General features: G+C 69.1%; 47 protein-coding genes and 1 riboswitch. Of the genes, 33 read left to right on the top strand and 14 right to left on the bottom strand.

Annotation, left to right across the window (positions count from 1 at the left end; all coding sequences use genetic code 11):
• The 4 genes from BQ8420_RS05790 to BQ8420_RS05775 all read right to left on the bottom strand — a co-directional run.
• The coding region (locus BQ8420_RS05790; protein WP_235005950.1) for a PfkB family carbohydrate kinase at positions 1–330 on the bottom strand (330 nt) is incomplete at its 3' end.
• The gene (locus tag BQ8420_RS05785) at positions 327–1,283 is read right to left on the bottom strand and encodes an ROK family protein (protein ID WP_087096773.1); all 957 of its coding nucleotides are present in this window, start codon (positions 1,281–1,283) and stop codon (positions 327–329) included. The genes BQ8420_RS05790 and BQ8420_RS05785, both read right to left, overlap by 4 nt.
• A gap of 3 nt (positions 1,284–1,286) precedes the next feature.
• The gene (locus BQ8420_RS05780; RefSeq protein ID WP_087096772.1) at positions 1,287–2,171 is read right to left on the bottom strand and encodes an SIS domain-containing protein; all 885 of its coding nucleotides are present in this window, start codon (positions 2,169–2,171) and stop codon (positions 1,287–1,289) included.
• Positions 2,172–2,378: 207 nt separating this feature from the next.
• A complete protein-coding gene (locus BQ8420_RS05775) occupies positions 2,379–4,181 on the bottom strand; it encodes a glycoside hydrolase family 35 protein (protein WP_087096771.1) in 1,803 nt (600 codons plus the stop codon).
• Positions 4,182–4,618: 437 nt separating this feature from the next.
• Here BQ8420_RS05775 and BQ8420_RS05770 point away from each other — a divergent pair, with 437 nt between their 5' ends.
• The 13 genes from BQ8420_RS05770 to BQ8420_RS05710 all read left to right on the top strand — a co-directional run bounded on the left by BQ8420_RS05770 (position 4,619) and on the right by BQ8420_RS05710 (position 22,358).
• Entirely contained in the window at positions 4,619–5,920 is a 1,302-nt protein-coding gene (locus BQ8420_RS05770) for an ABC transporter substrate-binding protein (protein WP_200815815.1), read from the top strand.
• A 120-nt stretch (positions 5,921–6,040) separates the two neighbouring features.
• Entirely contained in the window at positions 6,041–6,979 is a 939-nt protein-coding gene (locus BQ8420_RS05765) for a carbohydrate ABC transporter permease (protein ID WP_087096769.1), read from the top strand.
• A complete protein-coding gene (locus BQ8420_RS05760; protein WP_087096768.1) occupies positions 6,976–7,890 on the top strand; it encodes a carbohydrate ABC transporter permease in 915 nt (304 codons plus the stop codon). The genes BQ8420_RS05765 and BQ8420_RS05760 overlap by 4 nt, the downstream gene beginning before the upstream one ends.
• A gap of 298 nt (positions 7,891–8,188) precedes the next feature.
• Positions 8,189–9,043 (top strand): YsnF/AvaK domain-containing protein, encoded by an 855-nt coding sequence (locus BQ8420_RS05755; protein WP_087096767.1) that lies wholly within the window; start codon positions 8,189–8,191, stop codon positions 9,041–9,043.
• Positions 9,044–9,381: 338 nt separating this feature from the next.
• Complete coding sequence (locus BQ8420_RS05750) at positions 9,382–10,776, top strand: NAD(P)/FAD-dependent oxidoreductase (RefSeq protein WP_087096766.1); 1,395 nt, start codon at positions 9,382–9,384, stop codon at positions 10,774–10,776.
• A gap of 133 nt (positions 10,777–10,909) precedes the next feature.
• On the top strand, positions 10,910–11,245 hold the full coding sequence (locus BQ8420_RS05745) for a DUF2795 domain-containing protein (protein WP_087096765.1): 336 nt from the start codon (positions 10,910–10,912) through the stop codon (positions 11,243–11,245).
• Between the two features lie 227 nt (positions 11,246–11,472).
• Complete coding sequence (locus BQ8420_RS05740) at positions 11,473–12,228, top strand: CDP-alcohol phosphatidyltransferase family protein (RefSeq protein ID WP_087096764.1); 756 nt, start codon at positions 11,473–11,475, stop codon at positions 12,226–12,228.
• Between the two features lie 199 nt (positions 12,229–12,427).
• Positions 12,428–14,932, top strand: coding sequence for a mannose-1-phosphate guanyltransferase (locus BQ8420_RS05735; protein WP_087096778.1), 2,505 nt, complete (start codon positions 12,428–12,430; stop codon positions 14,930–14,932).
• Positions 14,933–15,538: 606 nt separating this feature from the next.
• On the top strand, positions 15,539–16,084 hold the full coding sequence (locus BQ8420_RS05730) for an FHA domain-containing protein (RefSeq protein WP_087096763.1): 546 nt from the start codon (positions 15,539–15,541) through the stop codon (positions 16,082–16,084).
• Positions 16,085–16,254: 170 nt separating this feature from the next.
• Positions 16,255–16,728 carry a bifunctional nuclease family protein gene (locus BQ8420_RS05725; RefSeq protein WP_087096762.1) on the top strand — a complete coding sequence of 158 codons (474 nt, stop codon included), beginning with the start codon at positions 16,255–16,257 and terminating at the stop codon, positions 16,726–16,728.
• A 468-nt stretch (positions 16,729–17,196) separates the two neighbouring features.
• Positions 17,197–17,685: a MerR family transcriptional regulator gene (locus BQ8420_RS05720; protein WP_087096761.1), complete on the top strand. Its 489-nt coding sequence runs from the start codon at positions 17,197–17,199 to the stop codon at positions 17,683–17,685.
• A gap of 127 nt (positions 17,686–17,812) precedes the next feature.
• A riboswitch (glycine riboswitch) is annotated at positions 17,813–17,905 on the top strand.
• Positions 17,906–18,001: 96 nt separating this feature from the next.
• The gene (gcvP, locus tag BQ8420_RS05715) at positions 18,002–20,899 is read left to right on the top strand and encodes an aminomethyl-transferring glycine dehydrogenase (protein WP_087096777.1); all 2,898 of its coding nucleotides are present in this window, start codon (positions 18,002–18,004) and stop codon (positions 20,897–20,899) included.
• A gap of 214 nt (positions 20,900–21,113) precedes the next feature.
• Positions 21,114–22,358 carry a tetratricopeptide repeat protein gene (locus tag BQ8420_RS05710; RefSeq protein WP_087096760.1) on the top strand — a complete coding sequence of 415 codons (1,245 nt, stop codon included), beginning with the start codon at positions 21,114–21,116 and terminating at the stop codon, positions 22,356–22,358.
• Between the two features lie 138 nt (positions 22,359–22,496).
• On the opposite strand, the gene BQ8420_RS05705 is transcribed toward BQ8420_RS05710, so the two are convergent.
• From BQ8420_RS05705 to BQ8420_RS05690, 4 genes are all read right to left on the bottom strand, one after another.
• Positions 22,497–22,685 carry a DUF5999 family protein gene (locus BQ8420_RS05705; protein ID WP_087096759.1) on the bottom strand — a complete coding sequence of 63 codons (189 nt, stop codon included), beginning with the start codon at positions 22,683–22,685 and terminating at the stop codon, positions 22,497–22,499.
• Between the two features lie 193 nt (positions 22,686–22,878).
• Positions 22,879–24,306, bottom strand: coding sequence for a threonine/serine exporter ThrE family protein (locus tag BQ8420_RS05700; protein ID WP_235005949.1), 1,428 nt, complete (start codon positions 24,304–24,306; stop codon positions 22,879–22,881).
• 180 nt (positions 24,307–24,486) lie between these two features.
• On the bottom strand, positions 24,487–25,182 hold the full coding sequence (locus BQ8420_RS05695) for a response regulator transcription factor (protein ID WP_087096758.1): 696 nt from the start codon (positions 25,180–25,182) through the stop codon (positions 24,487–24,489).
• A 41-nt stretch (positions 25,183–25,223) separates the two neighbouring features.
• Positions 25,224–26,030: a PD-(D/E)XK nuclease family protein gene (locus tag BQ8420_RS05690; RefSeq protein WP_087096757.1), complete on the bottom strand. Its 807-nt coding sequence runs from the start codon at positions 26,028–26,030 to the stop codon at positions 25,224–25,226.
• A 98-nt stretch (positions 26,031–26,128) separates the two neighbouring features.
• Between BQ8420_RS05690 and BQ8420_RS05685 the strand changes: the two genes are divergently transcribed.
• Positions 26,129–27,289 (top strand): site-2 protease family protein, encoded by a 1,161-nt coding sequence (locus BQ8420_RS05685; protein WP_087096775.1) that lies wholly within the window; start codon positions 26,129–26,131, stop codon positions 27,287–27,289.
• A gap of 38 nt (positions 27,290–27,327) precedes the next feature.
• Here the strand turns inward: BQ8420_RS05685 and BQ8420_RS05680 are convergent, their stop codons facing one another.
• From BQ8420_RS05680 to ppgK, 3 genes are all read right to left on the bottom strand, one after another.
• A complete protein-coding gene (locus tag BQ8420_RS05680; protein WP_087096756.1) occupies positions 27,328–27,801 on the bottom strand; it encodes a hypothetical protein in 474 nt (157 codons plus the stop codon).
• A 34-nt stretch (positions 27,802–27,835) separates the two neighbouring features.
• On the bottom strand, positions 27,836–29,095 hold the full coding sequence (locus tag BQ8420_RS05675) for a helix-turn-helix transcriptional regulator (RefSeq protein ID WP_200815817.1): 1,260 nt from the start codon (positions 29,093–29,095) through the stop codon (positions 27,836–27,838).
• A 649-nt stretch (positions 29,096–29,744) separates the two neighbouring features.
• Complete coding sequence (gene ppgK, locus BQ8420_RS05670; RefSeq protein WP_087096754.1) at positions 29,745–30,512, bottom strand: polyphosphate--glucose phosphotransferase; 768 nt, start codon at positions 30,510–30,512, stop codon at positions 29,745–29,747.
• Positions 30,513–30,710: 198 nt separating this feature from the next.
• Here ppgK and BQ8420_RS05665 point away from each other — a divergent pair, with 198 nt between their 5' ends.
• The 3 genes from BQ8420_RS05665 to dop all read left to right on the top strand — a co-directional run bounded on the left by BQ8420_RS05665 (position 30,711) and on the right by dop (position 35,523).
• A complete protein-coding gene (locus BQ8420_RS05665) occupies positions 30,711–31,664 on the top strand; it encodes a tRNA (adenine-N1)-methyltransferase (RefSeq protein WP_087096753.1) in 954 nt (317 codons plus the stop codon).
• Positions 31,665–31,952: 288 nt separating this feature from the next.
• Positions 31,953–33,722 carry a proteasome ATPase gene (gene arc / locus BQ8420_RS05660; RefSeq protein ID WP_087096752.1) on the top strand — a complete coding sequence of 590 codons (1,770 nt, stop codon included), beginning with the start codon at positions 31,953–31,955 and terminating at the stop codon, positions 33,720–33,722.
• A 277-nt stretch (positions 33,723–33,999) separates the two neighbouring features.
• Positions 34,000–35,523: a depupylase/deamidase Dop gene (gene dop, locus BQ8420_RS05655; protein WP_087096751.1), complete on the top strand. Its 1,524-nt coding sequence runs from the start codon at positions 34,000–34,002 to the stop codon at positions 35,521–35,523.
• A 61-nt stretch (positions 35,524–35,584) separates the two neighbouring features.
• On the opposite strand, the gene BQ8420_RS05650 is transcribed toward dop, so the two are convergent.
• Together BQ8420_RS05650 and BQ8420_RS05645 are read right to left on the bottom strand one after the other, a co-directional pair.
• A complete protein-coding gene (locus BQ8420_RS05650; RefSeq protein WP_087096750.1) occupies positions 35,585–36,730 on the bottom strand; it encodes a S1 family peptidase in 1,146 nt (381 codons plus the stop codon).
• A 527-nt stretch (positions 36,731–37,257) separates the two neighbouring features.
• Positions 37,258–38,412 carry a S1 family peptidase gene (locus BQ8420_RS05645; protein ID WP_087096749.1) on the bottom strand — a complete coding sequence of 385 codons (1,155 nt, stop codon included), beginning with the start codon at positions 38,410–38,412 and terminating at the stop codon, positions 37,258–37,260.
• A gap of 689 nt (positions 38,413–39,101) precedes the next feature.
• Here BQ8420_RS05645 and BQ8420_RS05640 point away from each other — a divergent pair.
• The 6 genes from BQ8420_RS05640 to BQ8420_RS05615 all read left to right on the top strand — a co-directional run bounded on the left by BQ8420_RS05640 (position 39,102) and on the right by BQ8420_RS05615 (position 45,192).
• The gene (locus BQ8420_RS05640) at positions 39,102–39,305 is read left to right on the top strand and encodes a ubiquitin-like protein Pup (RefSeq protein WP_087096748.1); all 204 of its coding nucleotides are present in this window, start codon (positions 39,102–39,104) and stop codon (positions 39,303–39,305) included.
• A gap of 182 nt (positions 39,306–39,487) precedes the next feature.
• A complete protein-coding gene (prcB, locus tag BQ8420_RS05635) occupies positions 39,488–40,333 on the top strand; it encodes a proteasome subunit beta (protein ID WP_087096747.1) in 846 nt (281 codons plus the stop codon).
• An 86-nt stretch (positions 40,334–40,419) separates the two neighbouring features.
• On the top strand, positions 40,420–41,202 hold the full coding sequence (gene prcA / locus BQ8420_RS05630) for a proteasome subunit alpha (protein ID WP_087096746.1): 783 nt from the start codon (positions 40,420–40,422) through the stop codon (positions 41,200–41,202).
• 101 nt (positions 41,203–41,303) lie between these two features.
• On the top strand, positions 41,304–42,662 hold the full coding sequence (gene pafA, locus BQ8420_RS05625) for a Pup--protein ligase (RefSeq protein ID WP_087096745.1): 1,359 nt from the start codon (positions 41,304–41,306) through the stop codon (positions 42,660–42,662).
• 218 nt (positions 42,663–42,880) lie between these two features.
• Positions 42,881–43,987, top strand: a complete 1,107-nt coding sequence (locus BQ8420_RS05620; RefSeq protein ID WP_087096744.1) for an FKBP-type peptidyl-prolyl cis-trans isomerase — start codon at positions 42,881–42,883, stop codon at positions 43,985–43,987.
• A 167-nt stretch (positions 43,988–44,154) separates the two neighbouring features.
• Positions 44,155–45,192, top strand: coding sequence for a methionyl-tRNA formyltransferase (locus BQ8420_RS05615; protein ID WP_087096743.1), 1,038 nt, complete (start codon positions 44,155–44,157; stop codon positions 45,190–45,192).
• A gap of 19 nt (positions 45,193–45,211) precedes the next feature.
• On the opposite strand, the gene BQ8420_RS05610 is transcribed toward BQ8420_RS05615, so the two are convergent.
• Complete coding sequence (locus BQ8420_RS05610; RefSeq protein WP_087096742.1) at positions 45,212–46,300, bottom strand: DUF3866 family protein; 1,089 nt, start codon at positions 46,298–46,300, stop codon at positions 45,212–45,214.
• 96 nt (positions 46,301–46,396) lie between these two features.
• On the opposite strand from BQ8420_RS05610, the gene BQ8420_RS05605 reads away from it, so the two are divergent.
• From BQ8420_RS05605 to BQ8420_RS05560, 10 genes are all read left to right on the top strand, one after another.
• A complete protein-coding gene (locus BQ8420_RS05605) occupies positions 46,397–48,442 on the top strand; it encodes a YafY family protein (protein WP_087096741.1) in 2,046 nt (681 codons plus the stop codon).
• A gap of 60 nt (positions 48,443–48,502) precedes the next feature.
• Positions 48,503–48,688 carry a hypothetical protein gene (locus tag BQ8420_RS05600; protein ID WP_087096740.1) on the top strand — a complete coding sequence of 62 codons (186 nt, stop codon included), beginning with the start codon at positions 48,503–48,505 and terminating at the stop codon, positions 48,686–48,688.
• Between the two features lie 66 nt (positions 48,689–48,754).
• Entirely contained in the window at positions 48,755–49,096 is a 342-nt protein-coding gene (gene tatA, locus BQ8420_RS05595; protein WP_087096739.1) for a Sec-independent protein translocase subunit TatA, read from the top strand.
• 182 nt (positions 49,097–49,278) lie between these two features.
• Positions 49,279–50,118, top strand: coding sequence for a twin-arginine translocase subunit TatC (tatC, locus tag BQ8420_RS05590; protein ID WP_087096738.1), 840 nt, complete (start codon positions 49,279–49,281; stop codon positions 50,116–50,118).
• Positions 50,119–50,235: 117 nt separating this feature from the next.
• The gene (locus BQ8420_RS05585; protein ID WP_087096737.1) at positions 50,236–50,661 is read left to right on the top strand and encodes a DUF397 domain-containing protein; all 426 of its coding nucleotides are present in this window, start codon (positions 50,236–50,238) and stop codon (positions 50,659–50,661) included.
• Positions 50,662–50,754: 93 nt separating this feature from the next.
• Positions 50,755–51,651, top strand: coding sequence for a diacylglycerol kinase family protein (locus BQ8420_RS05580; RefSeq protein WP_087096736.1), 897 nt, complete (start codon positions 50,755–50,757; stop codon positions 51,649–51,651).
• A gap of 12 nt (positions 51,652–51,663) precedes the next feature.
• Positions 51,664–54,513 carry an RNA helicase gene (locus BQ8420_RS05575; RefSeq protein WP_087096735.1) on the top strand — a complete coding sequence of 950 codons (2,850 nt, stop codon included), beginning with the start codon at positions 51,664–51,666 and terminating at the stop codon, positions 54,511–54,513.
• Between the two features lie 253 nt (positions 54,514–54,766).
• Entirely contained in the window at positions 54,767–55,171 is a 405-nt protein-coding gene (gene panD, locus BQ8420_RS05570) for an aspartate 1-decarboxylase (RefSeq protein WP_087096734.1), read from the top strand.
• Positions 55,172–55,282: 111 nt separating this feature from the next.
• Complete coding sequence (locus tag BQ8420_RS05565) at positions 55,283–55,534, top strand: hypothetical protein (protein WP_087096733.1); 252 nt, start codon at positions 55,283–55,285, stop codon at positions 55,532–55,534.
• 46 nt (positions 55,535–55,580) lie between these two features.
• Positions 55,581–56,834: an MFS transporter gene (locus BQ8420_RS05560; protein ID WP_235005948.1), complete on the top strand. Its 1,254-nt coding sequence runs from the start codon at positions 55,581–55,583 to the stop codon at positions 56,832–56,834.
• Positions 56,835–57,078 lie beyond the last annotated feature (244 nt).

Genomic DNA, 57,078 nt, shown 5'->3' with positions numbered 1-57,078 from the left:
GGTCTCCGTGATCATCGAGGTGCGCCCGGTCCGCGACTCGACGATCGCGTAGGTGCACCTCGTGGCCCCCGCACAGGGCAGGAAGTCGCTCTCCAGGTCGCCGCCGAGGCCGTTGCCGAGGTCGGCGGCGAACCAGCCGGCGTCCTTCGCGCCGACCGGGGCGATGGCGCGTGTGGCGAACCCGGTCTGGGCGAGCACACGGGACACGTTCAGGCCCTTGCCCCCCGCGCGCCGGCGCGCGGGGGGCACCACCCGGGTGGTGCCGGGGTCGAACTCCGGGGTGGTGATCGTGAGGTCGATCGCCGGGTTGGGGGTGATGGTCATGATCATCGGTGCGGTCCTCCCGCGGGTTCACGATGGGAGGGAGCGCCCTCCCTGGCGACGACGGCGGCGCCGATCACCCCGGCGTCCTCGCCCAGTCGTGCTCGCAGCAGTCGGGTCGGGCGGAGCCGGAACCGAGCGTCCACGCCTTCCTGGAGGGGGCCGAACAGGTCCTCGCCGGCCTCGGAGAGGCCACCGCCGATGACGATGGCCTGCGGTGCCATCGCGGCGCTCAGGTGCGCGATCCCCGAGGCGAGGGCGTCGATGGCCGACGACCAGATGATCGAGGCCGTCCGGTCGCCGGACCGGGAGCGTTCGAGGACGTCCCGGGCCCCGGCGACCGAGGTGCCGGAGGCCTCGCCGTAGCGGCGCGCGATCGCCGCCGCGGACGCGGTCGCCTCCAGGCAACCGCGGTTCCCGCACGGGCAGGGTTCCCCGGCCGGGTCGATGACGACGTGACCGATCTCGCCCGCGTAACCACCGCGGACGTGGGGCCGGCCGTCGACGAAGAGCGCCGCGGCGATTCCGGTCCCCACGGTCAGGACGGCGACGTCCCGCAGGCCGTGGGCGGCTCCGAGACGTAGCTCGGCCAGCGCCGCCGCGCGGACGTCATGAGCGCAGGCGGCTGGTAGCCGGAAGTGCTCTTGGACGAGAGAGCCGAAGTCGACGTCGCGCCAACCCAGGTTCTCCGACCAGACCCCGACCCCGCGGTCCTCGTCGAAGATGCCGGGAAGGGCCACCCCGACGGCCCGCACCCGATCGGAGCCGGGCAGGCCCCGGGCCGTGTCGGAGATGGTGTTCAGGATCGCGGCCGGGGTGTCGGTGGAGCCCGAGGGGGTGGGGACGCGCACGGGCGGGGAGACGCGGCCGGTCTCGTCCACCACGCTGACCTTCGTCACCGTCCCTCCCACATCGGCGGCGAGCACCGGGGCGCCCGCGCCGAGGGAGACCTGTTCGGGCATGGATCAGTCTCCGGAGAGGACGACGGAGCGGGTGAGGGAGCGGGGGCGGTCGGGGTCGAGTCCTCGGCCCTTGGCGAGGGCCACGGCGAAGCGCTGCGCGACGACCAGGCCCGCCATCGCGTCGAGTTCGTGGTGCACGAAGGTGGCTCCGGTACCGGCGACCTCCTCCGCGAGTCCTTCGGGAACCTCGCCCAGCGCCCACACGAGCCGGCCAGGCTCGGCGATGGCGAAGGGACCGTGGCGGTAGTCCATGGCGGGGTAGGCCTCGGCCCAGAACCGGGCGGCCTCCCGGGTCTTCAGCGCGGCCTCCGAGGCCAGGCCGACGCTCCAGCCACGACCGAGGAAGGTGACCTGGTCGGCGTCCAGGAGCGCCGACAGGTCGAGCTCCAGTGCGCGTCGACCCTGATCGGCCACTGCGGCGACGTCCTCACCGAGGTGAGCGCGTAGCAGCGCCAACGTCGTCGTCGCGAAGCGCGTCTGCACGACGGACTCTTCGTCGGCGAAGTCCAGAACGAGCGTTTCGCTCGCCAGGGCGCCGGCGGGGGAGTCCTCGACACCGGTGACGAGCAGGCTCGGTGCTCCGTCCAGGGCACGGAGCAGGTCGATGACCTCGGTGGTCGTCCCGGAACGGGAGAGCGCCACGACCCGGTCGTAGCGGCGCCCGGCGGGGAACTCCGAGGCCACGAAGGCGTCGGTGACCCCCGCTCCCCGTGTTTCGCGCAGGGTCGCGTAGCTCTGGGCGACGAACCAACTCGTGCCGCAGCCGACGACGGCGACGCGTTCCCCGGTGCGGGGAAGACGACTCTCGACCTCCGGAAGGAGCGCGGACGCACGCTCCCACAGGTCGGGCTGGGACGCGATCTCTACATCGACGAAGGTGCCTGGCATGTTCTCACTCTCTCGACAGCGCGACGCCATCAATCGATGACTTCGCATGATCTTAGTAGAGAGAAACGATCAAAATCAATCAGTCGGATCTCGATTGTGATCGGTCCGGCCCCTGAGCGTGAACGAAACGCCCGCCCGTCCCGAGCGATCTCGGGACGGACGGGCGGTGGTGGTCGTGACGCCGAGCCCGGGCCGTTCAACGGCGACTCACAGGGTTTCGACGTACTCCTCGGTGGGGCCGAGCTCCGGACGATCCCGCAGCTCGACCTCCGCGCCGCGATGTTCGAGTTCGAGCACCACGATGTGGTTCTCACCCGCGCGGAGCAGGGGACCCGGCACGTAGAGGGTCTGCTGGGGGCCGACCTCCCAGTAACGACCGAGGAGGAAGTCGTTGACCCACACGAACCCCTTCCCGAACCCGGGAAGGGCCAGGTGGGCATCGGCGGGGGCCGTCAGGGTGACGGTCGCGAACGCGAAACCGGCACCGGAGGGGTCGGTATCGGAGCCCGAGGAGACCGCGTCGCGCTCCCAGGACGCGAGGGGGAACTCCGCGACGCTCCATCGCTGGATCATCCGACGGCCATCGACGAGCACGGGCCCGACAAGGCCCTTGCGCTCGCCCAGCCGTGGTCCGTAGTTGATCTGGCCGAGAGCCTCCACGAGCAGGATCACCCGGCTCGGTCCACCGTGCCCCGACACGGTGACCGAACCCGAAGCGGTGACCGCGCCGACGAAGACGTCGTCCACGTACACCAGGGCGCGGTCCCTGACCTCCTGGAACGACAGCTCGACCTCGTAGGCGGGCAGGAGCACCTCGGCCTCGTACCGGACGAGGGGGCTCTCGAAACCGAACTCCTCGAACGCTCCGGTCGAGTACGTCTCCACCGGGGCGGCGCACAGCTCCCTCAGGCCCGGCAGAAGCCCGGCACCCGCCGTCACCGGCGCCGTCACGGGCGTGACCATCACCGGTGGTTCCGAACGCACGGCCTCGGGTGCCCCCAACGCCTTGCGGATCTCGTGGAACTTCTCGGTCAGGGTCCCGTCCTCGGCCACCGCCGCGTCCGAGTCGTAACTGGTCACGGTCGGCCGGAGCTCCCCGTCCACGTCGTTGGCGCCCGCCCAGGTGCCGAAGTTGGTGCCGCCGTGGGCCATGTAGAGGCTCACGCTGCCGCCGTCCGCGACGATGTCGGCCACGGTCGCCGCGGCGTCGGCGGCGTCGCGTACGTGGTGGGGGTGGCCCCAGTGGTCGAACCAACCGTTCCAGAACTCCGCGCAGAAGAACGGTTCCCCGGGGCGGCGTTCCCGGCCCACGGCCCGGGCGTCCGCCGCGCGAGATCCGAAGTTCAACGCTATGAGGGCTCCGTCGACCGCTCCCGTGTCGAGCATGGGGTCGGTCGGGCCGTCGGCCGTGTAGAGCAGCTCCGAGATGCCGCCGCGAACGAGGAGGTCACGGATGGCCGGCACGTAGTGGGGGTCGTCGCCGAAACTGCCGTACTCGTTCTCGACCTGTACGGCGACGACGGGGCCTCCGTGGCGGGCCTGGAGGTCGGCGACATGGGGCAGGAGAGCGTCGAACCAGGTGGCCACGGGTTCGAGGAAGCGGCTGTCGGCGGTGCGCAGCGAGGTGTGCCCGGCCGTCAGCCAGGTCGGGAGTCCCCCGTTCGTCCACTCCGCGCAGATGTAGGGGCCCGGCCGCACGATCGCGTCGAGGCCGACCTCCGCCGCGGTTTCGAGGAAGCGTCGCAGGTCCCGCCACCCCGTGAAGTCCGGTGCCTCGTCTGGACGCGGCTGGTGGAAGTTCCACGCGACGTAGGTGTCGACGGTGTTGAGCCCCAGGTCGACCAGTCGCAGTAGACGGTCCCGCCACTGGTCGGGGTGCACCCGGAAGTAGTGCATCGACCCGGCGAAGATCTGATGGGGCGAACCGTTCCGCCGGAACCCGCCATCACGGTAGGTGAGGGTCGGGGCGTTCGCCGCCGGATCGGCGCCGGGGGACGAGTGGCTTGCCATGGGGCTCCTAGCGATGGAAGTGAAGGCCCGACGTCCTGCGGGCGGTGGGGGCTGGGGGCGCGGACGAGGCTCCGGGCCGAGACTACCGGGACAGTATGAGCGTTCTTGCTTGATTTTCCCCCGATTCGTTCAGGAAAGTTCACCAAAGACGACCTGTGCGGCTCAAAGTGTCGCCGTCCGCCCCACGTCCGCCCAAAGCCCCGAAGTACGCCCGAAGGGGGCCCTAGGGCCCTGGCGGCCCCGCGCTCGCGCGGCGTGCGTGCTGAGACGGCGGTCACAGTCCGTAGGGGGGTTGTCTCTGTCAGCGAAAGCCGTAACAGGTTGATTAATGATGATTGATATTGCGGGTTCCCGATCGTAATCTCTCATCTCACAAGACACCGTTGCGACGGCGTGGGCGATGGTCCCGCAGAGCGACTTCACGAGGAGTGTGGGTAGTGGGTAGATTCGCCCAGTCCAAGATGGCCATGGCCTGCGCAGTGTTCGGTTCGGGAGCCCTGTTGCTCACGGGGTGCGGTGCCGGAGACGGTTCCGACGGTGACGCGGTCACCATCGACTACCTGCACCGTCTGCCCGACGGAGAGGGCATGACGCCGGTGGCCGACATCGTGGCCAAGTGGAACGCGGACCACCCCGACATCCAGGTCGAGGCCACCAAGTTCGACGGTGACGCCAGTGAACTGGCCCTGAAGCTGGAGACCGACGTCAACGCCGGCACGGGGCCGTGCCTGGCCCAGGTGGGCTACGGCGAGGTGCCCGACCTGTACGTGAAGGGCCTGCTCCAGGACGTGCGCTCGGAGGCCGACCGGTACAAGGACAACTACTCCGCCGGTGCCTACTCCCTGATGAACGTCGGGAACACGGTCGTCGGTCTGCCCCAGGACACCGGCCCCCTCGTCTACTACTACAACGAGACGGCCTTCGAGCAGCTCGGCGTCGAGGTGCCGACCACGATGGACGAGCTGAGCGAGATCGCGGCGACGGCCGCGGCCCAGGAGCAGTACGCCGCGGCGTTCACCCCCGACGAGGCGCAGTACTGGCTCTCCGGTCAGGCCGCCGCGGCCGGCGACAACTGGTTCACCCCCAACGGCGAGGAGTGGATCGTCGACACCGGTGGCGCGGGAACCCAGGTGGTGGCCTCGTTCTGGCAGGAGCTGATCGACGACGACGAGGTGCTGGTCCAGGACCGGTGGGGCGACGGATTCACCCAGGCCCTGACCGATGGTTCCCTCATCGGCCACGTCGGAGCCGCCTGGGAGGCGGGCTTCCTCCTGGACCCCCTCGACGGAACCGACGCCGAGGGCCAGTGGCGCGTCGCGCAGCTTCCCGCCTTCGGTGAAACGGGCATGACCGGCCCCGACGGTGGTTCCGGCGTAGCGGTGATGAAGGATTGCGAGTACACGGAGGAGGCCATGGCCTTCAACGACTGGTTCAACACCCAGGTCGACGACTTGGCCACCCAGGGACTCGTCGTCGCCGCCACCGGTGCGCCCGAGACCCCGGAGAAGATGACGCGACAGTTCGGCGGACAGGACGTCTTCGAGGAGATGAACATCGCGAACGCCGCCCTCAGCCCCGACTTCGTGTACGTGCCCGGGTTCGCCTCGCTCTCGGCGATGAACAGCACGGCCGCGGAGGCCGGTGACGGCTCGGTGCCGGTGTCGGACATCTTCGACACCGCGCGGTCGACGAGCGTCGAAGCGCTCGACAACCTCGGTATCGCGGTAGCCGACAGCTGATAACCGTTCGGTGCGCGGATCCGGCCGACGGACCGGCCCGGATCACCCCCGACACCGATCAGGTCGACCCGAGAAGAACGGTCATCGTTCTTCTCGGGTCGGCCCCGGAAAAGAGAATCCATGCCACTCACTCTTGAGGCGAAGAACAAGAGTCCCCGCCGAAGCGTACGGTCGGGAAGGAAAGGCCTCACAGGTTTCCTGTTCCTGCTGCCCTTTCTTGTTCTGTTCGTCGTAGTATTCCTCATCCCCATCATCGTTTCGATTCGTTCGGCGCTCTTCGCGCAGGTGGCCTCGGGCGGAGGACTGTACGGCGGGGGAGAACTCGTCGACCAGTTCGTCGGGCTCGACAACCTCGTCGCGGCCGCGACGAACGGCGCCTTCTGGAAGGGCATGGGCAGGGTCGCTCTGTTCGGGTTGGTCCAGATCCCGCTCATGATCGGAAGCGGCCTCTTCCTGGCCCTCCTCCTGGACTCCTTCATCGTGCGCAGGGTCGCCTTCTTCCGCCTCGCGTTCTTCCTCCCCTACGCCGTCCCCGGGGTCATCGCGGCGATGATGTGGGCGTATCTGTACACGCCGCAGCTGTCACCGTTCCTGGAGTACCTTCCGGACGGGACGAATTTCATGGCGCCCAACGTCATCATCCTGTCGATGGCGAACATGACGACGTGGACCTTCACCGGGTACAACATGCTGATCTTCCTGGCGGCGCTCCAGGCGATTCCGCGGGAGCTGTACGAGGCGGCCGCCATGGACGGGGCGACGGGGTTCCAGGTCGCGACCCGGATCAAGATCCCGCTCATGCGCGGTGCCGCGCTGCTCGCGATCCTGTTGTCGATCATCGGGACCGTACAACTGTTCAACGAGCCCGTCATCATGCAGAGCGTCAACCAGTGGATGGGCAATGACTACACCCCGATGATGCTGGCCTACAACAGCCTCATGGGACAGGTCACACCCTCCGGAAGCGGACCGGCGTCGGCCATCTCGCTTCTGATGGCGATCATCGCCGGCGCACTCGCCGCGATCTACGCGTTCGCTCAACGACAGAAGGGCGAGTGACCTTGTCCGCCACCACCACTACCAAGAAGCCTCGTCCACGTCGGGGCAAGGCCGGACCCGGGTTTCCCCCGCCGTCGATCGGGCCGTCGCCGATCGCCCGCACCCTGGGCGTCCTGGTCCTCGTCGGGGCGTGCCTGTACTTCCTCCTACCGGTGTTCTGGCTGGTCGTCGCCTCGACCAAGAACAACGCCGACCTCGCGTCGACGTTCGGTCTCTGGTTCGCCGACTTCAACCTCGACCAGAACTACGACAGCCTGATGCGCTGGACCCAGGGTCTGTTCTGGCGTTGGGTCGCCAACTCGGTCCTGTACTCCGGGGTGGCCGGGGTGCTCGGCACCCTCCTCGCGGTGATGGCGGGATACGGGATCGCGAAGTTCGAGTTCCCGGGGAAGAAGGTCTTCGTCGGCGCGATCATGGGCGGGCTCCTTCTCCCCGTCGCGCTCCTGACCGTGCCGCTCTACATCGAGTTCGACGCGCTCGGGCTCACGAACACCATGTGGGCGATCATCATCCCGTCCGCGGCCTCGCCCTTCGGTGTGTTCCTCGGCATCGTCTTCGCCAAGACCGCGGTTCCGACCGAGATCATCGAGGCGGCGCGCATCGACGGTGCGAGCGAAGCACGGATCTTCTTCACGATCGTGCTCCGACTCCTCGGGCCCGCGATGGTGACGATCTTCCTCTTCATCTTCGTCGCCACGTGGAACAACTTCCTGCTGCCGCTGCTCATGGTCTCCTCGCCCGAGTTGAAGCCCGTCACCCTGGGCCTCTACGGGATGATGAGCTACTTCTCCCCGGACAAGGGAGCGGTCATGCTGGGCGCGCTCCTGGGGATCGTCCCCCTCGTCGTCCTGTTCTTCACACTCCAGCGGTACTGGCGTTCGGGCCTGGCCGCCGGCGCGGTCAAGGGTTGATCGTCCTCCCGACGAGCGTCGCCTCGTCTCGGTCACCCTGAAGACCGCTCGCGCCGAACATGTCCAAGAGCCCGCCCCGGAATCGTCCGGAGGCGGGCTCTTCGGTCCGGGGAGGGCCAAGGGACCTTCGGGCGCGGGCCAATGATTCCCGGGCCGCGCCAACGGCAGGTACGGATTCGGTTGGATCTCGCATAAGTCCTGGTGGGAGCATTTGTAGGGGCACCCGCTGCGGGTAGGGGGCGAGGGCGAACGGAAGGCGAACAGCCCCGCCTCCCGCGAACCAGGAAGGGGTTGCGCAGTGACCAGCGAACTTGTACCGGAGAACCTCATCGGGCATCACGTACTCGACCCCGAAGGCAACAACGTCGGGAAGATCAAGCAGGTCTTCCTGGACGACCGCACAGGGGAGCCCAGTTGGGTCTCGGTCCACACCGGGCTCTTCGGGACGAAGGAGACCCTGGTGCCGCTCCAGGGAGCTCGACCGACGGCGGAGGACATCGAGATCCCCTACGACAAGGCGACGGTCAAGGACGCTCCGCAGGTGGAGGCCGACCGTCACGTCGACCCCGAGGACGAGGCCATCGTCCGCGACTACTTCGCCAAGCACGGCGGGGTGCCCCGCCAGAGCGGGGGAGATACGGACAACATGACCGGGCGGTCGTCCACCGACGACGAGACCAACACCTGGACCGAGGGCGGTGACACGGGCTCCATGGTCGGCCGTGCTCGTTCGGGAGAACGCCTCGGTGGTCCGGTCGACCCCGGTGCCGACGAAGTCTCGATGATCCGGCACGAGGAGCAGGTGGAGATCGGCGTCGAACGCCGAGAGAGCGGACAGGCGCGGATGCGCCGTCACGTGGACACCGAGCGCTTCGACGAGACCGTCCCGGTGCACCACGAGGAGTTGGAGGTGGAGCATCGGCCGATCACCGACCCGTCCCAGGTGACCGACGATGGCGACCTGGAGGAGGGTGAGCAGATCTTCACGCTCTACGAGGAGCGTCCGGTGGTCTCCAAGAAGAACGTGCCGGTGGAGGAGGTCCACGTCCGCAAGCGCGACGTCACGCGCGAGGAGCACGTCGAGGGCGAGATCCGCAAGGAGCGGTTCGAGTTCGAGGGCGAGGGCGACGTGCCGCGCTCCGACACCGACTGACCGGAACCATCGTCGTGCGCCGGGTGCCTTCGTGCGCCCGGCGCACCGTTCTGTGGGGCCCGGTACCGGAGGGACGAAAGGAAACCGAAAGCCTTGTGCACTAGGTTTCTTGATCGAGGGGTGTCGGGGACGGACGGCACCCTGCGGTCAGACCCTCCTCGCGGCCCGCCGCCTCGGGGAGGGGAGCACCTCGCGGGCGGTGGTCGATGGAGAGCGTCGACCACCGCCGCTTCTTCGATGACCCCACCCGGGCCCCCACGGGGTGTCCTACCAGGTCGGCGCCGGGCATGAGCTTAGGCTCGCACTTGTCGGCCGCCGACAGGAGTAGGGGGAACTCGATGACCGAGGACGTGAACGGGGAGAACACCCGGGACGAGGCCACCGGCGAGGAGGAGGGCGCGAGGCTCGACCCCGAGCCCGAACCGCGTGGTCGCGCCCCCGAACCCGGGCACGGCCACACCATCGTTCTCGGGGCGGGTATGGCCGGGCTGGCGGCAGCCGATCGACTCGCCGACCAGGGGGAACGGGTCACCGTGCTGGAGGCCCGCGACCGTACCGGCGGGCGGATCCACTCCGTGCACACCTGGGACGGGGCGACCCTGGATGCCGGCGCCTCCTGGATGCGGGGGGAGGAGAACAACCCGCTCTCCCACCTGGTGCGGGAGGCGGGCGCGCGCACGGCCATCTTCAACCGGTCCACCGAGACCGCCTACGACCCCAAGGGACGCCGTCTCCTCTTCGACCGACACCGCCGCAACATGGAGGACGTCAACCTCCTCCACGAGCACATGTACTGGGCGACCGTCAGTGCGGGCCGGGAGGAGTCCATGGACCAGGGCCTCCATCACGCCCTCTACGACGTCAACCTGGTCCGGGCCCGCGCTCGCGACGCCGTGGAGATCGTGCACCGCATCGCCGAGGCCGACCATGGCGCCGACACCGGGGAGATCGCCTTCACGGCGGTCGGCGCCGGCCACGAGTTCAGCGGTGACGACGTCGTCTTCCCCGAGGGGATGGGACAGCTCACCGACCACCTGGCCCGGGGCCTGGACGTACGGTTCGAGCACGTCGTGCTCTCGGTCGAACACCACGACGACGGGGTTCGGGTCCGGGTGGAAACCCCCGCCGGCGAGGAGACCCTCACCGCCGACCGGGTCCTGGTCACCCTGCCGCTGGGTGTGTTGCGGTCCGGCCAGGTCGCGTTCGACCCGCCGCTGCCCGAGGCCAAACAGGGGTCGCTGGAGCGCTTGGGCAACGGTCGTCTGGAGAAGTTGTTCCTGCGCTTCGACGAGGTGTTCTGGGGCGACGCCGAGGTGATCGTGCACCTGGGGACCGAGGAGGGCACCTGGTTCCACTGGTACTCGGGGCAGAACGTGTTCGGCGTGCCGGTGCTGGTCTGCCGCAACGGTGGCAACGCGGCGCGCTTCCTTGCCGACAAGGAGGACGGGGAGGTGGTCGAACACGCCATGGAGTCGCTGCGCGGCATGTTCAAGAAGGCGCCGGACCCGATCGACCACTACCTGACGCACTGGATGGACGACCCCTTCGCGCGCGGAGGGTTCTCCTTCAACGCGGTCGGCTCCGGCGACGAGGACCGTGTCGCGTTGGCCGACCCGATCGGGGAACGCGTGTTCTTCGCGGGGGAGGCCACCGACGTCGAGCACAGCGCCACGGTGCACGGCGCGATGCTGTCGGGACTGCGGGAGGCCGCGCGCATCCTGGCCCTGGACTGATCCCCTCGGCGGGAGGTTGTGCCCGGTGACGGGCGGGTAGTGCGATTTCACGGGCCGCGCACCCCTTTGACCAGGGAATTCGTGTGTGTGGGGCCGACGGTGTCATTCATCGAACAGGAAACGGGGAGCCACGATGGGGACCGAACACGGTGTCGAGGGTCTGAAGACGATTCTGGGCCAGGTGCCCTTTCCCGCGGACAAGGAACGGATCCTGGACCGGGCTGCTTCTCTGGGGGCCGACGACGAGATCATGAGGGCACTGAGGGCGATGCCTCCGGTCGACTACGACCGACCCGACGACGTTCTGCGGTCGGTGCCCATGGACGAGTCCGACACGGACGCGCGCAAGGAGTCCGATCGGGCCCAGCAGCGTCGGGAACACACCAAACCCGGTCTTTCCGAGACGATGAAGGACACCGGGCCGGTGAACCCGATCGAAGAGGAGACCGGGGAGAACCGCAAGTCCTGAGCGGGCCGGGGCGGCGGGGCCCACAGCCGCCCCTGGTGACGCGTTCGTCGGGAGAAGAGCCCGAACCGGAAGATGAGTCCGTACAGGCTACGATTGTCGGGTGCTCGTTCCGTCGGGTCACGGGACCTTGACGGAACGCGTCGCGGCGGGAGACGACGGTCCCGCCGGTTATCGTGGTCGCCATGGGGCGATCCGCGCGAGAAGGCAGACACGAGGCGGGGGGCAGTGTGACCGGCCCGGTGGTCACTGACCGCATCTGGACGGTTCCCAACCTGTTGAGCATGCTCCGGTTGTTGGGCGTTCCGCTGTTCCTGTGGCTCATCCTGGGGCCCGAGGCCGACTGGTGGGCCCTGCTCCTGCTCGCCTTCGCCGGGATCAGCGACTGGCTGGACGGCAAGATCGCCCGTGCCTGGAACCAGGCCTCCAAACTGGGCCAGTTCCTCGACCCGGCCGCCGACCGGCTCTACATCTTCGCGGCACTGCTGGGCCTGGTCATCCGAGGGGTCGTGCCGTGGTGGCTGATGGCCATCCTGGTCCTGCGCGACGTCCTCATCCTCGGCGCCCTGCCGCTGCTGCGGTACTTCGGCTACGGGCCGCTGCCGGTGAACTTCGCGGGAAAGGCGGCCACACTGTGCCTGCTCTACTCTTTCCCGTTGCTGTTCGTGGCCGAATACGCCTCCATTGTGGGAGATGTGGCCAGAATTGTAGGTTGGGCGTTCGCCGTGTGGGGAACGGCTCTTTACTGGTGGGCCGGATTGCTCTACGCCGTACAGGGACTACGCCTGATGGACCAGTCCCGCCGCGCCGAACGCGCTGATCACGAGGATGTGAGAACGGGAGACCCGGACAGCGACGAAGGGCACGGCAGGTTCACGGATCGAGACGCTCCGACCGCACCGGCGACCGTCGACGGCAAACCCGGCGCGGCGCCCGAGGGTCCGGAGAGACCGGGCCGTCAGGACCAGGGCGGTAACGGGTCCTGATCCGTGACACCGGCGGGCCGGCTCACCTGAGTCCTGTCGGATCGAAAGGGAGTGTCGTCTCCGCCATGAGAACATGTCCCACCGCGCGCTACGGTGCGTGCTTCGAAGAACACGCGTCCCCCGCCGCCCCCCACGGCCCGGCCGTACGGGGGTGTCGGCGATGACCCCGCCCAACGAGGAACCCACCACCACGCCCCCCATGAAGGCCGTCGTGATGGCGGGCGGCGAGGGCACCCGCCTGCGCCCCATGACCGCCAACCAACCCAAACCGCTCCTGCCGGTGGTCAACAAGCCCATCATGGAGCACGTCCTGCGCCTCCTGCGCAAACACGGCTTCACCGAGACGGTCGTCACCGTCCAGTTCCTGGCCACCCTCATTCGCAACTACTTCGGTGACGGCGAGGAGCTCGGCATGAAGCTCCACTACGTCGCCGAGGAAGTCCCCCTGGGGACCGCGGGCAGCGTCAAGAACGCCGAGGAACACCTACGCGGCGAGCCGTTCATCGTCATCTCCGGTGACGCGCTCACCGACATCGACCTCACCGACATGCTCCGCTTCCACCGCGAACGCGGAGCCAAGGTCACCATCGCCCTGAAGCGGGTGCCCAACCCGCTGGAGTTCGGCATCATCATCGTCGACGAACAGGGCCGCGTGCAGCGCTTCCTGGAGAAACCCACCTGGGGTCAGGTCTTCTCCGACACCGTCAACACCGGCATCTACATCATGGAACCGGAGGTCCTGGAAAGAGTCGCCGCCGGCGAGGTGGTCGACTGGTCCGGTGACGTGTTCCCCGAACTCCTGGCCGAGGGCGAACCCCTTTACGGTTACGTCGCCGAGGGCTACTGGGAGGACGTGGGCACCCACGAGAGCTACCTGAGCGCCCAGGCCGACGTGCTCTCGGGCAAGGTGGAAGTCGAGATCGACGGCTTCGAGGTCTCCCCGGGCGTGTGGGTCGGCGAGGGCTCCGAGGTCAGCTCCGAGGCCGTCCTCAAGGGGCCGCTCTTCATCGGCGACTACGCCAAGGTCGAGGCCGGCGCGGAACTGCGCGAGTACACCGTGGTCGGCAGCAACGCCGTGGTCCGCGCGGAGGCCTTCGCCCACCGCACCGTGCTCCACGACAACGTGTTCATCGGCCGCGGCGCCAACCTGCGCGGCACCGTGATCGGCAAGAACACCGACGTCATGGCGGCCGTGCGGATCGAGGAGGGCGCGGTCGTGGGCGAGGACTGCGTCATCGAGTCCGAGGCCTACGTGCACAACGACGTCAAGGTCTACCCGTTCAAGACCATCGAGGCGGGCGCGGTGGTCAGCAGCAACGTCGTCTGGGAGTCACGGGGCCAACGCTCCCTGTTCGGTCCTCGCGGGGTGTCCGGGCTGATCAACGTCGAGATCACCCCCGAGCTCGCGGTCCGTCTGGCCAACGCCTACGCCACCACCCTGAAGAAGGGTGCGATGGTCACGACCTCCCGAGACGTCTCGCGCGCGGCGCGCACGCTCAAGAGGGCCATCATCAGCGCGCTCACAGCGACCGCCATCGAGGTGCGCGACCTGGAGGTGGTGCCGTTGCCGGTGGCGCGCTTCCACACCTCCCAGAGCGGTGTCAGCGGCGGCATCGTCGTGCGCACCAGCCCGGGGGACCCCGAGTCGGTGGACATCATCTTCTTGGACGGTGAGGGAGCGGACCTGTCGCCGGGTGCCCAGCGCAAGCTGGACCGGGTCTTCTCCCGAGCCGAGTACCGGCGCGCGTTCCCCGGGGAGATCGGCGAGCTGACCTTCGCCGCCCGCAACGTGGAGAACTACTCCCACGACCTCCTGCGGTCCGTGGACACCTCCGGGGTGGCCGAGGCGGAGCTGAAGGTGGTCGTGGACTGCGCGGGCGGCACGGGCTCGCTCATCCTGCCCTCACTGCTGGGCCGGATCGGTGTGGACGTGCTCACCGTCAACAACCGCCTGGACGAGGCCTCGCCCACCGACACGGTCGCCAAGAAGATGCGCGACCTGGAACGACTGGGCGAGTTGGTGTCGGGTTCGGGTGCGGACTTCGGTGTGCGTTTCGACCCGGTCGCCGAACGACTGTCCATCGTGGACGAGAACGGGGAGCTGATCGACGACGACCGCGCGTTGCTGGTGGTGCTGGACCTGGTGGCCGCCGAACGCGGTGCGGGCAAGGTGGCGCTGCCGGTGACCACCACCAGGGTGGCCGAGCGGGTGGCCGGGGCCCACGGTGTCGAGGTGCACTGGACGGCCACCGCCACCCACGAGCTCACCAAGGCGGTCCGTGCCGAGGGTGACGCCATCATCTTCGCCGGCGACGGCCGGGGCGGGTTCGTCCTTCCCGAGTTCAGTCCCACCAGTGACGGCATCGCCGCGTTCGTGCGGCTGCTGGGTCTGGTGGCACGGACCCGTCGCCCGATCGTGGAGATCGACCGGGCGATCCCTCAGGCGCACCTGCTGCGCCGTTCGGTGCCCACCCCGTGGGCGGTCAAGGGCAGCGTCATGCGCGCGGTCGTGGAGGCCGCCCAGGACCGGGAACTGGACACCACCGATGGCGTCCGCGTGATCGAGTCGGACGGAAGCTGGGCCTTGGTCCTTCCCGACACGGCCGAAGCGGTCACCCATCTTTGGGCCGAAGGTCCCGATTCGGATAGGGCGCAGGCCCTGTTGGACGAATGGGCCTCCGTCGTTGAACGTGCCGAAGGCTGAACGGGCAGGTCGTGGGCGTGGGCGGCGAAGGCCGTCCACGCCCACGGGCGCCGGCCGGTCGAGGGAGAGGACGGGCCCTCCCGGTGGAGGGGGCGGGCGGGAGAACAGAGGGAAGGCCAGGTCGGCCCAGGTGCGGAAGGTCCACGAAAATCCACTCCACGTTCAACAGAACCAAACCCCCCGGACCGGCATCTGCCTCTGAACAGGCGTTGATCTCTTCCGAGGTCCGGTGTGGCGGTGCCCCGGGTGCCGATTTCACCGAGTCCGTCCCGCTGTGCCCACCGCGGGGCCTCGCGGCGGGTCGCGGGGGAGCGAAACCCTGTCTGGACAGGGATATGGTTTAAAGTCGAGTGTTCCCTGAAGCATCTCGTCACCACCGACACCGGGGATCCCGGCAACGGCGGACACCCGTCGGGGGTGACAAGGGGCAGAACATGGGGATGAGACCTAGCGACCGACCGTGTGGGACGAACCGCTGCCGCGACGGCGGGACGCCCCACCGTGTTCCGGGCGATGGGCGGGCACAGTGTCCGTCCGGCGGCCGGAACACGCCACCGATCAGCCGAATCAAGCACCGCCCCGTGCGGTAGGAGGCCGAGCCGACCTATGTCGAGCGTTTACTGCACGCAGTGCGGTCACGCCGTTGCGGATGATGCCCGTTTCTGCTCCCACTGTGGAACCCCCGTCCGCAGGGCCGACCAGCAGAGCCCGCCGTCCAACACGGGCGGGGAATCCGCTGGGGGAGACGTCACTTCGACCATCTCCATCTCCGGAATACAGGCTCTGGAGGATGAGGAGGCGGGCGAGGATCTCGGCGGCGACGATCCCGCCAGTGCCGACGCGTTGCCTCCGGGCACCGCACTACTCGTGGTCCGACGTGGCCCCAACGCCGGTAGTCGTTTCCTGCTGGACAGCGACGTGACCACCGCCGGGCGCCACCCCAACAGCGACATCTTTCTCGACGACGTCACCGTCTCCCGGCGCCATGTGGAGTTCTTCCGCAGGGGCAACGGGTTCGGGGTTCGTGACGTCGGTAGTCTCAACGGCACCTACGTCAACCGGGAACCGGTGGACGAGGCCGAGCTGGGCGGCGGGGACGAGATCCAGATCGGTAAGTTCCGGATGGTGCTGTTGACCAAGCCTCGCCGATGATGGGTCGGTGACCACGGTCGACGGGGGTGGGAGGGCCGAAGAGGTTTGCGGCCCCCCACCTCCGGAGAGCTTTGTAACGAAGGGTGCCGATTTCGCCCTCGGGTCCTGATCCAACGGGGGAGCAGGGACGAGTGCCCAGCCGGCATGACGACTCGTGGGACGGAGACGCTGTGAAGCACATGGAGGTCGTCGGCGTCCGGGTTGAGATGCCCTCGAACCAACCGATTGTCCTGCTCAAGGAATCCGAGGGTGACCGCTACCTGCCGATCTGGATCGGTGGAGTGGAGGCCACAGCCATCGCCTTGGCCCAACAAGGGGTCGCGCCCGCCCGACCTCTCACGCACGACCTGTTCCGGGACGTGCTCGACGCCTTGGAGACCGGCCTGGAGACGGTGCGGATCACCGGGCTCAGCGATGGCATCTTCTACGCCGAACTGGTCTTCAGTAATGGTGCCGAGGTCAGTGCACGCCCCTCGGACTCCATCGCCCTGGCTCTGCGGACCGGCACCCCGATCTACGCGCACGAAGACGTGATCGACGAAGCGGGGATGCCGATACCGGACGAGCAGGAGGACCAGGTCGAGGCGTTCCGGGAGTTCCTGGACAACATCTCGCCCGAGGACTTCGGTCGACGCAGCACCTGAGAGAACGCAAGGGCGGGGCCCGCGCACGGCGTGGGCCCCTCTTGCTTGCACGAGCCGTGCCGCCGGCCGTCATGGTCAAGGACACGGCTGTGACCTGCGACTTCATCATCGGGGTCAGTGGTAGATTGGGATGAGGGAATGGATGCGGAGACCACAACCGAAATAGCCCGGTCCCCTTGGGGGGCGGGGCGTGTCGGTGGGTCGGAGCCGTCACCGCGCGTACTTGGCGACGCGCCGGGCGGCCTCGTTGACGCTGCCTTGGCGCCGCCCTACCGTCAGTGCTGTGGAACCCGCGGCGCGCCCATTCCTTGAGTGGACCTTCCCCTGTCGATGCCGCCGTGGGACGAGAAGCCGGAGGTCGGCGTGGCGGTAGCGAGCGGCAAGCGGGATCCCCATGACAGGCGGTCCGCGCTGCGGCTAGCGGGGCAGCAGGGCCTACTGTGCGAAGAGGACGTGATGGCGCTGCCTATGGACGTCGGGTATCGGGGCCCAGCGGCTTGTACGGCCGCCGGGATCACCTATCGACAGCTCGACTACTGGGCCAGAACCGGCCTGGTGGAGCCGAGCGTGCGCACAGGAGCCGAAAACGCGCCTCTGTACAGTCTTCCGGACATCCTGATGCTCAAGGTGGCCAAGCGCCTCCTGGACACCGGGATCTCCCTGCAGCAGATCCGTACGGCCGTCGATCACCTGCGCGGCCGTCCCGCCGGGGAGCTGTCCCGCATCACCCTGATGAGTGACGGGGTGAGCGTCTACGAGTGCACCTCGCCCGATGAGGTCGTCGACCTCCTGCAACGGGGGCAGGGCATGTTCGGGTTGGCGTTGGCGAACGTGGCCCGTGAGCTGGAGGAGGCCCTGGGGGTCGTCCCGGCCGAGGCCCGTTCGGATCTTCCCGCCCCCGACCCCCAGCCCGTCGACGAACTGGCCCGACGTCGACGCGAACGCCGCACCGGCTGAGCCCGGTTCGAAGGTGTGCCCTGGCTCGCCGCCTCGGGGCCCGATCGAGTACCGTCGTCATGACAACAGGGGCGAAAGCCGACATTCTCCCCTGCTTGAATGCATGTACAGAGCGTCAGCAGGCTTTTGACAGCGCGCGGGAGAGACCCCGCCAGTACGGGGCGCCGACGGGGCAATACTCCCCAGTAACCTCTCAGGCACCATGGACCGCGCGAAAGAGGCCGCTCTGAAGCCGGGCACCGTCGTGCCCGGTGACAGAGGGGGAGACCGTGAGGAACACCGCCGATCGAATCGGCCCTGTCACCAGGAGGTCTCCGTGCCTGACCCGTCGAACGTTCCGACCACGGGAGCACCGGCCCGGGTCTTCGCCGACCGTCACATCGGCCCCACACCCACCGAAACGGCGGAGATGCTCAAGACCGTGGGCTACGGTTCCACGACCGAGCTCATGAGCGCCGCCGTACCCGAGTCCATCCTCACCGGCCCCGGAGCCAGCGCCCCGCTGGCCCTGCCCGAGGCCGCGGGAGAGGCGGAAGCCCTGGCGGAGCTGCGTGCCCTGGCCGGCCGTAACCGCCCCCACACCACACTCATCGGGCTGGGCTACTACGACACGCTCACCCCGCCGGTCATCCTGCGCAACATCATGGAGAACCCGGCCTGGTACACCGCGTACACGCCCTACCAGCCGGAGATCTCCCAGGGCCGACTCGAAGCCCTCCTCAACTTCCAGACCGCGGTCTCGGACCTGACCGGTCTGCCCATCACCGGCGCCTCACTGCTGGACGAGGCCACGGCCGCCGCCGAGGCCATGACCCTGGCCCGACGCGCCTCCAAGGTCAAGAGCGACGTCTTCGTCGTCGACGCCGACGTCTTCCCACAGACCCTCCAGGTACTGCGCACCCGTGCCGAGCCCCTGGGCATCGAGGTGGTCGTCGCCGATCTGACCCAGGGCCTGCCCGAGGGCGAGACCTTCGGCGTCCTGGTGCAGTACCCGGCCTCCAGCGGCGCGGTCCGCGACCCGAGCGCGCTCGTCGAGCAGGCCCATGAGCGCGGTGCGCTCGCCGTGGTCGCCGCCGACATCCTCGCGCTGACCCTGCTGCGCAGCCCCGGTGAGCTGGGCGCCGACATCGCGGTGGGCTCCACCCAGCGTTTCGGTGTGCCGCTCGGCTTCGGCGGCCCGCACGCCGGTTACATGTCCGTGGGCGAGAAGCTGCGTCGCCAGCTGCCCGGTCGCCTGGTCGGGGTGTCCGTCGACGACGTCGGCAGACCCGCCTACCGCCTGGCCCTGCAGACCCGCGAGCAGCACATCCGTCGGGAGAAGGCCACCAGCAACATCTGCACCGCCCAGGTGCTGCTGGCCATCATGGCCGGCATGTACGCCGTCTACCACGGCCCCGACGGGCTGCGCGCCATCGCCCGTCAGGTGCACACCCGTACCGCGGCCCTGGCGGACGCGCTCACCCAGCGCGGCTTCGAGGTCGTCCACACGGACTTCTTCGACACCCTGCGCGTGCGCGTGCCCAGCGCGGACCGCGTCCTGGAGCGGGCCCTGGAGTCCGGGATCAACCTGCTCGCCGTCGACCAGCGCACGGTCGGCCTGAGCGTGGACGAGACCACCACCGTGGACACCCTCGGCAAGGTTCTGGCCGCCTTCGGGGAGGCCGACCGCGGCGCCGATCGCGGCCCGGTGGCCGTGGACGGAGCCGCCGACCGGCTGCCCGTGGACCTGGCCCGCGGCGTCGACTACCTCTCCCACGAGGTCTTCAACACCCACCGCAGCGAGACCTCGCTGCTGCGTTACATGCGCCGTCTGGCCGACCGCGACCTGGCGCTGGACCGCACGATGATCCCGCTGGGCTCGTGCACCATGAAGCTCAACGCCACCGCCGAGATGGAGGCCATCACCTGGCCCGAGTTCGCCGGACTGCACCCGCTCGCCCCGCTGGACCAGGCGGCCGGCAGCGTGGCGATCATCCGCGACCTGGAGGCCTGGCTGGCCGAGGTCACCGGCTACGACGCGGTGTCCCTTCAGCCCAACGCCGGTTCCCAGGGTGAGCTCGCCGGTCTGCTCGCCATCCGCGGCTACCACCGCTCGCGCGGGGAGGCCCACCGGGACGTGTGCCTGATCCCCAGTTCGGCGCACGGGACCAACGCGGCCAGCGCCGTCATGGCCGGCATGCGGGTGGCCGTGGTGGCCTGTGACGACGACGGTAACGTCGACCTGAACGACCTGCGCGCCAAGACCGACAAGCACGGTGAGGACCTGGCGGCCATCATGGTCACCTACCCCTCCACCGCGGGCGTGTACGAGGACACCATCACCGAGGTGTGCCGATCGGTGCACGAGGCCGGTGGTCAGGTCTACGTCGACGGAGCGAACCTGAACGCCCTGGTGGGTTGGGCCAAGCCGGGCGAGTTCGGCGCCGACGTCAGCCACCTGAACCTGCACAAGACCTTCTGCATCCCGCACGGTGGCGGTGGCCCGGGCGTGGGCCCGGTCGCGGTCCGTTCGCACCTGTCGGGCTTCCTGCCCAACCACCCGGGCCAGCCCGAGGCGGGTCCGCACACCGGGGTCGGCCCCGTCTCGGCGGCGCCGTTCGGTTCGGCGGGCATCCTGCCGATCTCCTGGGCGTACGTGCGCATGATGGGGGAGCAGGGGCTGCGTTCGGCCACCGAGACCGCGGTGCTGTCGGCGAACTACATCGCCAAGCGGCTGGAGGCGTACTACCCGGTCCTGTACACCGGCGAGGGCGGCCTGGTGGCGCACGAGTGCATCATCGACATCCGTCCGTTGCAGAAGGCCACCGGGATCAGCAACGAGGACGTCGCCAAGCGGCTGATGGACTACGGTTTCCACGCGCCGACCATGTCCTTCCCGGTCAACGGCACGTTCATGGTGGAGCCGACCGAGAGTGAGAACCTCGCCGAGCTGGAGCGGTTCATCCAGGCGATGATCGCCATCCGCGGCGAGATCGACAAGGTCGCCAAGGGTGAGTGGGACGCGCAGGACAACCCGCTGCGCGGCGCTCCGCACACCGCGGAGGCGCTGACCGCCGACGAGTGGGACCGCGGCTACACGCGTTCCGAGGCCGCCTACCCGCTGCCGTCGCTGCGTCAGGACAAGTACTGGCCGCCGGTCGGTCGGATCGACCAGGCCTACGGTGACCGCAACCTGGTCTGCTCCTGCCCGCCGCCGGAGGCCTTCGAGCTCTGAGCGAGGTGAGCGGGGTGTCGGCTTCGGTCGGCGTCCCGCTCTTTTCCGCACCTTTGAGAATCTACGTCGTAAAGGCATCGCTTCGGATGGGTCGACACGCGACATCCGGTACCAGGACGCCGCTCTCGACATCGACCGGCAGGTTAGAGTTACGGCGAGCCGAACACCCGCGCCGCCCACCGCGCCACCTCGCCCCCACGGAAAGCCTCACATCATGACCACGACGTCCGGACCTTCCGCACGCCCTGGACCTTCCGACCCCCCGCCCCAGGCGACCGACCCCGAGGACGTCGAGGACACCGGAACCGACGGGGGAGACGCCGCCGACCTGTGCGACCAGGCCCGTGACCTCGCCGAGAACGGGCACCTGAAACGGGCCGCGAAGCTCTATCGGCAGGCGGTGGCCGCCAACCCGCACCCCAGGGTGCAGGCGCGGGCCCTATTGGGGCTGGCCGTGGTCCAGGACCAGCGCGGAGACCTGGCCGCCGCGCGGGAGGCCGCTCGTAGGGCGCTGTCCACCGGGGACACCCGTTACGCGCCCCGCGCCGCCTACCACCTGGCGCTCTCCTTGGAGCAGGAGGACGCGCACGGGGAGGCCGCGCGGGTGTGGGAACGGCTGCTGGGGTTGGGCGGGGCCGCCTACACCGCGGTGGCCCGCTACGGGCTGGCCCGGGAGGCCGAACTGCGCGGTGAGCACACCGAGGCGGAGGAACACTGGGAGGCCGCCCTGGAACTGCCGCCCGAGGACGAACCGATGAGCCGCCTGCACGCCACCACCGTCCAGGACGCCGCCCGGGACCTGGCGGGGCGCCTGCTGGACCGGGGACAGGCGGAGGCGGCGTCCGCCGCGGTGGAACGCGGCCTGGCCGTGGGCGACGATCCGGGGCTGCGTCTGCTGCGCGCCGCCACCTACCTGGAGCGGGCCATCACCGACGTCGCCGCGGTCGCCGACCCGGGCACCGACGACGAGCGTGGCCGCCCGGAAGCGGGGGCCTCGGGCGCGGCGGTGGAGCTTCTCGCCGGGCTGTTGGCGTTGCGGGGCGAGCCGGACGGGGCGGCCCGGGTCTGGCGTGCCGGGTTGGAGAACCGGGACGGTGAGACCGCGGAGGAGGTGCGGTGGCGCCTGCGCCGCTCCTTCGCCCAGCCCAGGGGCGAGGACGGCGAGGAGGTGCCCGAGCCCTGGTGGGAGGGGTACCTGGAGGAGGCGGTGGCGACCTCCAGCGCGTCCGCGCTCGCGGGGGAGCTCTTCGCGGTCGTCACCCAGATGCACGCGCTGTTGGCGGTGCCGGTGGTGGAGGGTGAGTCGCGTCCGGCCGCGCTGCGCGCCGCCATGGAGCAGGCCCTGCGCACCCCCGGCGAGCTGGTGTGGGGGGAGGACGTGCACGCGGACTTCCGGCGGCGGCTCGCCGAGGCGATGGGGGAGGACGTGCTCCCCGAGGGCTGGCCGGACGGTTCCTGACCCGTTCGGGCACACCTCACCGCCCGGGATTTCGCGGTTCCCGGGCGGGAGAGGTCAGGGGATCGGGTGTTCGATGAGGACCGCGGGAGTCGATGGAAGTTCTCGACGCGCGCCGGTCAAGGGTCGACGATCGGTGATTCAGGCGGCGACGCGAGGACGGTGCGGAGCGACGACCGCCCCGTCGGGGAGGAGCTCACCGGTGTCGTCGAAGAGGACGACACCGTTGCAGAGCAGACTCCATCCCTGTTCGGGGTGGCTGGAGACGACCCGGGCCGCTTCGTGGTCGGTGTCCTCGGCGGTGGGACAGGAAGGTTTGTGGCTGCACATGGATGGACCCTTTCGGTCGTGTGCCGGTTGAGGCCAACAGTAGTGGCTGACGTCACATGCTGTTGTCGGTTTAGCTCGACAGGGACGCCGCTCTGTTTCTGTTCGCTCTCCACAGGTGAGACTCCCGCCCTGGTCGGCCGGTTCTCCCCGAAAGACTTCGGGCGTGTCCGAACCCGGACACGCCCGAAGGGGATCAGTAACCGCCGCGGGTGCGTCGTGCCGCCGGACGGCTGCGCATCCCCGCGCCCGCCAGACCACCGTGCTGGAAGGCCCGCACCAGTTCGCCACCAAGGTTGACCCCGGCACCCAGCGCCAGTCCCACGGTGATGGCCTCGGCGAGGCTGAGCATTCCCGCCACGGCGGTGCCCTGGGTGATCTCCATCAGACCCCGGTAGAGGATGCTGCCCGGAAGCAGTGGGGCGATCGAGGGGATCAGGTACGGCAGGACCGGCCGGCGGGTGCGTCGGGCCAGCCAGTGACCGACCACGCCCACGGCCACCGCGCCCACCACGGTGCCCACCACCGGGGGGACGTCCACCAGTGACCGCAGCCCCGCGTAGATCACCCAGATCATCACGCCCATGACGCCGATGCTGGGCAGCATCCGAGGCGGTACCGCCAGCGAGATCGCGAAGGCCATCGCGATGCCGGCGGCGCCCACCAACACCGCGACGTTCAGGGCGGTGCCCGCCGACGGCAGGTTCTCCAGGTTCAGGTCCACGCCCAGACGTACCGCCGTGTAGGCCACCGCGCCCACACCCGAGACGATCGCCCCCAGTGTGAAGAAGGTCTCCAGCAGGCGTGCCGCCGCGGAGACGTAACTACCGCTGATGCCGTCCTGGAGGCTGGAGACCAACGGGCGCCCGGGCAGCAGCGCCATGATGTTACCGGTGATGATGGCGCCCGCTTGGAGACCGAGGCCCATGGTGGTGCTCACCCACAGCAGACCCACGCCGATGGAGGCGGCCACGGTGGCCGCCGCGACCATCTGGTAGAACTCCGCCACACCGCGCTTGGCGAGGAACACCGAGGTGCGGTCGCCCAGCACGGTGGCCAGGAACGCCACGGTCGCCACGATGAAACCGCCGCCCACCATGAGGCTGGCGCTGGAGGCGATGAGCCCGAAGCCCACCGCGATCAACCAGTTCGGGTAGGGCATGGGGGCCCGCCGGATCTGTTCCAGGCGGCCGGCGGCGTCCTCCAGTTCCAACAGCCCGAGGGCGGACTGTTGGACCAGGGTGTGCAGTTCGTTGACGCGGAAGTAGTCGAGGGTGCGGCGGCGCACCACCCGTTCGCCCGTCACCGGGGGACTGTCACCGCCCGGGTGGGTGGACAGGGAGATGGTGGTGAAGGTGACCGACACCTCCGAACGGGGCAGGTCGAAGGCGATCGACAGGCTCAGCATGGCCTCGCTGACCGCTTCGGTGCTCTCCCCACTGGCCAGCATCAGTTCGCCCACGCGCAGGACCAGGTTGATGGCCCTCGCGTCGGGAAGGTTGACGTCCTCGTCGTCGTCAAGGTCCGGGGTCAGTTCACGCTCGTGCTCGGCGCGCCAGTCGCGCATCCGGCTGAGCATGATCTCCTCGCTCGGCGGCCCCGCCCGCCCCCGCTTGCTCGGCATGGTTTTTCTCCGTCTCCCCCTCTTCGTCCGCACCCGGTGGTGATCCTGTTTCGATGGCCACCAAGGGGACGTCGTACCCAACGGCGGGGTTCGCCTTTCCGGTCCGGATGGCGCTGGTGAGTTCGCTCACCCAGGCCATCCTGCCAACGCGCGCCGTCGTGCTCTACGGTCGACGCGCCGTCATCCGGCGGCCGACGATGGGTTCTCCCCCGGTGTGACCAGGCCGTTCTCATAGGCGTACACGACGGCCTGGACACGGTCGCGCAGCCCGAGCTTGGTAAGGATGCTGCCCACGTGCGACTTGACGGTGGTCGCGCCCAGGACGAGATGGCCGGCGATCTCGGAGTTGGACCAGCCGCGGGCGACCAGCGCCAGCACCTCGTGTTCGCGGGTGGTGAGGGGGTCGGCGTCGGGCTCGGTCGCGGCCTCGGGGGCGGGCAGCAGGGGGACGAAACGATCCAGGAGGCGACGCAGGACGGTGGGGGAGACCACGGACGAACCGTCGACGACCAGGTCGATCGCGGCGATCAGATCGCCGGGAGGCACGTCCTTGAGCAGGAAGCCGGAGGCGCCGGCGCGCAGCGCCTCCACGGCGTATTCGTCCAGGTCGAAGGTGGTCAGCGCCAGGACACGCACCTGGTGTCCGAGGCCGTGGGCCCACTCGACGATCTCGCGGGTGGCCTGGATCCCGTCGACGCCGGGCATGCGGATGTCCATGAGGACGATGTCGGGGAGCAGGCCGCGGACGGCCCGTGCGGCCTCGCGGCCGTCGGAGGCCTCGCCCACCACGGACACATGGGGGACGGACTCCAGGATCATGCGGAAACCGGCGCGGACGAGAGGTTGGTCGTCGACCAACAGGACTGAGACGGGCACGGGGCCGATTCTGCCGTACGGGGTGGAGTGCCGGGGCCGGCTCAGGCGGTGGGCAGCGGGGGCGGGGTGCCGCCGAACTCGGGGCACAGGGCCTGGTGTTCGCACCAGCCGCAGAGCTTGCTGCGTTTGGGTTCCCAGCGTCCGGCCCGTCCGGCGGCCTCGATGCGTGCCCAGATGTCGCCGATCTCGGCTTCGGCGGCGGCGAGCTCGTCCTCGGTCGGGTCGTACCAGCGCACGGAGCCATCGCCCAGGTACATGAGTTGGAGTCGGGCGGGGACCACGCCCAGGTCGCGCCAGATCATGACGGCGTAGAAGAAGATCTGGAACTTGGCCTTGTCCTCGAAGCGGGGGTGGGGCGATTTGCCGGTCTTGTAGTCGACGACGCGGATCCGTCCACCGGGTGCGACGTCGAGGCGGTCGACGTAGCCGCGCAGGCGAAGACCGGTGGGCAGGGACACCTCCAGGCGCATCTCGCGTTCGCGGGGTTCGAGGTTGGCGGGGTTCTCCAGTTCGAAGTAGCGCTCGACGAGGTCGCGGGACGACTGGAGCCAGTCGTCGAGGCCTTCGCCGTCGGGGAAGAGGTGGTCGGCGACGTCGGGTTTGCTGTCGCGGATCTTGTTCCACTGGGGGTCGACGAGGCTGAGGGCGGTGCGGGTGGTGCGGGTGTCGGCGGGCAGTTCGTAGAGGCGCTCCAGGCAGGCGTGGACCAGGGTGCCGCGCAGCGCGGCGGCGCTGGGAGCCTCGGGGAGGCGGTCGATGGTGCGGAAGCGGAACAGCAGCGGGCACTGGAGGAAGTCGGAGGCTCGGGAGGGCGACAGGGCGCTCGGCAGTGGCGGCACGGTGGTCATGCCCCTCAGCCTATGAGAGTGAGCGCCTGGTGGGGGTTGGCGTGGTGGGGCCCGGTACCGGTGGGGCCCGTCACCGAACACGCCATAGTGTGGGGTTCGTGAGCAATGGCAGTGATCCTTCCGCGACCAGGTCCGACCCCCGTTCCCGGAAGCCGGGGTTACTGCTCGGTCGGCCGTTCGGCGTACCGGTGTACGTGACGTCGTCGTGGTGGATCGTGGCGGTGCTGATCACTCTGGTCTACGGGGGCATCGTCCAGTCCCGGTTGGCGTTGGGTCCCTCGGCGTACCTGTTGGCGTTCGTCTTCGCGATCCTGTTGTACGCGTCGGTGTTGGTGCACGAGTTGGCGCACTCGGTGGTGGCGCGGTCGTACGGGTTGCCGGTGCGGCGGATCGTTCTGTACGTGCTGGGCGGGGTGTCGGAGATCGACCGGGAGGCGCCCACCCCCGGTAAGGAGTTCTGGATCGCCTTCTCGGGGCCGTTGTTGTCGCTGGTGCTGGCGGCGGGCGCGTTCGGGTTGGCTCTGCTGGCGGACCCGTTCAGCATTCCCGGTGAGCTGATGTTCCAGTTGTGGATCGCCAACCTGTTGGTGGGCGTGTTCAACCTGTTGCCCGGGTTGCCGTTGGACGGTGGTCGCCTGTTGCGCGCGGGGGTGTGGAAACTGACGGGGCGGCCCCACACCGGGAGCGTGGTGGCGGCCTGGGGCGGTCGGGTGCTGGCCCTGCTGGTGGCGGCGTTGCCGTTCCTGTTCGCGTGGAGCGCGGGTGGTACGCCGGGACCGTGGGCCATCGTGTGGGGCGTGGTGTTGGCCGGGTTCATGTGGATGGGTGCTTCGGAGGCGTTGCGCAACGCGCGGGTGCGGGCCCGTGTTCCGGGGCTACGGGCACGGGAGTTGGCCCGCCGGGCGGTGGTGGTGCCCGCGGATCTGCCGTTGGCGCAGGTGGACGTACGCGCCGGGGAAGTGGACGCGGAGGCCGTGGTGGTGGTCGATGCCGGGGGCACGCCGGTCTCGGTGGTCCATCCCACCGCGGACGAGGCGATCTCGAAGGCGCGGCGGGCCTGGGTGCCGGTCTCGGACGTGTCCCGGGCGTTGACGGAGCATTCGGTGGTGTCGGTGGGGTTGGAAGGTGAGGAGCTCCTGGACGAGCTCACCCGTCACCGGTTGCCGGAGTACCTTGTGGTGGCCGAGGACGGTGGGGTGTTCGGGGTGATCCGGGCCTCGGACGTCAACGCGGCGATGGCGGGTCGGGAACGCCCTTAGCGCTGTGACCGGGGGTGGTGGCTGTTCTTCGCCGGGGGTCAGCGTCGGGCGCCTTGGGGCCACAGGACCGTGACGGGGCGGTCCAGGGCGCGGGCGTAGGCGACGACGTCGGCGGTGCCGCCGGGGCCGCGGGCCGGTAGGCCGTCCCAGACGGCGAGGAGCCGGTCGCTCTGTTCGACGAGGAGGCGGCCGGCGGCCATGTGCGAGTGGGGGTCGGAGACGGCGTGCGGTAATTCGTGGACCAGGACGGATCGGGCCAGGAACCGGTCGTAGACGGGGTGGTGACCGGGGGGCAACGCGGAGCGGTAGCCGGCCGCCGGGATGACGGCCTCCAGCGGGGCTCCGGCGTCCAGGACGGCCTCGGCGAAGAGGGCGTCGGCGCCGTCGGCGAGGCAGGAGAGGCCCACCAGGGCGTGTCCGTAGGGCTCCAGATGGTCCTTGACGAGTGTGGCGACGTGTTCGCTCACCTCAGGGGTGAGGTTGCGGTGCCCGGTGATGCCGATGCGGATCACATGACCTCCCAGTTCGTTCGCTTTCGCCGCGTTTCTACCCACTGGGGATGCCGATAACGAGAGCGGCGAGTCGGGTGTCGAGTTCGTTGACGCGCTCGGCGTGGGGGCCGCGGTAACGCCTGCGGAAGGCGCGCACTCGGGACACGACGCGTTCGGAGGCGAAGCGCACCCCGGTGTCGAGGGCTTCCTGGGCCAGGCGGAAGGCCTCGTCGACGTCTCCGGCCTCGGCGTGGGCGGAGGCCAGTTCGACCTTGAGGACGGCGGACTGCTTGACGTTGCGAGAGGACGGCGCGACGGCGTCGGCGAAGGCGGCGCGGGCCTCGTGCGGGGTGCGTAGACGTACGCCCACCAGGGCGCGGTAGCCGGCGACCTTGGTCTGGTCGAAGACGAACACCCAGGGCCATGGGGGGCGGGCGTTGTCGGGGCGGTCGACGTCGCGTTCGGCGCGGCGGATGGCGCTCGCGGCGGAGGTGCGGTCGCCGATGCCGGCGTGGGCGAGGGCGCCGATGCAGGCCAGCCAGGCGCGCGCGGTGGGGTGGGAGTCGGGGCCCAGGACGTGTTCGGCCTCTTGGACCAGCCCCAGCCCGAGTTCGGGGTCCTCGGCGGTCTCGATCTCGAAGGCGGCCAGGGAGCCGAGCATGTAGACGTCGAGCAGGCGCATGCCGGCCTGGCGGGCGCGGACGACGGCCGTGCGGTAGTGCATGCGGGCCGATCCCATGTCGCCGAGGTCGGCGTTGAGCCAGGCGGCGAATCCGGAGGCCTCGCTGGCGGCGGCGCTGAGTTCGGTGTGGAAGGGCGTCACGCGCGCATTCGTGAGCATCTGCTCGGTCAGGTGCACGTGCGCGATCGCTCCGGGCAGCAGGTGGCGTGCGGGTGAGGTGGCGTCCATGCGTCGTTGGCCGCCGGTGATGGCGCGCAGGGAGGGGGCGGTGTCCTCGTCGATGCCGTGGTGGACCTCCAGGCCGTTGATGGGACGGGCGGTGGAGGCCAGGAGGCCGCCCGCGGCGACGGCTTTCCCGAAGTCGCGACGTCTGGTGGGAGGCAGGACCTTGGCGGCGGCGCCCTCCAACGCGGTGTCTCCGCCGAAGCGGATCAGGTGCAACGGGATGTCGAGCCGCCGTGCCAGGTCCTGGACCTGGCTGATGGTGAGCGACTGCTGGCCGTTGACCACTCGGGAGACCCAGCTCTGCGAGTAGGTGAGTTCCCGTGCGAGGTCGCCCTGGGACCAACCGTGCGCGGTGCGCACGCTTTCGATGACCGTCGGCATGTCGCAGTTGGCCAGTGCGTCGGCCATGCGCGGTCGGGTCCACAGGTCCTGGGGAAGGCCGTCTGCTTGGGGCATGAGCCCAGGTTAGGGATCCCGGCGCGTCTTGGTGGCTATGTGCGAAAAAGAAGGGGTGATGCGTGATCCGCATACTGGTCATGCGGGCTCTCCGGGATGGGGCAGAGTGAACTTGTCGCTGGCCCGGCGGCGGTGGCCGCCGGGGCTGTGAGGAGGGAGAACACGTGACCGTGGAGACGCCATCGGCGGTCCTGCCCGGGGTGCCGCTCTCTCCGGCCTCACGGACCACCGACGCCGCCCGCAGGATCATGGGCGTGTTGTCGGCCGCCGAGGGCGGCTGACGTCGAAGACACACGTGGGCACGGGCCCGCGTGGCTGGACGGGTCGCACAGCGGTGCGACCCCGGGTGTGGGGTGGTGTTCGGGTGGTGGCCCGAATCCAGTCTCCCTCTGCGCGGGCTCCGAACCCGCCCGACACCCGAATCACCCGTCCCGGAGCGTGACCGGGTCGGTTGCCTCCACCCCCGGGCGCCTGGCGGTACCGTCCCCACTGTTCGCCAGGCGCCCCTCCCTTCCCTCGCTCCTCAGGAACGCGTGTTCCGCTCCCGGGCCCGATGGCGAACCACCGGGGCCGTGGGAAGCCGCGCCGTGGAGGTAGGGGATCAGGGCATTTCCAGAGCCTGGGCGGCGGCCAGGGCGGCGCCCACGATGCCCGCCGTGTTGCGCAGGGCCGCGGGCACGATCGGGGTACGGATGTCGAGCAACGGCAGGAACTTGTGGGCCTTGCGGCTCACCCCGCCGCCCACCACGATCAGGTCCGGCCACACCAGGTCCTCGATCACCCGGTAGTAGCGCTGTAGGCGCTCGTTCGCCCACTCGGGGTAGGACAGGCCGTCGCGTTCCTTGGCCCCGGAGGAGGCCCGTGACTCGGCGTCGTGCCCGTCGATCTCCAGGTGCCCGAACTCGGTGTTGGGCACCAGACGACCGGCCACGACCAGGGCGGTGCCGATACCGGTTCCCAGGGTGGTCATCAGGACCGTGCCGTGCACGCCCTTGGCCGCGCCGTAGCGGGTCTCGGCCAGGGCGGCGGCGTCGGCGTCGTTGAGGACCCGGACCGGGCGCCCCACGGCCTGGGTGAACAGGGCGCGCGCGTCGGTGCCCACCCAGGACTTGTCCAGGTTGGCGGCGCTGTGGACCGTGCCGTTCTGCACGACCCCGGGGAAGGTGATGCCCACGGGGCCGCCCGCGGCCTCGGGGAAGTGGTCGCAGATCCGCGCGACGATCTCGGATACGGGCTCGGAGCCCGACTCGTCGGGGGTGAGGATCTTGAGCCGTTCCCGGAGGAACTCACCGGAGTCCAGGTCGACGGGGGCGCCCTTGATGCCGCTGCCGCCGATGTCGATTCCCAGGCCCGTGGTCGGCTGTGACATGGGTGCTGTCTCCTGTGGTCCTCGTGTGCTGACGGGGGTCCGTGGCTCGGCTCCACGCCTGATCCTGCCCAACGAATTCGGTTTTCGCACGCGGAAGGGCGGAGTGGGCGAGGCTCGGGACGGTTCGTCGCGGTTCGGGAGGCCGATACGCTGGGCGACTGCCCGACCTGAACGCGATGTGGGAAGACGAGAGCGACGTTGACCGGTATCCATGGCCGCCGCGGCCCCTTCACCGATGGCGACACCGTGCAGTTGACCGACCCCAAGGGCCGGATGCACACCATCACCTTGCGTGAGGGTGGCGCCTTCCACTCGCACAAGGGCAAGGTCGACCACGACGATCTCCTCGGTGAACCCGAGGGAAGCGTCGTCACCTCCAACACCGGCACGGCCTACGTGGCCCTGCGCCCCCTGCTCATCGACTACACGCTGTCCATGAAGCGTGGGGCGACCATCGTCTACCCCAAGGACGCCGCCCAGGTGATGGTGGAAGCCGACATCTTCCCGGGCGCGCGCGTGGTGGAGGCCGGGGCGGGTTCGGGCGCCATGTCCAACTGGCTGCTGCGCGCGGTGGGGGAGCAGGGCATGCTGCACTCCTACGAGAGGCGGGCCGACTTCGCCGAGATCGCCCGCAAGAACGTGGAGAACTTCTACGGCGGACCGCACCCGGCGTGGCGGCTGACCGTGGGCGACCTGGTCGAGGAGCTCGACGAGACCGACGTGGACCGGGTGTTCCTGGACATGCTCGCGCCGTGGGAGTGCCTGGACGCGGTCGCCAAGGCCCTGATCCCCGGTGGGTTGGTGTGTTGTTACGTGGCGACCACGACCCAGCTGTCCCGTGTGGTGGAGGAGCTGCGCGAGGACGAGCGGTTCTACGAGCCGCGTTCGTGGGAGACGATGCTGCGCACGTGGCACGTGGAGGGGCTGGCGGTGCGTCCGGACCACCGGATGATCGGCCACACCGGTTTCCTGGTGGTGGCGCGTCGTCTGGCCGATGGTGTGGCGGCGCCCGAGCGGCGTCGTCGTCCGGCCAAGGGCGCCTACGGCAAGGACTACGAGGCGGCGCGCGCCGCCGCCTCCCAGGGCGTGGCCGCCTCCGCCGAGGCCGGGTCGGACACGCCCGCGAAGGAAACGGATCGGCCCGCCGAGTAGCGTGCGCGGTGCCCGTGCGAGGCCCGCTTCGGACAAGGTCCGGGGCGGGCCTCGTCGTTTCCGGTGCGGGGGTGTCAGTGCCGCGCAAGCCTGGGGAAACGTCTGGAATGCACTTGCCTTATTCCCGCCACGAAGGTTACTTTCTCATTACGTCGGGTCATCCGCTGCCAGCGTGACCTGCGTCGATGCAAGGTGTGAAAGTGAGGCTCCCGACACTCCTCGAAGCCAGGAGGTTAGGAAAGGGGCTGGGTAGGTAGGTTCCCGAGTAGTCGTCCTTCTCATAGGGAGGTGGCGGACGTGGCCGAGCGCGAAGACGAGCGTCAAGACGACCAGGACCGTGAAGTCGCTGAACTCACGGCTCAGGTCTCCTACATGGAAAAGGAACTCAGCGTGGTTCGGCGTAAGCTCGCCGACTCGCCCCGACATGTGCGTCTGTTGGAAGAGCGGTTGCGGGAGGCCCAGGCCAACCTGGCTGCCGCCAACGGGCAGAACGAACGGCTCGTCTCCACACTGAAGGAGGCGCGCGAGCAGATCGTGGCACTCAAGGAGGAGGTCGATCGGCTCGCGCAGCCGCCGTCGGGCTTCGGTGTCTACCTTGGGTCGCGCGAGGACGAGACCGTTGAGATCTTCACCAATGGCCGCAAGATGCGGGTCAACGTCAGTCCCTCCGTGGAACTGGAATCGTTGCGCCCGGGCCAGGAGGTCATGCTCAACGAGGCGTTCAACGTCGTCGAGGTGGAGTCCTTCGAGACCGTCGGTGAAGTCGTCATGCTCAAGGAGATCCTTGAGGACGGCGACCGTGCCCTGGTGATCTCGCATCACGACGAGGAGCGGATCGTGCGGTTGGCGGAGCCGCTGCGCGACGAGCCGATCAGGGCGGGGGACTCACTGCTGCTGGAGTCCCGGTCGGGTTACGTGTACGAGCGCATTCCCAAGTCGGAGGTCGAGGAGCTCATCCTCGAAGAGGTCCCCGACATCGCCTACGACGACGTCGGTGGTCTGTCGGGGCAGATCGAGATGATCCGCGACGCGGTCGAGTTGCCCTACCTGTACAAGGAGTTGTTCTTCGAGCACCAGTTGCGCCCGCCGAAAGGCGTGCTGCTGTACGGTCCGCCCGGGTGCGGTAAGACGCTCATCGCCAAAGCGGTCGCGAACTCGTTGGCCAAGCAGGTGGCCGAGCGCACCGGCAAGGACGTCGGCAAGAGCTTCTTCCTCAACATCAAGGGTCCGGAGCTGCTGAACAAGTACGTGGGCGAGACCGAGCGGCACATCCGCCTGGTCTTCCAACGGGCCAGGGAGAAGGCCTCCGAGGGAACCCCCGTCATCGTGTTCTTCGACGAGATGGACTCGATCTTCCGTACGCGTGGTTCGGGTGTGTCCTCCGACGTGGAGAACACGATCGTCCCGCAGATGCTCAGTGAGATCGACGGTGTCGAGGGGCTGGAGAACGTCATCGTCATCGGCGCCTCCAACCGCGAGGACATGATCGACCCGGCGATCCTGCGGCCCGGACGTTTGGACGTCAAGATCAAGATCGAGCGGCCCGACGCCGAGGCGGCCCGTGACATCTTCGCCAAGTACATCACCGAAGAGCTGCCGCTGCACGAGGAGGACCTGTCCGAGCACGGTGGTTCCAGCAAGGCCACGGTGGACGCCATGATCCAGCGGGTCGTGGAGCGGATGTACACCGAGGGCGAGGAGAACCGCTTCTTGGAGGTCACCTACGCCAACGGTGACAAGGAGGTCCTGTACTTCAAGGACTTCAACTCCGGCGCGATGATTGAGAACATCGTCTCGCGGGCCAAGAAGATGGCGATCAAGGACTTCATCGAACAGCAGTCCAAGGGCATCCGGGTCTCGCACCTGATGCAGGCCTGTGTCGATGAGTTCAGTGAGAACGAGGACCTGCCCAACACCACCAATCCGGACGACTGGGCGCGTATCTCCGGCAAGAAGGGCGAACGGATCGTCTACATCCGTACGCTCATCACCGGGAAGACGGGCTCCGACTCGGGCCGGTCCATCGACACGGTCGCCAACACCGGTCAGTACCTGTGAACACGCTCGCCGCGGTCGCGTACCGCTTCGGGGCCCGCCGGAGTCCTTCTCCGGCGGGCCCCGGCGTGTGCGCCCCCGGACTTCTCGCCCCTGCCCCGGATGCGGTCGGCCGGTTCGTGCGAATCTCGTCGCCCTTTTAGGCGAATCCGTCAGAATCCGTGGTGAGCTGTGCGGACATCTCGGGTGAAGACCTTTCGAAACGCCCGGGAAGACGGCGCTTAGGCCACAATTGGCGCGGAAGAGTTCAAGACGGCGCCCGGGCGGATAGCCTCTCAGCATGAGTGTGCGGCGGATTATGGGTATCGAGACCGAATACGGGATCTCCGTGCCGGGCAACCCCGGGGCCAACGCGATGGTCACCTCCACCCAGGTGGTCAACGCCTATTTTGCCGCCTCGGCGGCGCGGGCCAGGCGAGCCCGCTGGGACTTCGAGGAGGAGAACCCGCTGCGGGACGCGCGCGGCTTCGACCTGGCGCGTGAGGTGGCCGACCCCACCCAGCTGACCGACGAGGATCTGGGGTTGGCCAACGTCATCCTCACCAACGGTGCGCGCCTGTACGTGGACCACGCCCATCCTGAGTACTCGGCCCCCGAAGTCACCAACCCGCGTGACGCGGTGTTGTGGGACAAGGCCGGAGAGCGGGTCATGGCCGAGGCCGCGGCGCGGGCGGGTTCGACGCCGGGCATCGAACCGATCCAGCTGTACAAGAACAACACCGACAACAAGGGCGCCTCCTACGGGTGCCACGAGAACTACCTGATGAAGCGGTCGACGCCCTTCGGGGACATCGTCCGCCACCTCATCCCGTTCTTCGTGTCCCGGCAGGTGATGTGCGGGGCCGGCAAGGTCGGCATCGGTTCGGACGGGCAGGGCAGCGGGTTCCAGCTCTCCCAGCGCGCCGACTTCTTCGAGGTCGAGGTGGGGTTGGAGACGACCCTGAAGCGTCCCATCATCAACACACGGGACGAACCCCACGCGGACCCGGAGCAGTACCGACGACTGCACGTGATCATCGGTGACGCCAACATGAGCGAGCTCTCCACCTATCTGAAGATGGGGTCCACCGCTCTGGTGCTGTCGATGATCGAGGACGGGTTCTTGCAGCAGGACCTGTCGTTGGAGACGTCGGTGGCGGACCTGCGGGAGGTTTCCCACGACCCGGGGTTGAAGCACCGGTTGCGGTTGCGCGACGGGCGACGGATGACCGCCCTGGAGTTGCAGGGCGAGTACCTGGACCAGGCGCGCAAGTACGTGGAGGACCGGTTCGGTACGGACGTGGACCCCGACACCGCCGACGTTCTGGACCAGTGGGAGTCGGTGCTGACCGGGCTCGCGCGGGATCCGATGGATCTGGCCGACCGGTTGGACTGGGTAGCCAAGCTCAAGCTGTTGGAGAGCTACCGCTCCCGTGACGGTCTGGAGTGGTCGAGCCCGCGGTTGCAGATGGTGGATCTGCAGTACTCGGACGTGCGCCAGGACCGGGGCCTGTACAACCGGTTGGCGGCCCGTGGCCGGGTCCATCGACTGTTGGAGGAGTCGGAGGTGACCCGGGCGATCACCGAACCGCCGGAGGACACCCGCGCCTTCTTCCGTGGTCGGTGCCTGGCCAAGTACGCCGACTCGGTGGCGGCTGCCTCCTGGGACTCGGTCATCTTCGACCTGCCCGGCCACGACTCGTTGCAGCGGGTGCCGACCCTGGAGCCGTCGCGGGGCACCAAGGAGCACGTGGGCGCTCTGCTGGACGCCGCCGACACCGCGGAGGACCTGGTCGCGATCCTGGGCGGCAAACGCGGAGGCTGACCCCTTCCGAACGCGGACGTCCCCGCCCGCGGGTCGCGGGCGGGGACGTCGTGTGCGGGGGTCAGGTGCGCAGACGCACGCCCCAGCTGTTGAGCATGGGGTTGACCTCCTGGTAGTAGGTGGTGCCGCCGGAGGAGCAGTTGCCGGAGCCACCGGAGGTGACGCCCTGCGCCTGGCTACCGGAGATGAAGGATCCGCCGGAGTCACCGGGCTCGGCGCAGACGTTGGTGCGGGTCAGGGCCTGGACGGTGCCCTGCGGGTAGTTCACCGTCTGGTTGCGGGCCTGGATGGTGCCGCAGTGCCAGCCGGTGGTGGAGCCGGAGCGGCACACCTGGGAGCCGATCGCGGCCGCGCTGGATCCGCTCACGGTGGCGTGCCCGCCGGTGTTGTAGCGGCTGACGAGGTTGGTCAGGGTGAAGTTGGACGTGCCACGGACGAAGGCGGCGTCGTTGCCGGGGAAGATGGAACGCTCGAAGACGCCCTGCCCGTTGCCGATGCTGACGCCGGTGCCGACGCTGCCGCAGTGTCCGGCGGTGACGAAGCCGGGCTGCCCGGAGGAGTTGGTGGCGGCGAAACCGACCGAGCAGCGTCCGCCCATGGTGTAGGCCAGACCTCCGACGATGTCGGCGTAGAGCTCGGGCTGTTCGTTGGTGCTCTCCACCGTGACGTCGGCGGCGTCGACACCGGAGTCGGCGAGGAGGGCGTCCACGTCGGCCCCGGAGCCTTCCATGACCTCCAGGACGACCGTGTCACCGGCGATGTCGGGGTACCAACCGACGACGCCCGCGTCGGCCTGGGCGGCGTTGAGTTCGTCGACGATCTCTTGGAGACCATCGATGCCGTGGGTGACGACCTCGGCCTGGGCGCCGGTGGCCTCGACCGCGTCAACGGCGGAGGCGTCGGTGACCAGGACGGTCAGTTCGAGGCTGTCGGTGTCGAAGAGGGAGCCGCCGTAGGCGTCGGCCGCGGCCTCGGTGGCCTCGGCGTCGATCTCGAACGCCTCGGTCTGGGCTTCGAACAGGTCGGCGGCCTGGGACGGGGACAGGCCGAGGTCGCGCTCAAGGGCCTCGGCCATGCTGACGGCCTCGGCGTCGGGGGACTGGGGTGCGGGTGCCACGGGTGCCGCGGCGGCGGGGGTGGTGCCCAGAGCCAGGCCGAAGGCCAGGGCTCCGGTACCTATGGCGGAGACAACGGGGGAGGGTCGCATGGTCCCTACTCTCCTTGGGGGATTTGCGGGGGATCGGCGACCGATTCGACTCGGTCGCCGTTGTTCACCGAGACATCCGGTAAACAACGCCCAACCATAAGTGCACGTTTTGGTGAGGGAAAGACCGTCGAGCGGGAAAAGCATTCAAGGCGAAATCCGGTGATGGGTTGATAGGTCGGTTCCGGTCGCACTCCGTTGCGGTCGTGGGATCCCACCTTGCGATTACCGCAGACGGTCGATCACGGACCGAAACGGGCGCATTTCCACAAGAGGGGCAGAATGGCCACATGCGGACGTCGGAACCGGGTACCAACCGTGGTCACTCGGACACACCCCCGTAACACCTCTGGTCATGGGCGTACCCAGGGCCCGAGGAGGGGAGGACGGCGGCGCACCCGCGCGAATCGGGATCGGACGCGCCCTGGCCGGATGCGGCCAGGCGATCGGCCCGAGGAAGGTGAGAACGAGAACGCCCCCGTCCGCTCGAAAGCGGACGGGGGCGTCGGTGCCGTGCCGGACGGGTGTTGCTATCCGGTCACCAGCGAGAGGTCCCACGAGCTGAGCATCGCGCCGACCTCCTGGTAGTACGTCGTGCCACCGCTGGTGCAGTTGCCCGAACCGCCCGAGGTCACGCCCTGAGCCTGGTCGTCACTGATGAACGAGCCACCGGAGTCACCCGGCTCAGCGCAGACGTTGGTGCGGGTCAGGTCGTTGACGGTGCCCTCGGGGTAGCTCACCGACTGGCCGCGGGCCTCGATGGTGCCGCAGTGCCAACCGGTGGTCGAACCCGAGCGGCACACGGCGGAGCCGACCGGTGCCTGGGTGGAGCCGCCGACCGTCTGGGTGTCACCGGCGCTGTACATGTTGACCAGGTTGGTGACGGTCCAGTTGGAGCTCGCCGACACGAACGCCCCGTCGTTGCCGGGGAAGACCGACTCGGCGAAGGTGCCCGAGCCGGAACCGTCCTCGCTCTCGGCGGAGGTGCCGACGGTGCCACAGTGACCGGCGGTCACGAAGCCGTCGCCGCCGGAGCTGTCGGTGGCGGCGAACCCGATGGAGCAGCGGCCGCCGCCCATGTAGTAGGCGTCGCCACCGACGATGTCGGCGAACAGCTGCGGCTGCTCGGAGGTGCTGCGCACCTCCACGGCGGAGGCGTCCACACCCGCGGCCTCGATGAGGCTCTGGGCGTCGTCGCCTTCGGTGGCCTCGATCACGACCGTGTCGGAAGTGACGTCGGGGTACCAGCCGACGACACCCGGCTGGGTGCCGGCGGCGTCGAGCTCGTCCATGATCTCGGCCAGGCCCTCGGTGCCGTAAGAGACCAGTTCGGCCTCGGCACCGGCGGCCTCGACGTCGGACACCGTGGAAGTGTCCGTCACCAGGACGGTCAGCTCCAGGGTGTCGGTGTCGAACACCGAACCCGCGTAGGCGTCACCCGCGGCGTCCGCCGCGGCCTCGTCCAGACCGAACGCGGCCGCCTGGGCGTCGAGCAGTTCTTCGGCCTCGAACGGGGTGAGGCCGAAGTCGCGCTCAAGCGCTTCTTCCATGGTGGCGATCGAGTCGTCCTGTGTGACGGGCTCGGTCGGCACGGTCGTGGCTCCGGCAGCCGGGACCACGGAGATCGACAGCCCGAAGGCCAGCGCTCCCGTGCCGATGGCGGAGATAATGGGGGAGGGTCGCATTGATCCCTACTCTCCTAGGGGGAATGGGGCGGGGTCTCGAAGGCGCCTCGTCCGCTTGGGGGTGGACGGTGCGCTCCGAGTGTGAGGACCCCCGAAAGGAGGCGGGGTCCTCCGTTCACCGAGACACTCGGTAAACGATGCCCCACCATAAGTGCACATCTTGGACAACCGGAACCCCGGAAAGCTGATACTTCAGCGAGGGGACAACAGGATCATCCCATGATCGGATCAATTGGGGCGCTCGCGTTCGACGGCGGGCCCGCTGACCTTCGCTTTTCCGGAGAGGATGTACGTGGATCACAAACTCGCCAGTAGGTCAAGGGATACATCGTGGCCGGATGCGGACACCGGAACCGCGTACCAACAGCGACGAATCGGACACATAGCCGTAACCCACGTGGTCAGCCCGCCGTCCAGGGTGAAGATCATGTTCGCAAGCCGAACGCATGTGCGTATTTCGCGAAACCGGTCTTCAGGGTCGCCCCGTGGCCCGTGCCTCGGGACACGCCCGGCCCCGCTGCGACATCGAATCCGCGCGCACCCCGCCCGCGCCCGTTCCCCTTCCGCCCGCACGCACGGTGACGATGCCGAGGTAAGAGGTAACTAGCGGGTATCGGGCCCCGGGAACGGGGTTGAGCCGGGAGTCGTTGGGCCAAGATAAGGGCGAGAGCTCCGAACGGGAGGTTGCAATGGCGACGAAGGACACCGGCGGCCAGAAGCACGGCACCCGCCGCGACGAAGAGGTCGAGGAGACCGAAGGCGCCGCGGAGACCCAGGAACGCGACGAACAACTGGATGAGGACGTCGACGACATCCTCGACGAGATCGACGACGTTCTAGAGAGCAACGCCGAGGACTTCGTGCGGCAGTTCGTACAGAAGGGCGGTCAGTGACCGCCCTCGAACGGTTCGCTGACAGCGCACACGGGAGCCCACGGCCCCGGGGTGCACAGGGTTAGGGTCGACACGTCGGCCGGGGTGGGAAAGCCCGGCCGACGTGCGGACCGACACAAAAACGGACGACAGGCGCTCCACTCGCCTCCGAGACGAGGTGGGGCGCGAGTGGAGGGAGTCGCGTGTTCGAAGGGTTCGAAGGCGGACGGATGCCGGCGGCTTTCATGAGTGCGGGTACTTCGTCCTTCACCGAGTTCCTCCGGGCGGTCAACCCCGAGTTGCTGCCCGGAAGGCATCTGGACGCCGCGGGAGGGGTGGCCGAACACCTCACTCCGGACGCGACGACCATCGTCGCCATGACCTTCCCCGGGGGTGTCCTGCTGGCCGGTGACCGCAGGGCCACACAGGGCAACGTCATCGCCAACCGGGACATGGACAAGCTCTACCGCACCGACGAGTTCTCCGCGGTGGCCATCGCGGGTTCGGCCGGGATCGGTATCGAACTGGCCCGCCTGTATCAGGTGGAGCTGGAACACTACGAGAAGTTGGAGGGCCGCTCCCTCTCCCTGGAGGGTAAGGCCAACAAGCTCGCCCAGATGGTCCGGGGCAACCTGGGCATGGCCATGCAGGGGTTCGTCGTGATCCCCCTGTTGGTGGGCTTCGACGAGGTCACCGAGGAAGGTCGGGTCTTCAGCTACGACGCGGTCGGCGGGCGCTACGAGGAACAGCGCTACCACTCCATCGGATCCGGCTCGGTCTTCGCCAGGGGCTCCATCAAGAAGCTCTACCGCGACGACCTGGACCAGACCACCGCCATCAAGGTCGCTCTGGAGTCGCTCTACGACGCCGCGGACGATGACTCCGCCACCGGCGGACCCGACCTGCACCGAGGGATCTTCCCCTTGGTCGACGTCATCACCGAGGACGGACACCGCCGTATCGCCACCGAAGAGATCGCGGCTCTGGCCACGGAAGTGGTCCACGGGCGCGCCGCCCACCCCGACGGGCCCACGGCCCGGCTCGATTGAACGGCCCCATGACCCGGCTCGCATGACCGGGGCCAGGCGCCCCTCACCACCAGACCTCTCCCGACCAGGTAAGGAAACGATTCGCGGTGTCGATGCCCTTCTACGTCGCCCCCGAACAGCAGATGAAGGACAAGGCGGACTACGCGCGCAAAGGCATCGCGCGCGGCCGTAGTGCCGTCGTCCTGCAGTACGAGGGCGGCATCCTCTTGGTGGCGGACAACATGTCCCGCACCCTGCACAAGATCAGCGAACTCTATGACCGCATCGCCTTCGCCGCGGTCGGGCGTTACCCCGAATTCGAGAACCTGCGCCTGATGGGCGTCCGTTTCGCCGACGTACGCGGGTACCAGTTCGACCGTCGAGACGTCAGTGGCCGCCAGCTCGCCAACATCTACGCCCAGACCCTGGGCACCGTCTTCAGCGAGAGCCCCAAACCGTGGGAGGTCGAGATCGTCGTCGCGGAGGTCGGCGACACCGCGGCCGATGACGAGATCTACCGCATCACCTTCGACGGTTCCATCGTCGACGAGCAGGGATTCGTGGCGATGGGCGGATCCTCGGAGCACGTGTCCGAGCAGCTCAAGGACCGCTTCGACGGTTCCGCGCCGCTCAGTGCGGCGCTCAACGCCGCCACCCGCGCACTGGCCCACGAGAACGGGGAGGAGCGCGAACTGGAGGCCACCAACCTGGAGGTCGCCGTTCTCGACCGCTCCCGACAGCACCGCAAGTTCCGTCGTATCCACGGCGACCGCCTGAACTCCCTCATCGAGGAGGGCAAGCGTGGCGCCGCCACGGACGTCTCCGCCACCACGGACACCTCCGAGGACGCGGACACCGGTGGGGACGAGGCCGACCAGGACCGAGGCTAGGGACGACGGTGCGGCGCCACCGGGGCGTCGCACCGGCCGGGCGGGTGTGGACGACGCGGCCCCGTCGTCGGCACCCCGGTGACGGAAGTTGGTGAGGTCGCGTGGAACGACGGATCTTCGGGCTGGAGAACGAGTACGGGGTCACGTGCACCTTCCGGGGGCAGCGCCGTCTGTCGCCGGACGAGGTCGCCCGCTATCTCTTCCGACGGGTGGTCTCCTGGGGGCGCAGCAGCAACGTGTTCCTGCGCAACGGGGCCCGCCTGTACCTGGACGTGGGCAGCCACCCCGAGTACGCCACCCCCGAGTGCGACAGCCTCTTGGACCTGGTGGCCCATGACAAGGCCGGCGAACGCATCCTGGAGGGGCTGCAGATCGATGCCGAGCAGCGCCTGCACGAGGAGGGCATCGCCGGCGACATCTACCTCTTCAAGAACAACACCGACTCGGCGGGCAACTCCTATGGCTGTCACGAGAACTACCTCGTGGGCCGGCACGGGGAGTTCGGTCGCCTGGCCGACGTCCTCATCCCCTTCCTGGTGACCCGGCAGATCATCTGCGGCGCCGGCAAGGTGCTACAGACGCCCAGGGGCGCCCTGTACTGCGTGAGTCAGCGCGCCGAGCACATCTGGGAAGGTGTCTCCTCGGCCACCACACGCTCGCGTCCCATCATCAACACCCGCGATGAGCCCCACGCCGACGCCGAACGGTTCCGTCGGCTGCACGTCATCGTGGGCGACTCCAACATGAGCGAGACCACCACTCTGCTCAAGCTCGGCTCCACCGACCTGGTGCTGCGGATGATCGAGGCCGGTGTGGTCATGCGCGACTACACCCTGGAGAACCCCATCCGGGCGATCCGCGAGGTCAGCCACGACATGACCGGTCGGCGTAAGGTGCGTCTGGCCAACGGGCGCGAGGCCAGTGCCCTGGAGATCCAGCGCGAGTACCTGGAGAAGGTCCAGAGCTTCGTGGACCGACACGGCACCGACGCCGTGGGCAAGCAGGTCCTGGACCTGTGGCACCGCACTCTGGAGGCGGTGGAGACCCAGAACCTGGAGACGGTCTCGCGGGAGATCGACTGGGTCGCCAAGTACCTTCTGTTGGAGCGCTACCGGGACAAGCACGACCTGTCGCTGTCCTCCCCCCGCGTGGCCCAGCTGGATCTGACCTACCACGACATCCACCGCGATCGCGGCCTGTTCTACCTGATGCAGAACCGCGGCCAGATGGATCGAGTGGTGAACGACCTGAAGATCTTCGAGTCCAAGTCCGTGCCTCCCCAGACCACCCGGGCGCGGTTGCGGGGCGAGTTCATCCGGCGTGCCCAGGAGAAACGCCGTGACTTCACGGTGGACTGGGTGCACCTCAAACTCAACGACCAGGCACAGCGGACGGTGCTGTGCAAGGACCCGTTCAAGTCGGTGGACGAGCGAGTGGAGAAGCTGATCGCCGGAATGTGAACCGGCAGGGGGTTCCGCCCGGGCCCGGGGACCGATCCCGGGTCCGGGCGGGACCGCCGGACCGCTGGAACCGGGCCCCGTCGGGCGGCGCACAGTATCGCTGTGACCCGAGCCGCCCGACGGGGCTTGTGACTTCCGGTGCGTTCCCGGGGGTGGCCGGGCTTGTGCTTTTAGGTAGTGTGAGCCTGTCCTGAGCCGGAAATCAGAGGTTGTGACCCATGCACCGACGTGCCGCCGCCCTCGCGGTGCCACTGACCGCCATCGCGTTGGTGGTCTCAAGCTGCGGATCGATCCCAGAGGATTGGAAGACTCCCGCCTTCCTGCGTATGAACGCGGAGGAGCTGGACCCGCGGCTGCCTGACGTCACCGGCGAAGTCGGTGAGGAACCGCAGATCACCTTCCCCGACGACGAGCTTCCCGAAGAGGAGATCTCCGGGATCGTCAGTAAGGGTTCGGGGGAGGACGTCCTGGTGGGCGCGGAAGACCTGGTGGTCGCCAACGTCGTCCAGTACCAGTGGACCGCCCCGGGCGAGGGCGAGCCGATGGAGGGCCAGTCCAGCTACGAATCCGGTGCCCCCGACCTCATTCGTATGAACGAGATGCCCGAGTACATCACCGACGCCCTGGTGAGCCAGCCCCTCGGCAGCCGCGCGGTCTACGTGTTCCCGCCGCTGACCCAGGAGGAGATGGAGCAGGCCCAGGGTATGGGCCAGGAGGCTCCCGAGGGCGCCAGTGTGCTCGTCATCGACGTGATGGACCGCTACGCCCAAGGCGCCGTGGTGCCGGGCGAGCAGACCACCGACGGTGGTGACGGTCTGCCCACGGTGACCCAGGACGGCCACAGCCGTCCCGAGATCGACATCCCCGAGGGTGACGCCCCGGAGGACCTGGAGGTCGTCCCGCTCATCGAGGGTGAGGGCCCCGAGGTCGAGGAGGGCCAGCAGATCGTCGCCCAGTACACGGGTGTGCGCTGGGATCCCGAGGAGAACGGGGAACACACCGTCTTCGACTCCACCTGGGACCGCGGTGGTGCGCCGTTCGACACCGCCATCGGTGGTGGCGAGGTCATCGAGGGCTGGGACGAGGGCATCGTCGGTGCCAACGTCGGCGACCGACTGATGATGGTCGTCCCCGGTTCCATGGCCTATGGCGAGACCGAGGAAGAGGCGATGGGAGGCCCCGTGGGCTCCCTGGTCTTCGTGATCGACGTCCTGGGCGCCTACGACAACCCGCCACCGCCCGAGCCGGCCGAGGCCGAGGAGGGCGCCGAAGGTGAGGCGGCCGACCCCGAGGCCGAGGACGAAGCGGCTCCCGAGGAGGAGTAACCGCTCCGACGTACCCGCGGTTCGTTCGCGTTTCGACGCCCCCGTCGCACGACGGGGGCGTCGTCGTGCGCCAGGGCCCTGACACGCGGGATGGACACGCCTGCGGGGGAGTGGTGCGGTTGCTGCGTAGAGTCGTCACTCGGAGTGAGATCTGGCGAGGGGGAGCCATGCCGGAAGGACGGCGGTTCTGCTACGTATCCGGTCTGCGCCTGGGGGTGCCGGCCTTGGAGGAGCTCTGTGCCCAGGGGCGTCCACCGGATCTGGTGGTGTCCTACCCCGCCGAGCTGGCGCACCGCTGCGGCTACGTCGACTACGAGTCGGTGACACGCCGACTGGACCTGCCGCACCTGCGCGCCACCGACATCAACGGCGACGAGGTGCGCGACGCCCTGGCCTCGCACCGCATCGACCTGATGGTGGTGGCCGGGTGGTCGCAGCTGGTGCGGGGGGAGGTCCTGGCCTCGCTTCCGTTGGGCGGTGTGGGCATGCATCCCTCCCCGCTGCCGGTGGGGCGCGGAAGCGCCCCCATCCCCTGGACGATCCTGCGTGACATGCGGGCCAGCGCCGTGACCCTGTTCCACCTGGCCGGAGAGGTCGACGCCGGTGACATCGTGGACCGGATCCGTTTCGAGGTGGCCGCCGACGCCACCGCCACCGGCCTGTACGAGCGGGTGGGACGTTTGCAGGCCGAGCTGATCGTGCGCAACCTGGACGCCCTGTTGGAGGGACGTGCCTCTCGTCGCCCCCAGACCGGGCACGTGTCGGTGTGGCCCCGGCGCCGGCCCAGCGACGGGCACCTGGACCTGACGGCCGCCGGCCGTGACGTGGACCGGATGGTGCGGGCCCTGGCCGCCCCCTACCCCGGGGCGTTCGCGATGTTCGGCGGTGCCCGCATCACCTTCCGTTCGGGGGAGCTGTCCACCGAGGTGGTGGGCGGCGATCCCGGGCAGATCGTCTCCGCCGGGCCCGGGAGGCTGTGGGGTGTGACCTGTGGGGACGGTGTCGTGTTCGTGCCGGAGGCGGTGAGCGTGGACGAGGGGGTCGTGGCCGACCCGACCTCCTTGGCCATGTTCCGGCCCGGGCGGTACTTCGACGCACCGTCCGAGCACATGCTCGCGGCCACTCGACGCACCCCCGTGCCCGGCAACGGCGACGCCGAGCACCGGCGACCGGCCGCGTGGGTGCCCAGGGCCGTCGACCTGTGAGCGGTGGCGCCGCGCCCGGTCAGGGGACCAGGAGAGTGGCGGCGTATCGTCCGGCGGCGGCCGCGCTCAGGAAGGCGGCCCGGTCCTGTTCCAGGCCGCGGCCCATCGTCGAGACCTTCAGCGGCAACGACAGCAGTTCGCTCTCCAGACCGGTCGTGGAGACCTCCACCAGGGTGTGCCGATCGCCCAGGGGCCAGGCCTGGTCGCGTACCTTCTCACCGAACGCGCCGGGCAGGGCGGGCACGACCACGTCGGCGGGGGCCAGGGCGACCTTGCCGTAGGCGGTCAGGCTGTGGTGGGAGACCCCGCGGTGGCGGGGGCGGTGGTCGGCCTCACTGATCCGCAGGGCCGCCACTGGCCGACCTTCCAGGGTCGCGGCGGCGTTGACGGCCTCTCCACAGGCCACACCCGAAAAGCCCCACGGGGTGCCGGTGCCCAGGTTGCCCGGCCCCTGGCAGACCACCGCGACCTCCGCCCCCAGCGCGTGCCTGGCGGCCAACAGGCCCGAGTGCACGGTCACCGTCTCCAGGTCGCCGCCGAACGCCTGGCCGGTGGTCACACAGCCCGCGAGGAGGCCGTCCTCGCGCAGCGCCGCGAGGACCCGGGAGAACGCCGCGGGCAGCGCGCCGCCGTCCAGCATCACGTGGACGACCCGGGTGCGGGGACGTTCGGCGCGCACTCCCGCCAGCACGGCCGGCAGTGCCGAGTGCAGGTCGGCCACGACCACCGGCATCCCGTCGATCCCTTGAGCGGCGCGCAGCGTCTCGTGGTGGGGCGAGCCCTGTTCGTCGGCGCCCTGAACGGTGGCCTGGAGCGGGGTGTAGCGGGCCTTGATCAGGTGTCCGGGGTTCTCCCGGTCGGCGGGCGGCCGGTCGGGGACGGCCACCACCAGCGCGTATCCGCCGGTTCCCAGCCCCAGGTCCAGGGCGCCGGTGTTGAGCAGGACCTCGTCGCCCACGCGCGGATCGCCGACCAGGTCGGGGTAGGCCAGGGCCCGGCAGGTGGGCGGGGTGTCGGGGGCGGCTCCGGCCAGAACCACCGCGCACACGCGGACCCCGGTCCAGGAGGGCAGGAGTTCACGGACTCGGCCACGACGCCACCGGATCATGGTCGGCACGGTACCGTCGGTGCTGAACCGAAAGTGGGAGGACGCGCCCTCGCGGCCCCGCCCGGTGCATCATCCCAGGGTGAAGGAGTGGCGACGATGTCGCGCAGGAAGACCGAACGGCAGCTCAACCTGGTCATCTGCCTGTTGTCCACCCGGCGCCACCTGACCGCCCAGGAGATCAGGGCGACGGTGCAGGGGTACGCGGAGGCCGACACGGAGTCGGCGTTCAAGCGCATGTTCGAGCGCGACAAGCGAGAACTGCGCGACAGCGGCATCCCGATCCAGGTGGGTACCGGTGACGCCTTCAGCGGCGAGGAGGGTTACCGGATCTCCCGTTCGGACTACGAACTGTCCGAGATCGAGCTGCTGCCCGACGAGGCGCTCGTGCTGGGTCTGGCGGCCCGGGCCTGGCGACACGCCTCTTTGGGCGAGGCCGCCGCCAACGCCCTGTTCAAGCTTCGCTCGGCCGGGGTGCCGGTGGACGCCGAGGCGGCACCCGGGCTGACCCCGACCATGCGCACCGACGAACCCGCCTTCGGTCCCGTCTGGCAAGCGATCCGCGACCGTCGACCGGTGTCCTTCTCCTACCGCAGGCCCGGCCAGACCGAGGCCGTGCGCCGTGAGGTCGAACCGTGGGGCGTGGTCAACCGGGACGGCCACTGGTACCTGGTCGGCCACGACCGACTGCGCGAGGCCCGCCGGGTCTTTCGTCTCGGGCGTATCCAGGGGCAGGTGACGGTGGTGCGCACCGGCCCGGACGTCCAGGTGCCCGAGGGCGTGGATCTGCGCTCGGTGGTCTCCCTGCACCGGGCCGACCCCGACCACACCGCCACCGTGCGGGTACTCGTGGACTCCGCGCACGCCCTGCGCCGCAGCGCCCTGCGCGTGGTCCCCGGGGAACGGGAGGGTGTGGGGCCGGTGTGGGACACCCTCACCCTGCCCTACACCGACACCAATGCCCTGGTGGGACGAGTGGCCGCCCAGGGCGCCCGCGCCGAGATCGTGGAGCCCGAGCAGGCGCGTTCGGCGCTGGCCGCCCACATGCGCGGCGTGGTCTCCCGGGCCGAGGCCGAGGCCGCACCGGTGGGAGAGGCCGAGGAACAGGACGCCCCGGTGCGCGGACCGCGCTCGGCGGACCAGTTGCGTCGGCTGCTGATGCTGGTGCCCTACGCGCTCGGCCGTGACGTGCGGGTCTCGGAGGTGGCCGGCCACTTCGGCCTCAGCGAGAAGCAGGTGGTCCAGGACCTGAGCCTGCTGTGGATGTGCGGTCTGCCCGGCTACACCCCCGGCGACCTCATCGAGGTGGACCTGGACGCGGCCAAGGAGACCGGGGAGATCATCATCGGCAACGCCGACACCCTGGCCCAGCCGCTGCGCCTGACCGCCGACGAGGCGGCCAGCCTCGTCGTGGGCCTGTCGTTGCTGGAAGCGCTGCCCGAGGCCCAGGGCGTGGAGGACGGCGCGCTCAAGCGCGTGGGGGAGAAGCTGCGCGGGGCGGCCGGTAGCGCCATGGGCTCCCTGGCCGACTCCGTCCAGGTGCGGGTGGAGATGGACGAGCAGGTGGCGCAGACCCACCGGCGCTGCTCCCAGGCCTTGGAGGCCGGTCAACGCCTGCACCTGCGCTACCTGTCCGGGTACCTGGACCAGGTCACCGAACGCGACGTGGACCCGATGGGTCTGGTCGTCCAGGATGGCAAGCCGTTCCTGGAGGGCTACTGCCACCTGCGCGAGGACGTGCGCCTGTTCCGGCTGGACCGGGTGCTGGAACTGACCGTGCTGCCCTACGCCGCACAGGTGCCCGAGGGGGTGGGCCGTCGCGATCTGTCCGAGGGGGTGCTCCAACGTTCCGAGCGCGACGCCCTGGTCGTGTTGGACCTGGAGCCGTCGGCGCGTTGGATCACCGAGGACTACGCGTGCGAGTCGGTCACCGAACTGGCCGAGGGCGGGGTGCGCGCCACGCTGCGCACCCCGGCACCGGCATGGGTGGCCCGACTCGTGTTGTCCCTGGGGTCCCGGGGGCGTGTCGTGGCTCCGGCCGAACTGGCCCACGAGGTGCGCGCCGAGGCCGAACGGGCCCTGGGTCTTTACGACACGGGGCAAACCTCCCCCGACCTGGTCGAGACCGATTCGTCCTCGGAGTGACGCCCACCTGTTCATCGGGGGTCGAGGTGTAGGTCTTCCGGAAAAGGATATGCTGAGTTCGTGATCGCCCTCGCTGTCCTTTTCGGCCTGGTTCTGGTCGGTGTACTCGTGGTCGGATTCCTCTTGGTGAAGGTCCGGCGCGAGGCCGTCGTGCTGTCCGAAAAGGTGACACGGGCGGCGGGCGGGTACCAGGCGAGCAGCGCTGACCTGCGTGAGCGTGTCCGGCATGAGGGGTCACGGCGATGATGACCGACGACACGGACGCGCGTACCATCGAAGGCGCTTGGTCGCGCCCCACAGAGAGGTAGAACCATGGGACCGTTCAACGGACCTACCATCGCCATCCTGGTGATCCTGGCCATCGTGCTGTTCGGAGCCAAGAAGCTTCCGGACCTGGCACGATCCCTGGGGCGTAGTGCTCGCATCCTCAAGGCCGAGAGCAAGGGCCTGGTCGATGAGGAGAACAACGAGGGCCAGCAGGAGGAGAACAACGGTCAGCGTGACCAACAGGCCCAACAGGGCCAGGCTCCCCGGCCCGAGGCCGCGCCGCAGCAGAGCCAGCAGAGCCAGCAGCAGGGTTACCCGCAGCTTCCCCCCGGCCAGCGCATCGTCAACGAGTCCGGTGAACGCAGCAACCAGACCTACAACCAGTAGCGGTCCGGTTTCCTACCTGTTCGGGGTCGCGCGCGGCCACGGTCCGAACCGGTCGGCGCGGTGCCCCAGAGGCACCGCGCCCGGCGTCTGTGTCAGGGGAGTCCGCGGTGCGCGGACCCGGATGAGAAGAGAGTGACCCCACGATGAGGTCCCGAAGCGGAGCGGCCAACCCGGAAGCCCGGATGCCGCTCATGGACCACCTGCGCGAGCTGCGCAACCGGTTGGCCAAGGTACTGCTCATCCTTTGTCTGGGCGCCGTACTCGGTTTCGTTTTCTACGACCGGATCTGGGACTTCCTCACCGATCCCTACTGTTCCCTGCCCGCCTCACAGGTGGTCGAGGGCGGCGGCTGTTCCCTCATCGTCACCGGCCCCTTCGACGCCTTCTTCGTGGCCTTCAAGATCTGGCTGTTCGTCGGCGCGCTGGCCACCGCCCCGTTGTGGCTCTACCAGCTGTGGGCGTTCGTGGCCCCGGCCCTGCACGGCGCCGAGAAGAAGTACGCCTACATCTTCGCCCCGCTGGCCGGTCTGCTGTTCGTCGCCGGCGCCGCCCTGGCCTACACGATCACCGCGCTGGCCCTACAGATGCTCTTCGCGTTCCTGCCCCAGGACGCCGATCCCTACCTGACCATCGGCGAGTACCTCAACTACATGCTCATCATGATGGGCATGTTCGGCATCGGCTTCGTCATGCCGCTGCTGGTGGTGCTGCTCAACATCGCGGGGATCCTCTCCCACGAGGCCATCGCCAAGTGGCGGCGCGTCATCATCTTCGGCGCGTTCCTGATCGCCGCCGTCGTCACCCCGGCCGAGCCCATCTCCATGCTGGCGCTGGCCGTCCCGCTGGTGGTGCTGTTCGAGATCGCCGAGCTGTTCTGCTTCCTCAACGACCGTCGCCGCAAGCGCCGGGACCCCGCCGCCGACCTGGACGACGACGAGATCTCCGAAATCGACGACCGGCCCTCCGACCTGGACGAACTAGAGGACTTCGAGTCGGGCCGGGGTTCGGGCAAGGGCGACTGAACGGTCGTCGAGAAGCGGGTGTGAGACCGCCCTCCCACGCGCTAGGGTTCGGGGCGGGGGCGACTTTGTGGCCGCCCCTGCACACCGAGTCGGACGCGGGAAGCCGGGAAGGCACTGATGAGCGAACAGACCGAGGCCAAGCGGGAACTCCCACCCGAGGCCATGGGGAACGAGAAGTGGCACGACACCACCGACGCGGTGTGGTTGCGCTCCTCCCTGTCCGATCCGGAGTCCGAGGCGATCGTGGAGGTCGCCGAGTTCGACGACGGGTTCCGCGCCGTCCGTGACGGGAAGTCGCCGGAGAAGGGCACCCTGTTCTTCACCCCCGCCGAGTGGGAGGCCTTCGTGCTGGGGGCGCGCGATGGCGAGTTCGACATCCCCGAGGAGTACCTCTCCGAGGAGGAGATCGAGATCCAACGCGGACACGGCGAGGTCGAGGCCGCCTGGGTGCCCTCCCCGCTGCTCACCCCCGGAGCACTGGAGGAGTACCATCGCCGCCAGCGTGAGGAAGCCGCCGAGGGGTCCACGACCGAGGACGCCTGAACCGGCCCGCCATCCCCTGGCGCGAGGGTGTGCGGGAACCTCACCGGCCCCGCACGCCCCCGAACCCCGACTCTGGGTAGCTAAGGACCGGCAATGCCCCCTCACATCGCACTTCTGGTCAATCCGGCCTCCGGTCGACGCCGCGCCGCCATCCTCGCGGTCCGGCTCAAGGAGGCCCTGCGCGCCGCCGGCGCCCGCGTCCACGTCTACACGGGTCGCTCGGCCGCCGACAGCAGGCGTCTGGCCCGACTGGCCGTCTCCGACCACCCCGACGCCCTGGTGGCCGTGGGCGGTGACGGCCTGGTCCACCAGGCCCTGCAAGGGGTGGTGGGCAGCGGAGTACCACTGGCGGTGGTCCCGGCGGGCACCGGCAACGACATCGCGCGCGCCTTCGGTACCGGCCGCGCCACCGCACGCGGCATGGCCCAGGCCATCCTGGCCGGGCGCACCCGCCCCAGCGACGTGGTCCGACTGACCCTGCCCGACGGCACGCGGCGCTACTACATGAGCGTCCTGGCCTGCGGGTTCGACGCCCGGGTCAACGAACGGGTGAACAACTTCCGGTTCGGGGTGGGCCGCGCCGGCTACCTGATCGGCGTCATCGCCGAACTGCGCACCTTCCGGCCCATCGACTTCGAGATCGACATCGACGGCCGCACCATCGCCGAACCCGGGATGCTCGTCGCGGTCGGCAACACCGACTCCTACGGCGGTGGTCTGAAGGTGTGCGCCGGGGCCGAGTCCGATGACGGACTGCTCGACGTGGTCTTCATGCGCGAAGCGTCGATGGGTCGCTTCGTTCGGCAGTTCCCCCGGGTGTTCAACGGCAGCCACATGGGGTTGGACGAGGTGCGCCACGAACGCGGCGCGAGCGTCACCATCCGTGGTGACGCCGGGGTGGGCTTCGCCGACGGTGAACGCATGGGGCCGCCGACACTGAAGTGCGAAGTGGTGCCCAAAGCGGTCGAGATGTTGGATCCGACCTCATAGGCTGAGAGGCCTATGAGTAGTCACGCTGAGCGGTACGCCGCCTTCCGTCGGCGGCAGGGCGCGTCGAGCGCCACCATCGAGGCCTTCCAGGCTCTCTACGGCTTCGAGTTCGACCCCTTCCAGATCAACGCTTGCAAGGCGTTGGAGAACGGCCATGGGGTGCTGGTCGCCGCTCCCACCGGTTCGGGCAAGACCGTGGTCGGGGAGTTCGCCGTGCACCGTGCCCTGGCCGAGGGCACCAAGTGCTTCTACACCACCCCCATCAAGGCACTGTCCAACCAGAAGTACAACGACCTGGTCAAGCGCTACGGCGCCGAACAGGTGGGGTTGCTGACCGGGGACAACAGCGTCAACGGCGAGGCGCCGGTGGTCGTGATGACCACCGAGGTGCTGCGCAACATGCTGTACGAGTCCTCGTCCACCCTGGGCGGGTTGGCCTACGTGGTCATGGACGAGGTGCACTACCTCGCCGACCGCTTCCGCGGCGCGGTCTGGGAGGAGGTGATCATCCACCTGCCCGAGTCGGTGCGCATGGTCGCCCTGTCCGCCACGGTCAGCAACGCCGAGGAGTTCGGCGAGTGGCTCCAGCAGGTACGCGGTGACACCACCGTCATCGTCGACGAGAAGCGTCCCGTGCCGCTGTGGCAGCACGTGATGGTCGGCAAGCGCTTGCACGACCTCTTCGTCGACACCGAGGTCGAGTCCACCGAGTCCGGTGAGGACGATCAGGGCGGGGGCGGACGTTCCAAGCGCAAGCGCGAACGACGCCGCTCCCAGCACCAGCGGCCCCGCGAGATCAAGGTGGGCGGGCAGACGCTGCACATCAACCCGTTCCTGACCCGGGCCGCCGAGGACGACGCGCGCACCACCCAGCTGGCCGACCGGCGCCGTCACCCGCAGTCGCGGGCCCGCGGCAACACGATTCGCCCGCGCACCAGGTTCGCTCCGCCCAGCCGGCCCATGATCATCGAGGAGCTGGACGCCGAGGGGCTGCTGCCGGCCATCGACTTCGTCTTCAGCCGAGCCGGGTGCGACGACGCCGTCCGCCAGTGCGTGGCCTCGGGGTTGGTCCTGACCACGCCCGAGGAGGCCGACCACATCCGTGAGTACGCCGAGTCGCGCTGCGCCGACATCCCGCGCGCCGACCTGACCGTGCTCGGCTTCGACGGCTGGCTGCGCGCCCTGGAATCGGGCGTGGCCGCCCACCACGCGGGCATGCTGCCCGCCTTCAAGGAGGTCGTCGAGCATCTGTTCTCCCAAGGCCTGATCCGCGCGGTGTTCGCCACCGAGACCCTGGCCCTGGGGATCAACATGCCCGCGCGCAGCGTGGTCATCGAAAAACTCGACAAGTGGAACGGTGAGACCCACGCGATGCTCACCCCCGGTGAGTACACGCAGCTCACCGGGCGGGCCGGACGTCGTGGCATCGACGTGGAGGGGCACGCCGTCGTCGTCTGGCAGGCCGGCACCGACCCTGAGACCGTCGCCGGGCTGGCGGGCACGCGCACCTACCCGCTCAACTCCAGCTTCCAACCGTCCTACAACATGGCGGTCAACCTGGTCGGTCAGGTGGGCCGCCAACGCAGCCGCAACATGCTGGAGGCCTCCTTCGCCCAGTTCCAGGCCGACCGTGCCGTCGTGGGTCTGGTCAAGAAGCTGCGCAAGCACGAGGAGGCCCTGGAGGGGTACGCCAAGGCCGCCGAGTGCCACCTGGGCGACTTCATGGAGTACGCCTCCCTGCGTCGGGCGCTGAGCGATCGCGAGTCCATGCTGGCCAAGAACAGGTCCTCGCGCCGCCACGACGAGGCCCTGGAGAGCCTGGAACTGCTCCGGCCCGGTGACATCATCCGCATCCCCTCGGGGCGCTACTCCGGACACGCCGTGGTGTTGGACCCCGGGCTGCGGCACGATCTGCCGGCACCCCTGGTGTTGACCGTGGACAAACAGGTCAAGCGGATCAACTCCAGTGACTTCCCGATCCCGGTCAAGGCCTCCGGGCGCATGCGCATCCCCAAGTCGTTCTCGGCGCGGTCCCCGCGTTCGCGCCAGGACCTGGCGGCCACGCTGCGCAGCAAGCTCCGGGATCAGGGCACCGCGCCCACCTACGAGCGTGGCGGAAACAAGGGTGATCGGGAGGACGCCGAGGTCAAGCGGATCCGTGCGCAGCTGCGCGAGCACCCCTGCCACGGATGCGCGGAGCGTGAGGACCACGCCCGGTGGGCCGAACGGTACATGCGCACCCAGAAGGACACCGACGTGCTGCGTCGACGCGTGGAGGGGCGTTCGCACGTCATCTCCCGCACCTTCGACCGGGTGTGCGGGGTGTTGGAGGATCTGGAGTACCTGTCCGGTGACGAGATCTCCGACGAAGGCGGCCGGTTGGCCAAGATCTACTCCGACCTGGACCTGCTGGTGGCCGAGTGCCTGCGCCGCGGGGTGTGGGATGAGCTGAACCCGGTGGACCTGGCGGCCTGCGCCGCCGCCCTGGTCTACGAGGCGCGCCGCGGTGACGACCCCTTCCCGCGCCTGCCCGAGGGGCCGGTGGAGGAGGCCCTGGAGGAGATGCAGCGGCTGTGGGGCGAGCTCAACGAGGTGGAGTCCCGGCACCGGGTGTCGTTCCTGCGCCGACCCGACCTGGGTTTCGTGTGGACCGCCCACCGGTGGGCCCGTGGCGACCGGCTCGACGCGATCCTGCGCGGGTCCGACATGACGGCGGGCGACTTCGTGCGGACCGCCAAGATGCTGGTGGACATGCTCGGGCAGATCTCCGCCGCTTCGGCCGATCCCACGCTGCGCTCCAACGCCCGCAAGGCCACCGACCTGGTACGGCGTGGAGTGGTGGCCTACTCCTCGCTCAACTGAGCGTCGGGATTTCGCGGCTCGCGATGACCTTCGTGACCGGGCTCCCGAGGGGGCCTGGTCACGGCTCGTCCACAGTCGCCCACCTGGTGCGGGGATCGGGGGAGCCGGAACATCGGTCCGGGACGCGGCGTTGGTGAACGTAGTGGTGCCCCGGTGGACGAAGCGGTACACGGGGGCGTCATCATGGGAGACGCACGGGACCCCGAGAGGGGCCTGTAGTTCTCGCAAGACACCCTGAAACGAGGCTTGAGCTGTGCTGCGCACCCTCATGAACGGCAAGATCCACCGAGCCACGGTCACCCAGGCCGACCTGCACTACGTGGGTTCGATCACCATCGACGCCGACCTGATGGACGCCGCCGACATCGTCGACGGCGAGCAGGTGCACATCGTCGACATCGACAACGGCAACCGTCTGGTCACCTACGCCCTGGTGGGTGAGCGCGGCAGCGGCGTCATCGGGATCAACGGCGCGGCCGCGCGCCTGGTGAGCCCGGGCGATCTCGTCATCATCATCGGCTACGCCCAGGTCGACGAGAGGGAGCGCGCCGACCACGTCCAGCACATCGTGCACGTGGACGGCGACAACGGGATCGTCGCGCTGGGCAACGACCCGGCCGAGCCCGTTCCCGGCAGTGACCAGGTCGCCGGCCGCTGATCATCGAACGCCCGTGCTCGACACGGGCGTTCTTTTTGTGCACAAACCCCGTGTCATGGCCGATTCCGGCCGGATCGGTGTGTCCCGGTCTCGGGTAGGCCCTGGGGCGGCATGGATGAGCGGGACGAGGATCGGCGCCGGGTCGCCGAACACATCGAGTGGCAGAAGCAGGGTGCGTGGGTCGTCGTGTGGGGCGTCTACACCCGCCGCTTCTGGGCCTTCGCGTGTTGGCCGGTCATCCCCGAGGGCGGTGTGGTGATCGACACCGAGGAGCCCGACCACCTGTACGCGGAGATGCGCTTCGTCGAACGCGAGCACGACTTCCTGCGCTGGCGCTACGGCCGCACCCACTCGGTTCGATAAGGGTTACGATTCGCCCATTGTCGGGACGAATCGGGGAGTTGGCCGCGTGTCCACGGAAACCACTCAGGGGCCGGTCGAACGGGCCCGGGTCCAGCGGCGTACGGTTCTGGTCCTCATGGCGGCTCAGGTCGTCGGTGGGATCGGCATGGGCGCCATGCTCGCGGTGGGCGCGCTCATCGCGTTGGACCTGAGCGGGTCGGACACCTGGTCGGGGATGGCGACCACCATGATCACCCTGGGCGCCGCCGTGTTCGCGCTGCCGTTGGCGGCCACCGCGGCCCGGCGGGGTCGTCGTCCCGGGTTGGCCCTGGGCTGGTCGTTGGGGGCCCTGGGCGGGGTGGTGGTCATCGGTGCCACGGCGTGGGAGCTGTTCCCCCTGTTCCTGGCGGGCATGGTGCTGGTCGGTGCGGGGACGGCCACCAACCTCCAGGCCCGGCACGCCGCCGCGGACCTGGCTACCGAACGTACGCGCGGTCGCGACCTGTCGATCGTGGTGTGGGCGACCACCGTGGGCGCGGTGGTGGGGCCCAACCTCATCGGTCCGACCGGAGGCCTGGCCGGGGTGCTGGGACTGACCGAACTCCTGGGGCCGGTCCTGCTCACCACGGCCGGGTTCCTGGGCGGTGCCGCGCTCATCGCGGTGCTGTTGCGCCCCGACCCGCTGCGCATGGCCACCGCGGACCGTACCGCGAACGGGGTGAAGGCCCCGGCCGTCACCATGGCCGACGGGTTGCGGGCCATCGGCCGCAGTCCCTCCGCGCTGTTGGCGGTGGTGGGGATCGTGGCCGGCCACACCGTGATGGTCGCCGTCATGACGATGACCCCGGTGCACATGACCCACCACGGGGCGGCGCTCACCGTCGTCGGTCTCACGATCTCCCTGCACATCGCCGGTATGTACGCGCTCTCCCCGGTGGTGGGCTGGCTCTCCGACCGGTTCGGTCGGGTCCCGGTGGTGCTGGCCGGTCAGGTGGTGCTGTTGGTGGCCGCCGCGGTCTCGGGTACGGCGGGGCACGACGAGACCCGGGTGACCATCGGCCTGGTCCTGCTGGGGCTGGGGTGGTCGGGTTCGCTGGTGGCGGGCAGCGCGTTGTTGGCCGAGTCGCTCTCGGCGGAGGTGCGCCCTCGGGCGCAGGGCTTCAGCGACCTGGTGATGAACCTGGGTGGGGCGGGCGCCGGAGCGTTGTCCGGGGTGGTGCTGTCGGTCGCCGGTTTCGGCGGGCTCAACCTGTTCGCCGCCCTGTTCACACTGCCCGTGTTCGTCCTCGCGATTCGTGCGCGGGCAGCCGACCGCGGGTGAGACATCCGGACCTTTACCGGAAACACCCGGCGAACTTCCCTGTTCCGAGCCCATACCCGGTTAATCTGCGTTTCGGGGCGCCCACCGTCGATGGGTGGGCCGACCTTCGCTGGACGAAGGGGTGTTCTCAGTGAGTGAGCGGGAGCCCGAGGGCGGGTCCGGGGAGTGGCCGGAGCGGGATCCGGTGAACCACCGCCCGCCGGAGGAGTGGCGGCCGGGGGACCCGGGGGATCCGAGCGGGGGC

It is taken from the genome of Nocardiopsis sp. JB363, assembly GCF_900143625.1.
Taxonomy (GTDB): Bacteria; Actinomycetota; Actinomycetes; order Streptosporangiales; family Streptosporangiaceae; genus Nocardiopsis.
Note: the sequence above shows the minus strand (reverse complement) of the source record. Positions and strands in the feature narration are given on the sequence as shown.

Excerpts from the sequence above, each read along its gene's own strand:
- BQ8420_RS05580 (WP_087096736.1), top strand. The coding sequence starts at position 50,755 with ATGCCCCCTCACATCGCACTTCTGGTCAATCCGGCCTCCGGTCGACGC.
- BQ8420_RS05700 (WP_235005949.1), bottom strand. The coding sequence starts at position 24,306 with ATGCCGAGCAAGCGGGGGCGGGCGGGGCCGCCGAGCGAGGAGATCATG.
- BQ8420_RS05720 (WP_087096761.1), top strand. The coding sequence starts at position 17,197 with ATGGACGTCGGGTATCGGGGCCCAGCGGCTTGTACGGCCGCCGGGATC.
- BQ8420_RS05615 (WP_087096743.1), top strand. The coding sequence starts at position 44,155 with ATGCCGGAAGGACGGCGGTTCTGCTACGTATCCGGTCTGCGCCTGGGG.
- BQ8420_RS05780 (WP_087096772.1), bottom strand. The coding sequence starts at position 2,171 with ATGCCAGGCACCTTCGTCGATGTAGAGATCGCGTCCCAGCCCGACCTG.
- BQ8420_RS05610 (WP_087096742.1), bottom strand. The coding sequence starts at position 46,300 with ATGATCCGGTGGCGTCGTGGCCGAGTCCGTGAACTCCTGCCCTCCTGG.
- dop (WP_087096751.1), top strand. The coding sequence starts at position 34,000 with ATGAGTGTGCGGCGGATTATGGGTATCGAGACCGAATACGGGATCTCC.
- BQ8420_RS05735 (WP_087096778.1), top strand. The coding sequence starts at position 12,428 with ATGAAGGCCGTCGTGATGGCGGGCGGCGAGGGCACCCGCCTGCGCCCC.
- BQ8420_RS05705 (WP_087096759.1), bottom strand. The coding sequence starts at position 22,685 with ATGTGCAGCCACAAACCTTCCTGTCCCACCGCCGAGGACACCGACCAC.
- BQ8420_RS05640 (WP_087096748.1), top strand. The coding sequence starts at position 39,102 with ATGGCGACGAAGGACACCGGCGGCCAGAAGCACGGCACCCGCCGCGAC.
- BQ8420_RS05645 (WP_087096749.1), bottom strand. The coding sequence starts at position 38,412 with ATGCGACCCTCCCCCATTATCTCCGCCATCGGCACGGGAGCGCTGGCC.
- BQ8420_RS05785 (WP_087096773.1), bottom strand. The coding sequence starts at position 1,283 with ATGCCCGAACAGGTCTCCCTCGGCGCGGGCGCCCCGGTGCTCGCCGCC.
- BQ8420_RS05710 (WP_087096760.1), top strand. The coding sequence starts at position 21,114 with ATGACCACGACGTCCGGACCTTCCGCACGCCCTGGACCTTCCGACCCC.
- BQ8420_RS05605 (WP_087096741.1), top strand. The coding sequence starts at position 46,397 with ATGTCGCGCAGGAAGACCGAACGGCAGCTCAACCTGGTCATCTGCCTG.
- BQ8420_RS05675 (WP_200815817.1), bottom strand. The coding sequence starts at position 29,095 with ATGGCCGACGCACTGGCCAACTGCGACATGCCGACGGTCATCGAAAGC.
- BQ8420_RS05750 (WP_087096766.1), top strand. The coding sequence starts at position 9,382 with ATGACCGAGGACGTGAACGGGGAGAACACCCGGGACGAGGCCACCGGC.
- tatA (WP_087096739.1), top strand. The coding sequence starts at position 48,755 with ATGGGACCGTTCAACGGACCTACCATCGCCATCCTGGTGATCCTGGCC.
- BQ8420_RS05620 (WP_087096744.1), top strand. The coding sequence starts at position 42,881 with ATGCACCGACGTGCCGCCGCCCTCGCGGTGCCACTGACCGCCATCGCG.
- BQ8420_RS05765 (WP_087096769.1), top strand. The coding sequence starts at position 6,041 with ATGCCACTCACTCTTGAGGCGAAGAACAAGAGTCCCCGCCGAAGCGTA.
- BQ8420_RS05585 (WP_087096737.1), top strand. The coding sequence starts at position 50,236 with ATGAGCGAACAGACCGAGGCCAAGCGGGAACTCCCACCCGAGGCCATG.
- BQ8420_RS05575 (WP_087096735.1), top strand. The coding sequence starts at position 51,664 with ATGAGTAGTCACGCTGAGCGGTACGCCGCCTTCCGTCGGCGGCAGGGC.
- tatC (WP_087096738.1), top strand. The coding sequence starts at position 49,279 with ATGCCGCTCATGGACCACCTGCGCGAGCTGCGCAACCGGTTGGCCAAG.
- BQ8420_RS05730 (WP_087096763.1), top strand. The coding sequence starts at position 15,539 with ATGTCGAGCGTTTACTGCACGCAGTGCGGTCACGCCGTTGCGGATGAT.
- BQ8420_RS05565 (WP_087096733.1), top strand. The coding sequence starts at position 55,283 with ATGGATGAGCGGGACGAGGATCGGCGCCGGGTCGCCGAACACATCGAG.
- BQ8420_RS05745 (WP_087096765.1), top strand. The coding sequence starts at position 10,910 with ATGGGGACCGAACACGGTGTCGAGGGTCTGAAGACGATTCTGGGCCAG.
- BQ8420_RS05690 (WP_087096757.1), bottom strand. The coding sequence starts at position 26,030 with ATGACCACCGTGCCGCCACTGCCGAGCGCCCTGTCGCCCTCCCGAGCC.
- BQ8420_RS05775 (WP_087096771.1), bottom strand. The coding sequence starts at position 4,181 with ATGGCAAGCCACTCGTCCCCCGGCGCCGATCCGGCGGCGAACGCCCCG.
- BQ8420_RS05650 (WP_087096750.1), bottom strand. The coding sequence starts at position 36,730 with ATGCGACCCTCCCCCGTTGTCTCCGCCATAGGTACCGGAGCCCTGGCC.
- ppgK (WP_087096754.1), bottom strand. The coding sequence starts at position 30,512 with ATGTCACAGCCGACCACGGGCCTGGGAATCGACATCGGCGGCAGCGGC.